The following is a 55,826-nucleotide window of genomic DNA, read 5'->3' on the forward strand; positions in this document are numbered from 1 at the left end:
CGCCGTCGGACAGTGACTGCCTGAGCTGGCCGTCGGCCTCAGCGGATGATTCCTGAGCTTCCTCCGAAGGCATCACGCGTTACCGCGACGGGCAGTCCGTGCCCGTCCGACGGACCCCGGCGCATTCGGGCCGATCTGGAGCGAGTCGTGTGGACGACCCTGAACGGGGTCGTCCGCCTCGCGCGCCGGTGACCTGGTCAGCCGCACAGCAAAGGGCGATTGCATAAACGTGCAGCGATACGTATAGTCATGCCATCTAGGAGGAGGGTTCCATGGCGATGCGCGCGGCGGTTGCGGGAGCGAGTGGGTACGCGGGCGGCGAGCTGCTGCGCCTGCTCCTGGTGCACCCCGAGATCGAGATCGGCGCCCTCACCGGCAACTCCAACGCGGGCCAGCGGCTCGGTGCGCTCCAGCCGCATCTGCTGCCGCTCGCCGACCGCGTCCTCGCGGAGACCACCCCCGAGGTGCTGGGCGGACATGACGTGGTGTTCCTCGCGCTGCCCCACGGGCAGTCCGCCGCGGTCGCCGAGCAGCTCGGCCCCGACGTTCTCGTGGTCGACATGGGCGCCGACTTCCGGCTGAAGAACCCGGCCGACTGGGAGCGGTTCTACGCCTCCGCGCACGCCGGGACCTGGCCCTACGGCCTCCCCGAACTGCCGGGTGCCCGCGCCGTGTTGGAGGGGTCCAAGCGCATCGCGGTGCCCGGTTGCTACCCGACGGCCGCCTCGCTGGCCCTCTTCCCGGCGTACGCGGCCGGGCTGGCGGAGCCCGAGGCCGTGATCGTCGCGGCCTCAGGCACCTCGGGTGCCGGCAAGGCGCCCAAGGCGCACCTGCTCGGCAGTGAGGTCATGGGGTCGATGACCCCGTACGGCGTCGGCGGAGTCCACCGGCACACCCCGGAGATGATCCAGAACCTCGGCGCGGCCGCCGGAGAGCCCGTCACCGTCTCCTTCACGCCCACCCTCGCGCCCATGCCCCGCGGCATCCTCGCCACGTGCAGCGCCAAGGCGAAGCCCGCGGTCACCGCCGAGTCCGTACGGGCCGCCTACGAGAAGGCCTTCGCCGACGAGCCCTTCGTCCACCTCCTTCCCGAGGGGCAGTGGCCCGCCACGGCGTCCGTCTACGGTTCCAACGCTGTTCAGGTCCAGGTCGCGTACGACGTCGCCGCGCACCGCATCATCGCGATCAGTGCCATCGACAACCTGACCAAGGGCACCGCGGGCGGTGCCGTCCAGAGCATGAACCTCGCCCTCGGCCTCCCCGAGGAGCTGGGGCTTTCCACGATCGGAGTCGCACCGTGAGTGTCACGGCAGCACAGGGATTCAGCGCGGCCGGGGTCGCCGCCGGGATCAAGGAGAACGGCAACCCGGACCTGGCCCTCGTGGTCAACAACGGGCCCAGCCAGGCCGCCGCGGGCGTCTTCACCTCCAACCGCGTGAAGGCCGCGCCGGTCCTGTGGTCGGAACAGGTCCTCAAGAGCGGCCAGTTGAGCGCGGTCGTCCTCAACTCGGGTGGCGCCAACGCCTGTACGGGACCCAAGGGCTTCCAGGACACCCACGCCACCGCCGAGAAGGTCGCCGAGGCGCTCGGCGACACGGGCGCGGGCAGCGTCGCCGTGTGCTCGACCGGCCTCATCGGCGTGCTGCTGCCGATGGACAAGCTGCTTCCGGGCATCGACCTGGCCGTCGCCCAACTCGGCGTGCACGGCGGCGAGAAGGCCGCCATCGCCATCAAGACCACCGACACCGTGCACAAGACCTCGGTCGTGACCTCCGGGTCCCCCGGGGCGGAGTCCGGGGGAGGCTGGACCGTCGGCGGCATGGCCAAGGGCGCGGGCATGCTCGCCCCGGGCCTCGCCACCATGCTCGTCGTGCTCACCACCGACGCGGACGTGGACAGCGCGACCCTGGACCGGGCGCTGCGCGACGCCACCCGTACGACCTTCGACCGCGTCGACTCCGACGGCTGCATGTCCACCAACGACACCGTGCTGCTGCTCGCCTCCGGAGCAAGTGAAGTCACCCCGGAGTACACGGAGTTCGCCGAGGCGGTCCGCGCGGTCTGCGACGACCTCGGCCAGCAGCTCATCCGTGACGCCGAGGGTGCCAGCAAGGACATCAAGGTGGAGGTCGTGGGCGCCGCGACCGAGGACGACGCAGTCGAGGTGGGCCGCTCCATCGCCCGCAACAACCTCCTCAAGTGCGCGATCCACGGCGAAGACCCCAACTGGGGGCGCGTGTTGTCCGCGATCGGCACCACGAAGGCCGCTTTCGAGCCGGACCGGCTCAATGTCGCCATCAACGGTGTCTGGGTCTGCAAGAACGGCGGGGTCGGCGAGGACCGCGAACTCGTCGACATGCGCTACCGCGAGGTCCACATCGTCGCCGACCTCGCCGCGGGCGACGCGACCGCCACGATCTGGACCAACGACCTCACCGCCGACTACGTCCACGAGAACAGCGCGTACTCCTCATGAGCAATGTGACCCGCAAGCACACCGCTCTGCCCAAGGCACAGATCCTCATCGAGGCGCTGCCCTGGCTGACCCGGCACCGCGGCAAGACCGTCGTCGTGAAGTTCGGCGGCAACGCCATGATCGACAGCGAGCTGAAGGCGGCCTTCGCCCAGGACATCGTGTTCCTGCACCACGCGGGCCTCAAGCCGGTCGTCGTGCACGGCGGCGGTCCGCAGATCAGTGCCGCCCTCGACCGGCACGGCATCATCAGCGAGTTCAAGGCGGGCCTGCGCGTCACCACCGAGGACGCGATGGACGTCGTCCGCATGGTGCTGGCCGGACAGGTCCAGCGCGAGCTGGTCGGACTCCTCAACGAGCACGGACCGCTCGCCGTCGGTCTCACCGGCGAGGACGCGCACACCATCACCGCCACCAAGCACCAGCCCAGGATCGACGGGGAGTTGGTCGACATCGGGCGGGTGGGCGAGATCACCGCGATCGACACGGGCGCGATCGAGGCGCTGCTCGCCGACGGCCGGATCCCGGTCGTCTCCTCGATCGCCCGGAGCCAGGACGACGGACATGTCTACAACGTCAATGCTGATACGGCGGCTGCGGCACTCGCTGCCGCACTGGATGCCGAAACCCTCATGGTCCTCACGGACGTCGAGGGCCTCTACGAGGACTGGCCGAACAGCGACGAGGTGATCAGCCGCCTCACCGCCACCCAGCTGGAGAAGCTCCTTCCCGAGCTGGCCAGCGGCATGGTGCCGAAGATGGAGGGCTGTCTGCACGCCGTACGCAACGGCGTCACCACCGCCCGTGTCATCGACGGCCGGGTCCAGCACTCGATCCTGCTGGAGATCTTCACCGACGAAGGCATCGGCACGATGGTCGTGCCGGACGACGAGGAAGCGGGGGACGTCGCATGACCGCCAACGAAGAGCTCACCCAGCGGTGGCAGGGCGCGCTCATGGACAACTACGGCACCCCGCGACTGCCGCTCGTCCGCGGTGCCGGAACCAAGCTGTGGGACGCCGACGGCAACCAGTACCTCGACTTCGTCGGCGGCATCGCGGTCAACGCGCTCGGACACGGCCACCCCGCGATCGTCGAGGCCGTGACCCGGCAGATCGGCTCCCTCGGCCATGTCTCCAACCTCTTCGTCGCCGAACCGCCCGTCGCGCTCGCCGAACGGCTGCTCCAGCTCTTCGGGCGTGAGGGCCGGGTCTACTTCTGCAACTCGGGCGCCGAGGCCAACGAGGGCGCCTTCAAGATCGGCCGGCTGACCGGCCGGACCCACATGGTCGCCACCACCGGCGGCTTCCACGGCCGGACCATGGGCGCCCTGGCACTCACCGGCCAGCCCGGCAAGCAGGAGCCCTTCCTGCCGCTGCCCGGCGACGTCACGCATGTGCCCTACGGCGACGCGCAGGCCCTCGCCCAGGCGGTCACCGAGGACACCGCGCTGGTGATCATCGAGCCGATCCAGGGCGAGAACGGCGTGGTCGTACCTCCCGCCGGCTACCTGAAGGCCGCCCGCGCGATCACCGCGGCCCACGGCGCCCTGCTCGTGCTGGACGAGGTCCAGACCGGAATCGGCCGTACCGGCCACTGGTTCGAGTACCAGGCACACGAAGGCGTCCTGCCCGACATCGTGACGCTGGCCAAGGGCCTCGGCGGCGGGCTGCCGCTCGGCGCCACCGTCGCCTTCGGCCGCGCCGCCGGGCTGCTGAAGCCCGGCCACCACGGCACGACCTTCGGTGGCAACCCGGTCGTCTGCGCCGCCGGACTCGCCGTGCTCGACACGATCGAGTCCGAGGGACTCCTGGACAACGTGAAGCGCGCCGGCGAGAAACTGCGGGACGGAATCGAGGGCGCCGGCGACGGTTCCGGCCATCCGTTGATCGACCATGTCCGGGGTGCGGGGCTGCTCCTGGGTATCGTGCTCACCGAGCCGCTCGCGCCCCAGGTGCAGCAGGCGGCTCAGGACGCCGGTTTCCTGGTGAACGCGCCCGCCCCCGATGTCGTACGGCTGATGCCGCCGCTGAACCTCGGCGATGACGAAGTGGACGCGTTCCTCCGGGCCCTTCCCGGCATCCTCGACGCAGCCAACGGGGACGGATGATCCCGGGAATGGGACGACGACGATGAGTCAGGCGCAGGACCACGAGCACGCAGGGCCTGCCGTGCCGCAGACCCGCACCGCACGCCACCGCCGGATCGTGGACATCCTCAACCGGCAACCGGTGCGCTCACAGAGCCAGTTGGCGAAGCTTCTCGCCGACGACGGGTTGAACGTCACCCAGGCGACGCTCTCCCGGGACCTCGACGAGCTGAACGCGGTCAAGATCCGCAACAACGACGGCGACCTCATCTACGCGGTGCCGAGCGAGGGCGGGTTCCGCACCCCGCGCGCGCCGCTGGGGGAGTCGGCGAAGGAGGAGCGGATGCGCAGGCTCTCCTCGGAGCTGCTGATCTCCGCGGAGGCCTCGGCGAATCTCGTGGTCCTGCGCACCCCGCCGGGGGCCGCGCAGTTCCTCGCCTCGGCGATCGACCAGGCCGAGCTGCACGACATTCTCGGGACGATCGCGGGGGACGACACCCTGCTGCTGATCAGTCGTGGTCCGACGGGTGGGCAGGCGCTCGCCGATCATCTGCTGCGGCTCACGCAGAACGATCACTGACAGGTACGACGACACGTACGACGGTGGAGGCGCACCCCGGAGCGGGGTGCGCCTCCACCGTCGTATGCCCTGACACGGGTACGGGTACGAGTGCGGCGCGTCCGTGCCGTCGTCCGCGCTGCCGCCGCTGGGACGCCGGTCACCCCAGGCGCTGTGCGAGCCCTCCCGTGCATCTGACCTCGTCGCCCGCCGTGATGAGCAGCGCCTCCACGTCCGGGAGCGACTCCAGCCAGTCGAGGCCGGCCCGCGAGCCCATCGCGAAGGCCGCGGTCGCCCAGGCGTCCACCCAGGTCAGCCGGGGGCCCACCACGGTCACGGCCAGCAGGTCGGTGACCGCGGACCTGCCGGTGCGCGGGTCGACGATGTGGGCGCCGCGTTCGGCGGTGCCGGAGGTCGCGACGGCCAGCTCGTCGACGCCGGCCGCGGAGACCACCGCGGCGAGCGAGCCCGGACGGAGCGGGTCGGAAACGCCCACCCGCCAGGGGCGGTGCGGCCCGGGGATGCCGCACAGCTGGACGTCGCCGCCGCCGTTGACACTCACCCCGCTCGCCCCGGCCGCGGCGAGGTGCAGGGCCGCGCGTTCGGCCGCCCAGCCCTTGACGATCCCCGTCGGGTCGAGCTGTCCCTCGTACCGCGTGCTGAACCAGCCGTCGCTGACCCGTTCCGCCTCGGCGCCCAGACCGAGCACCTCGGCGACCTCCGGGTCGCACTCCTCGACGGTGAGCTCGCCGCGCACCAGCCGCGAGATCTGGCTGTCCTCGCGATAGGTGCTGAACACCTCGTCCACACGGTGGAGTTGGACGATCGCCTCCTCCAACGCCGTCCGCACGGCTTCGGGTTCCCCGCCGCGCACGTCGAAGGAGAAGACGGTGCCCATCACTTCCTCGGCATGGCGCAGCGCCTGCGGTGCGTCCTCCGCCGGCTCAGACACCGGCCTTGTCCAGGGCCGACTGCAGTGACTTCTTGTAGCCCTCGCTGGTGTAGGTCGCGCCGGAGACGGTATCGATCTGGGCACTGCCCGCCTTGACGGCCTCCTGGTTGAGCTTGGGCACCGCGAGCGCGGTCTTCTGGTCGCTGACACCGCCCTTGGGGGCCTGGACCGCCTCGGCCTTGGTGATCTTGTTGCCGGTGAGGGTCAGCCGGACCTGGACGGGGCCGTACTGGGTCTGGTCCACGGTCCCGGTGACGACGCGCGCCTGTGCTGCCGGGGCCGGCGCCGACGAGGACGCCCCGGCCTTGCCAGAGGACCCCGAGGATCCTGCGGACCCCGACGTGCCGCCGGCGGCCTTCGCCTTGTCCAGGGCCGACTGCAGGGACTTCTTGTAGCCGCCGCTGGTGTAGGTCGCCCCCGAGACGGCGTCGATGTCGGCGCTCTGTGCCGTGACGGCTTCCTGGTTGAGCTTGGGCACCGAGAGGGCGGTCTTCTGGTCGCTGGTGCCGCCCTTGGGGGCCTGGACCGCGTCCGCCTTGGTTATCTTGCCGCCGCTCATGGTCAGCTGCACCTGGACCGGCCCGTACTCGGTCCGCACCACGTCACCGGTGACGGTCTCCGTACCCGACTGCTGAGCGGTGCCGCCCTGTGCGGCCGCCGTCTGCTGGGGCGCCGCACCGGCCTGCGCCGACGCGGCGGCCGGGTCGGACGCCGGCTTGAGCGCCAGCAGCAGCACGATTCCGGACACGGTGGCGGCGCTCGCGAGCACGAAGCGCCGAATGGGGTGACTCTTCTTCATCGTTCCTGACTCCCGTCGCTCACATCTCGAACGACTCGTGATGGATGCGGCGGGCGGGGACCCCCGCGCCGCGCAGTGCGTCGTACACCTGCTGTGCGAAGCCGGGCGGCCCGCACATGAAGACGTCGTGGTGGTCTATGTCGGGCAGCTTGCGGCGCAGGGACTCCGCCGAGATGTCCGGGCGCTCGCCGTCGGGGCTGTTCACCGCGTACATCAGACGCGCGCCGCGCTCCTTGGAGATGGCGGCGAGCTCGTCCCACAGGGCCAGGTCCTGGGTGGTGTTGGCGCGGTAGAGGAGCGTCAGGTCGCCGGACGCGCCGGGAAGGGTCTCGAACAGCGCCCGCATCGGGGTGATGCCGACACCGCCCGCCACCAGGAGCACCTTGCCGCGACTGCGCTTGCCGGCGGTCAGCGCGCCGTACGGACCCTCGGCCCAGACCCGGGTGCCCGGCTCCAGGTCACGCAGGGCCGCACTGTGGTCGCCGATCGCCTTCACGGTGATGCGCAGCATGTTGGGACGGGGCGCCGCGGAGAGCGAGTACGGGTGGGAGCTGAAGCGCATCCCGGGGGCCAGGAAGCGCCAACGGAAGAACTGCCCGGCCTCCGCGCCCATCCGGTGCAGCTTGCGCCCGCTGATCAGCACCGACACGATGCCGGGCGTCTCCTCGATGACCGCCTGGACCCGCATCCGGTGCTTCAGGTTCAGCCGGATCGGAGAAAGGATTCGGTACCAGAGGACCAGCGCGGTCACCGACCCGTAGAGCCCGTACCAGACGGTCTTGGCGACGGGTTCCACCGCGAAGTCGTTGCCGGTGGACAGCTGGTGCCAGAACGTCAGGAACACCGCGGCGTACGTCAGCAGGTGGACGTGGTACCAGGTGTCGTACGGGATCAGCCGGCGGAGCCAGCCGACGGAGATGAACCCGATGAGCACGAGCAGACCCGTGCCGATCGCGGCTTTGCCCATGTCGGGCAGCGTGTTGACCGAGTCGATGGTCTGCTGCACGATCCCGCCGATTCCCTTGCCGGACTGCAGGGCATAGCCCCACATCGTCAGGAAGAGGTGGGCGAGGACCAGGCAGATGGTGTAGCGGCCCGTCATGGCGTGCCAGCGCGCCACCCGGTCGGATCCCACGCGGCGTTCGAGGGCGGGGACGCGGGCCATCTGCAGCACGACGAGCGCCATCAGATATCCGGCGAGCAGCCCGGTGATACGGCCGGCGTTGAGGATCCTGCCGTTGTTGTCCGCGATGGACGGGGTGTCCATCCACCACAGCCAGACGACCGCGGCGGCTCCCGCCCAGACGGCGAGCAGCAGTGGGACGGCGGGCGAGCGGCGAGGGCGGATTCGGCGCATGGTCTGGCGCCGCGCGGCGCGGCCACCGGCGATCGTGGACACGGTTCCTCCGTGTTCGTCCTGGAGACGGGGTGAGGGGAGTGGCCCCCTGGCCCAGAGATACGGTCCACGACGCCCGTGCGTTCAGAGGCCCGCCGAGTCGAGTGCGGACTGGAGCGACTGCTTGTATCCGCCGCTTGTGTAAGTGGCACCGGACACCGAGTCGATCTGGGCACTCTGCGCGGCCAGCGTCTCACGCCTGAGCTGGGGAATCGCGTAACTGTTGATCTCCTGGTCCTTGGGATTGTCCGAAGGATAGGCGACCGCGGTGGCATCCGTGATCCTGCCGCTCTTCAGCGTGATCCGCACCTGGACCGGACCCCAACGGGTCTGCACCGTATCGCCGGTGACGGTCCTGGTCCCCGTGCTCTTCGAACCCCCGGACGTGCCGGAGGAGCTTCCTGAGGAGCTCCCCGATGAGCTCTCCGAGGAGGAGGAAGGGGAATGACTCACGGACGAGGAGGCCGAGGCCGGTGTCGGTGGTGTGTGCGGCTTCAGAGAGAGCAGCAGGACGACACCGGTGACCGTGGTGGCGGCGGCCAGCGTTATCCGGCGCAGCGGACGGTTCTTCTTCAGGGCGTGCACGGCGGCCTCACAGCTCGAACGACTCGTGGTGGATACGGCGGTCGGGGACACCCGCGGTGCGCAGTGCCCCGTACAGGTCACGCGCCATCGCGGGTGGTCCGCAGAGGTAGACGTCGTGCTCGGCGATGTCCGGCACGGCCTCGCGCAGCGACTCGGCGGTGAGCAGCGGGCGGGTGCCGTCGGCGGCATTGACCGCGTACAGGACGCGGGCCCCGCGCCACCGCGCGATGTCCTCCAGCTCGCCGCCCAGCGCCAGGTCCTCGGCCGTGCGCGCCCGGTAGAGGAGAGTGACCCGGCCGGGCAGCGTCTCGAACAGGGCGCGCAGCGGCGTGATGCCGACGCCGCCCGCGATCAGCAGGGCCTTCGACGCCGTGCTCCGGTCGGCGGTCAGCGAACCGTAGGGCCCCTCCGCCCACACCCGGGTGCCGGGACGCAGCAGCCCGACGGCCGCGCTGTGGTCGCCGAGCGCCTTGACGGTGATCCGCATCCGGTCCGGCCGGGGAGGCGCGGACAGCGAGTACGGCGTCGAGGTCCACCGCATCCCGTCCGCGAGGAACCGCCAGCGGAAGAACTGGCCCGCCCGCGCGTTCAGCTCGTCCAGACCCTCCCCGCGAATCACGACGGAGAAGACCCCGGGGGACTCCCGGTGGACGGACTCGACGCGCAGCCGGTGGCGCAGGTTGAGCCGTACCGGGGCGAGCAGCCGGAACCATACGACGAGCGCGGCCGTACCGAGGTAGAGCGTGTACCAGGCGGCCTGCGCCGCCCGGTTGCCGACGAGGTCGGAGCCGAGCGCGAGCTGGTGGAAGAAGGCCAGGAAGACCGCCACGTACGTCAGCAGATGCACGTAGTACCAGAACTCGTGGCTGATCCGGCGGCGGGCCAGGCGCGCCGAGGTGATCCCGACGGCGAACAGGATGACCGTGCCGGCCGTCGCCATGAGCATGTCCGGGTAGTCGAACACCACACTCAGCGTCTCGTGCACGATGCCCGTCCCGTCCTGGGCGGCGTAGCCGAAGAGGATCAGGGTGACGTGCGCGACCAGCAGGCAGATCGTGTAGCGGCCGGCCATGGCGTGCCAGCGGGCCACCCGGTCGGAACCGATGCGACGCTCCAGGAGCGGGACCCTGGCCATCAGCGCCACCAGGACGGCACAGCTGTAGCCGCACAGCAGCCCGGCGATCCGCCCGGCGTCCGTCAGCCAGCCGGCCAGGCCCACCACCGACTGTGTGTCGGTCCACCACAGGGCCAGGACCGCGGCCGCTCCCGCCCACAGCAGGGCCAGCAGCGGTCCGGCGGGCGAGGGCCGCGGTCGCCCGCGTCCTCGTGTCGTGCGCGGGTCCGCCGCCCGCTCGTACACCGTGGTCATGTTTCCGTCCTTCGTCCGGCACTCCGGGAGGAAACTCTGCGTCCGGAACCTCTGAGGAGGCTCTGAACAGGCCCGTTCGGAGCGGACTCACAGCAAACTGAGAGCCACGGGGAAGGGGAGTGAGGAAGGGAAGGCTGAGGAAACAGGGGACCTCCGAGGAGAGGTGACTCAGAGGAAACTCAGAGGCCGCGTGGCAAGGTGCGGCCGTCGGGAGGGGCGATGCTGGAAGGCGACATGAACACTCCCACCCCAGACCCCGGCACCCCCGGCGACCAGAACACCGGCACCGGCGCTGTCCCGTTCCGGGGGACCGCCAGGCCGCCCTCGCTCACCCGGCCCGACGGCACCCCCGTGCGCGTCCTCGTCGTCGACGACGACCCGGACCTGGCCGAGGTCCTCTCCGGTGTCCTGCGCTACGAGGGCTGGGAGGTCCGTACCGCGGGCGACGGCGCCTCGGCGGCCGCCGAGGCGCGCGAGCTGCTGCCCGACGCCGTCGTCCTCGACGTGATGCTCCCGGACACCGACGGCTTCGCCGTGCTGCGCGACCTGCACACCGTGCTGCCGGAGGTCTGCGTCCTCTTCCTCACCGCCCGGGACGCCGTGGAGGACCGCATCGCCGGCATCACGGCCGGCGGCGACGACTACGTCACCAAGCCGTTCAGCCTGGAAGAAGTCGTCGCCCGGCTGCGCGGACTGCTGCGCCGCGCCGGCATGGCCCGCCGGACCGACGAGGGCCCGCGGCTCGTCGTCGGGGACCTGGCGATGGACGAGGAGGCCCGCGAGGTGACCCGGTGCGGTGACCTGATCGAGCTGTCGCCGACCGAGTTCGAGCTGCTGCGCTTCCTGATGCGCAATCCGCGCCGCGTGCTCAGCAAGGCGCAGATCCTCGACCGTGTCTGGTCCTACGACTTCGGGGGTCAGGCCCATGTCGTCGAGCTCTACATCTCCTACCTGCGCAAGAAGGTCGACGCGGGCCGCGAACCGATGATCCACACGGTCCGGGGCGCCGGGTACGTCATCAAGCCCGCGGCGGGCCGGTGAGCGCGAGCATGCGGGCCAGGGCCGGCGCGCTGGGCAGGCGCTGGTGGCTCCGGCTGACGGCGGTCCTGCGCGCGCTGCCGCGACCGCGCACGATGCGCGCCCGCCTCACCGCCGGGCTCGTGGTGCTGCTCGCCGTCAGCTGCGCGGCCGTCGGCGTGGCCGCGGTGTACGAACTGGACGGCTTCCTGACCGGCCGCCTCGACCAGCAGTTGCAGGACGCCGGGGCGCGGTTCCCGGCGAGCCTGGAGCACAGCTCGACGAAGCCGTCCGACCACGACGGTGACGAACACGGCGACACCCGTCGGCAGAGCACCGGCACCTTCGGAGCGCGTCTGGTCGGCGAGGACGTCACCAACGCCGCGGTCGTGCCGCCCGGTGCCGGCACGGTCGTCCGGAACGTGCAGCTGACCGCCCGCGACGAGGCGCGTCTGGCCGCGGTCCCGGCGGACGGCCGTGCCCACACCGTCTGCCTGTCCGCTCTGGGCGACTACCGCGTGCTGGCGACGCCCGGCAAGGACGGTGACGTGCTGATCACCGGGCTGCCGACGGAGCCGGTCGACGCGGCCGTCCACCGCCTCGAACTCGTCGCCTCCCTGGTCCTCTGCCTGGCCCTCGTGGTCGCCGGAGTCGCCGGGGCCCTGTGGGTGCGCTGGTCGCTCCGCCCGCTGAACCGGGTCGCCGCGACCGCCACCCGGGTCAGCGAACTCCCGCTCGCCAGCGGAGAGGTGGCGCTGCCCCCACGGGCGCCCGAGTCCGACCCGCGCAGCGAGGTGGGCCGCGTCGCCAGCGCCTTCAACCGCATGCTCGGCCACGTCGAGGACGCGCTCACCAAACGGCACGCGAGCGAGGAACGGCTGCGCACCTTCGCCGCCGACGCCAGCCACGAGCTGCGCACCCCGGTCGCCTCGGTCCGCGGCCATGCCGAGCTCGCGCTGCTGCACCCCGGCCCGGTGCCCCCGAAGGTGACCCGCGCCCTGGAACGGATCGCCGCCGAGTCGGCGCGCATGGGCGAGATGGTCGACGAGCTGCTGCTGCTCGCCCGCCTCGACGCAGGCCGCCCCCTGGAACGACTTCCCGTCGACCTCACCCACCTCGTCCTCGACGCCGTCACCGACGCCCGCGCGGCGGGCCCCGGCCACCGCTGGGTTCTGGAGCTGGCCGAGGAGCCGGTGACGGTCGCGGGCGACGCCCACCGGCTCCAGCAGGTGCTGGCCAACCTGTTGGCCAACGCCCGTGTGCACACGCCTGTCGGCACCCGGGTGGCGGTGTCCTTGGAGAGTGTCGGCACGGAGGCCGTGCTGAAGGTCCACGACGACGGGCCCGGGGTTCCCGAGGACGTCCGGCCCGGTGTCTTCGAACGCTTCACCCGGGCGGACCGCCGCCGCGCGGACGGCGCCGGCACCGGATCGGGGCTCGGCCTGTCGATCGTGGCGGCCGTGGTCGAGGCACACAACGGCACGGTCACCCTGGAGAGCCGCCCGGGAGCGACCACGTTCACGGTCCGCCTCCCCGCGGCCTGAACCACGGTCCGCCGGGCCGCCGTCTGCTGGTCCGCCGGGCCGCCCGGCCGGGGGTCCCTCAGTCCGCCGGTCCTTCGGTGTCATCCGGTCCGTCAGTACCGGGTGACCGCCGTCGCCCCGTTCGTCGTGCCGATGGCGATGTGCGGCCCGCGCGCCGGATCGGCCCACGCGAGGATCCGCCGCATCGCGCCCGCCGGCACGGACACACAACCGGCCGTGGGCCCGCTCCCGTTGACGTGCAGGAAGATCCCCGCGCCGCGCCCGCGCACCGGCCGGTCGTAGTTGAACCCGATGACGAAGGCGTACGCGTACTCCTTCTCGTAGGCGATCAGATGCTCGGACTCCTCGGCCCGGCAGTCCGCGGGGCGCGGCTCGGTCCACCGGTTGTACGACCGGGACGCGTTGTCCTGGCACCACCAGGAGTCCCGGCCCACCCGGCGGTACGGCGTCGAGGTCCCGGCCGGCGCCGCCCCGGTCCCGAACGCGTACGGCAGCCCGTACAGCCCGGTGGGGGTGGTGTTCGTGCCCTGGCGCCGCGCCCGGCCCTCGACCAGTCCGCGCGCCCCGAACCGCGCGGCGGCGGAGCCGGCCCGCACCCAGCGCCCGTTCCGCAGGTCCCACCAGGTGAGCGTCCCGGCCGTCGTGTTCTCGCGCGGTGCCTCGGCGGTGATCAGCTGGGTGCCGCCGCCGGTGTCGGCCAGCCGCGCGGGAAGCTCGGCAAGGGGCGGCGGCCCGCCCGGGGCCAGGGCGAGCAGGGACGCGGACGCGAGGGCGGCGGCTCCGAGGCGCATGGCTCAGACCGTACTGGGGGGCAACGGCAGCGGCAGCCCGGGCAGTCCGTCCAGGCTCGTCGCGATGTGCTCCTTCTTGGTGAAGTACTCGCTCAGTGAGGTGTCGTCCTCGCGCGCGAAGCGCCTCGCGTGCAGATCGCGGTCCTCGTCGTACGACATGAAGGGGACCGCGTAGCCGCAGGTGTCGCGGACGAGTTCGGCGGTCACGACGATGATCGCGCGCAGCCCGTGCGACGTCGGGTCGACGGCGGTGAAGTGGGTGAGGAGTGCCTTGAAGCGCGGGTCGTCGCGGAAGACCGGTTCGCCGCGGCCGTGCACCCGGACGATGTTGGGCGGGCCCTGGAAGGCGCACCACATCAGGGTGATCCGGCCGTTCTCGCGCAGATGCGCGATCGTCTCCGCGTTGCTCCCGGCGAAGTCCAGATAGGCCACGGTCAGCTCGTCGAGGACGGCGAACGAACCGCTGAGCCCTTTGGGGGAGAGGTTGACCGTGCCGTCCTCGGACAGCGGGGCGGTCGCGGTGAAGAAGAGGGGCTGCGCCTCGATGAACGTACGGAGGCGGCCGTCGATGCGCTCATAAGTCTTTCCCATGCCTAACGATTATCCGGGAAAGCCTTTCGCCTGTCTAAGGAATTGCGGGTTCCGGCGGCGTCGTTCAGGGGCACCGCCGGAACCCGTGAGAGGCGCCCCGGCCGCCATCGGCGAAGCGGCCGGGCGCCTGTCACGTCACTTGGTGAGCGTGCAGGCGGCGAGGGAGTCCAGCCCGGTCGGCTTGGCGGCGGTACGGCCGATGGAGATCGCGATGCGGTCGATCGTGGAGGTCCGCTTGTCCTTCAGGGGGCCAAGGATCGCGTTCTGGACGAAGTTGGGCCCACCCTGCCCGACGGTGTTGGCCAGCCGCGTGTCGGCCTCGGCGATCTGGGTGTTCAGCAGTGCCAGATTGCGGTCGACCTCGGCCTTCGCGGAGGCCGGGACGGCGGGCAGCTGCGACGCGACGTCCGGGCAGGTGATGGTGCCGGCCGCGGTGGCGGCGCCCGTGTCGCCGGCGGCCCCGCCTGCCTGCGCGGTGGCCGTGGCGCTGGGGGCGGCGCTGCCGGTGGCCGCACCGCCCGCGGCCGCACCGCCGCCTACGGCGTTGAGCGTGCAGGGTGCGAGCGAGTCCAGGCCCTGCGGTTTGGCGGCCGTGCGTCCGATGGCCGTCGCGATGCGGTTGATGGTGGCGACGCGCTTGTCCTTGAGGGGGCCGAGGATCGCGTTCTGGACGAAGTTCGGGCCGCCCTGTCCGACGGTGTCGACCAGCCGCTTGTTCGCCTCGGCGATCTGGGTGTTCAGCAGGGTGAGGTTGCGGTCGACCTCGGCCTTCGCGGTGGCGGGGATCGCGGGCAGGCTCGGCGCGACGGCCGGGCAGTTCACCGTGCCCGCGGGGGCGGCCTTCGTCGTGGCGTTCTGCGCGCCGCTTCCGTGTGTCTCGCCCGCCAGGGCGCTGCCGGCGATCACCGCTGCGGACAGCACCACGGCGGAGGCTCCGCCGATCATCACGACGCGCCGCTTGTTGTACTTCGGAAGAGCCCTGGACATGCGGAATCCTCACTCGGGTCGGGGGCGGACGACCGCCCGGTGATCGTCCGGGCGGTCCGTTGTCCGTGTGTCTGCCGTACGCGAACGCGGCGCCTGCGTTCAGCGGGAGATACGGGAAAGCGGTTTCGGGTGTTCAAGCGCCCGCAAGATTCCGTCGCCCGGACACCCGAAGGTTCCCTCGCCCGGTGTTCGGAAGTTCGCGTCGCCGCGTGGGCCGCGATTGACGAACCATGCGGAGTACTGCATACTCATGCATGTCAGCGAATGCACTGTGAGGAGAATCCCGTGACCGAGCGCGTCGTACTCGCCTATTCAGGCGGTCTGGACACCTCCGTCGCCATCGGTTGGATCGCCGAGGAGACGGGCGCCGAGGTCATCGCCGTAGCGGTCGATGTCGGCCAGGGCGGCGAGGACCTGGACGTCATCCGCAAGCGCGCGCTCGCCTGCGGTGCCGTCGAGGCCGAGGTCGCGGACGCCAAGGACGAGTTCGCCGACGAGTACTGCCTCCCGGCGATCAAGGCCAACGCCCTCTACATGGACCGCTATCCGCTGGTCTCCGCCCTCTCCCGGCCGACGATCGTCAAGCACCTGGTCGCCGCCGCCCAGAAGCACGGCGCCACCACGGTCGCCCACGGCTGCACCGGCAAGGGCAACGACCAGGTGCGGTTCGAGGCCGGCATCGTGGCCCTCGCCCCCGACCTCAAGTGCATCGCCCCGGTCCGTGACTACGCGATGACCCGCGACAAGGCGATCGCCTTCTGCGAGGAGAAGCAGCTCCCGATCGCGACCACCAAGAAGTCCCCGTACTCCATCGACCAGAACGTCTTCGGGCGCGCGGTCGAGACGGGCTTCCTGGAGGACATCTGGAACGCCCCGATCGAGGACATCTACGAGTACACCTCGAACCCGGCCGAGCACCGCGAGGCCGACGAGGTCGTCATCACCTTCAGGCACGGCGTCCCGGTCGCCGTCGACGGCAGGCCCGTCAGTGTGCTCCAGGCCATCCAGCAGCTCAACGAGCGCGCCGGAGCCCAGGGCATCGGCCGGATCGACATGGTCGAGGACCGGCTCGTGGGCATCAAGTCCCGTGAGGTGTACGAGGCTCCGGGCGCGATCGCGCTGATCACCGCGCACCAGGAGCTGGAGAACGTCACGGTCGAGCGCGAACTCGCCCGCTACAAGCGGCAGGTCGAGCAGCGCTGGGGCGAACTGGTCTACGACGGCCAGTGGTTCTCCCCGCTGAAGCGCGCCCTGGACGGTTTCATCGACGAGGCCAACCAGCACGTCAACGGCGACATCCGGATGACCCTGCACGGCGGCCGCGCGGTCGTCACGGGCCGGCGCTCCGACACCTCGCTCTACGACTTCGACCTCGCCACGTACGACACGGGCGACACCTTCGACCAGGCCGCGGCCAAGGGCTTCATCGACATCTACAGCCTGTCGTCGAAAATCGCCGCCAAGCGGGATCTGGCCTGAGCCGTACGGGACTTGGCGTGGGCCGTGTCGTGTCCGCCGCCTCGAAGCCTCCCGAGCACTAGCCTTGCAGCCGCCTCCTCACTCGCGCGTGGGGAGGCGGTGGCACATCCACACCTTTCGAGGAGTAACGCAAGTGAGCAGCAACAGCGGTGACGTCCGGCTCTGGGGCGGACGTTTCGCCGACGGTCCCGCCGAGGCCCTGGCCAAGCTGTCCGCGTCGGTCCATTTCGACTGGCGCCTCGCGCCGTACGACATCGCCGGTTCGCGCGCCCACGCGCGCGTCCTGCACGGCGCGGGCCTGCTCACCGAGGACGAGCTCACCCGGATGATCGAGGGCCTCGACCTGCTGGAGTCGGCTGTCGCCGACGGCTCCTTCGTGGGCACGATCGCCGACGAGGACGTGCACACGGCTCTTGAGCGCGGCCTCCTCGAACGCCTCGGCCCCGACCTGGGCGGCAAGCTGCGCGCCGGCCGCTCCCGCAACGACCAGGTGGCCACGCTCTTCCGCATGTACCTGCGCGACCACGCCCGGATCATCGGGGGTCTGATCGCCGACCTCCAGGAGGCGCTGATCGGCCTGGCCGAGGCGCACCCGGGTGTGGCGATGCCCGGCCGTACGCATCTCCAGCACGCCCAGCCCGTGCTGTTCGCGCACCACGTCCTCGCCCATGTGCAGTCCCTGTCCCGGGACGCGGAGCGGTTGCGCCAGTGGGACGAGCGGACGGCGGTCTCGCCGTACGGCTCCGGCGCCCTGGCAGGTTCCTCCCTCGGCCTCGACCCGGAGGCGGTGGCCAAGGACCTCGGCTTCGAGCACGGCAGTGTCGCCAACTCCATCGACGGCACCGCCTCCCGCGACTTCGTGGCGGAGTTCGCCTTTATCACCGCGATGATCGGCGTGAACCTCTCCCGGATCGCGGAGGAGGTCATCATCTGGAACACGAAGGAGTTCTCCTTCGTCACCCTCCACGACGCGTTCTCCACCGGCTCGTCGATCATGCCGCAGAAGAAGAACCCGGACATCGCCGAGCTCGCGCGCGGCAAGTCGGGCCGTCTGATCGGCAATCTGACCGGGCTGATGGCCACGCTCAAGGCGCTGCCCCTTGCGTACAACCGCGATCTCCAGGAGGACAAGGAGCCGGTCTTCGACTCCTGCGACCAGCTGGAGGTCCTTCTCCCCGCCTTCACGGGCATGATGGCCACGCTGACGGTCCACCGCGAGCGCATGGAGGAGCTGGCCCCGGCCGGTTTCTCGCTCGCCACCGACATCGCCGAGTGGCTGGTCAAGCAAGGCGTGCCGTTCCGTGTCGCGCACGAGGTCGCCGGTGAGTGCGTGAAGGTCGCCGAGGCGGACGGCAAGGAACTGGACCAGCTGACCGACGGGCAGTTCGCGAAGATCTCGGCACATCTGACGCCCGAGGTGCGGTCCGTCCTCAACGTCCAGGGCGCCCTCGCCTCCCGTGACGGCCGCGGCGGTACGGCGCCCAGTGCGGTCGCGGTCCAGCTCGCCGAGATCAAGACGGACGTCGCCGCCCAGCAGACGTGGGCCGTGGCGAAGCGGAAGAAGTAACCCGCCCGGAGAGCGGACACGGTCCGTGCGCGGGGGCGGGTGCCGTACGACGGAGGGCGTCGCGGGTTACGTTGGCCGGAGCCGTAAAGGAGCCGACCGAACGGAGCCGCGATGCCCTTCGCACGCCTCGCCTCAGCCACGACTCCCACCGCCCACCTCGGCCTGGGGCTCGCCGCCGTCGGCCGCCCCGGCTACATCAACCTCGGCCGCGAGGAGGACCTCCCGGCCGACCGCAGTGTCGACGCCCTGCGCGAACGCACCCATGAACTCCTCGAAGCGGCCTACGCCCAGGGCGTGCGGTATTTCGACGTGGCGCGCTCCTACGGCCGTTCCGAGGAGTTCCTCGCCGACTGGCTGAGCCGCCGCCCCGACATCGACGACATCGTCGTCGGCAGCAAATGGGGCTACAGGTACACGGCGGACTGGCGCACCGACGCCGAGGCGCACGAGGTGAAGGACCACAGCCAGGCCATGTACGAGCGGCAGCGCGCCGAGACCGCGCAGCTGCTCGGCGACCGGCTCGACCTCTACCAGATCCATTCGGTGACCCCGGACAGCCCGGCCCTCACCGACAAGGAGCTGCACGCGGCACTCGCCGAAGCGGCCGCCGGGGGACTGTCGATCGGCTTCTCCACCAGTGGGCCCGCGCAGGCGGAGGCGATCCGAGCCGCGCTCGCCGTCACGGTCGACGGTGAACCGCTCTTCCGTACCGTCCAGTCGACGTACAACGTCCTGGAGACCTCGGCCGCCCCGGCGCTCGCCGAGGCCCACGACGCCGGACTCACAGTGATCGTCAAGGAGGGCATGGCCAACGGCCGGCTCGCCGGGCCCCACGCGCCGGACGCGCTGCGCGCCGTCGCCGCGGAGACCTCGCTCGGCTGCGACGCGGTCGCCCTCGCGCTGATCCTGCGGCAGCCCTGGGCGGGTGTCGTGCTCTCGGGTGCGGCCACCGCCACCCAGCTCGCCTCGAACCTGCACGCCGCGGTCGTCGACCTCGACGACGACCAGCTGTCCCGGCTCGCCGCCCTGGTGGAGGAACCGCGGGCGTACTGGGAGCGACGCGGGCAGTTGCCCTGGCACTGAGCGCCAGGAGGTAGGTGAGAAGGGCTTCGAGCACCTCCCGAACAGGGAAGGCGTGAGACGCGTGCGCTCCTGATGAGACATTGATGTCTCATCTGCAGTACAGTTGTCTCATGGCTGTCGACCGTGACCACGTGCTGCGCAGCGCAGCCGCCCTGCTCACCCGGAAATCCACCGCGACCATGGACGAGGTCGCCAAGGCCGCCGGGATCAGCCGGGCCACGCTGCACCGCCAGTTCGCCGGCCGCGACGCGCTCGTACGCGCGCTGGAGGCACTCGGAATCGAGGAGTGCGAGGCCGCGCTCGACGCGGCCCGCCTCGACGACGGCACCGCCCAGGAAGCCGTGCGCCGCCTGGTGCGGGAGCTGGAGAAGGTGGCAGGACTGCTCGCCTTCCTCTACACGGAGAACCAGTTGTTCGAGGGCGACGGGCAGCACGAGGGCTGGGCCCGGCTCGACGCCCGGATGGCGGCGCTGTTCCGGCGCGGCCAGCAGAGCGGCGAGTTCCGCATCGACCTCAGCCCGGCCTGGCTCACCGAGGCGCTGTACGGGCTGATGGCCTCGGCGGCCTGGGCCGTGACCGAGGGCCGGGTCGCCGCCAAGGACTTCCACCACATGATCGTCGAGCTGCTGCTCGGCGGCGCGCTCAGGAGAGAGGAACCATGACCAGCACCCTGCGGCCGGCACTCGTGACGGAGGTGCACAAGCGCCCGGGCCGTTGGCTCGCGCTCTGCGTCCTCGTCCTCGCCGTGCTGCTGGTGGCCGTGGACGCGACCGTCCTCGGCCTCGCGACCCCGTACATCAGTGAGGACCTGAAGCCCTCCGGCACCCAGCTCCTGTGGATCGGTGACGTCTACTCGTTCGTCATCGCCGGTCTGCTCGTCTCCATGGGCAGCCTCGGCGACCGCATCGGCCGCAAGAAGCTGCTGCTCGTCGGCGCGACGGCGTTCGGCCTGATATCCGTGTTCAACGCCTATGCCAACACACCCGAGTTGATGATCCTGGCGCGGGCGCTGCTCGGTGTCGCGGGCGCGACCCTGATGCCCGCCACCCTCGCCCTGATCCGAAACATCTTCCACGACCCGCGCGAGCGCAGCCTGGCCATCGGCATCTGGGGCGCGACGGCCTCCGCGGGCACGGCGGTGGGTCCCGTCGTCGGCGGCTTCCTGCTCGAACACTTCTGGTGGGGTTCGGTCTTCCTCATCAACCTTCCGGTGATGGTGGTCCTCGTCCTCGTCGGCCGCAGACTGCTCCCCGAGTCGAAGAGCCCGAACCCCGGACCCTGGGACCTGGTCAGCGTCACGCTCTCGCTCGTCGGCGTGATCGGCTTGGTGTACGCGGTGAAGGAGCTCGCCGCGCACGGCCCGAGCGGCGAGGCATTTGCCGCGGGGCTGCTGGGCGTCGGCGCGCTCCTGTGGTTCGTGCGCCGCCAACTGACGCTTCCCAAGCCGCTGTTGGATGTCCGGCTGTTCCGCAACCGGGGATTCTCCGGAGCCGTGCTCGCCGACCTGTTCACCGTCCTCGGCATGTCCGGACTCGTGTTCTTCCTCTCCCAGTACCTGCAACTCGTGCAGGGTCGGGGGCCGTTCGAGGCGGGGCTCGCCGAAGTCCCCGCCGCGGTGGGCGCGGTGGCGGCGGGTCTGGTCGCGGGACGGTTCGCGCGGCGGTTCTCCGTGCGGACCGTCGTCTCCGCCGGACTCGCCGCGGTGGGCCTCGCGCTCGGCACGCTCACCGTGCTCGACCGGTCCACCGGGTATCCCTTGCTCGGCGCCGCCCTGCTGGTCGTCGGTATCGGTGCGGGCTTCTCGTTCACGGTCACCGCCGACGTCATCCTCTCCGCCGTGCCCAAGGACCAGGCGGGCGCCGCGTCCGCGGTCTCCGAGACGGCCTACGAACTCGGCGCGGCCCTCGGCATCGCCCTGCTCGGCTCCGTCGTGACCGGCGTCTACGCGGGCTTCGCCGGCCCCGCGGGCACCCCGGCCGAGGCGCACGACTCGCTGGGCGGAGCGGTGGAGGCCGCCGGGAGTCTGCCCGAGCACACCGCCGAGACGCTGCTCACCGCGGCGAGGGAGTCCTTCGTGGACGGCCTGGCGCTCGCCTCCGGCGCGGGCGCGGCGGTCCTGCTCGCCACCGCCGTGGCGGCGTGGTTCCTACTGCGAGGCCAGAAACTGGAGACGTAGGAACACCGTTCGCGCCACCTGGACCGGCCGGGGTCCGCCTGCCGGGGTCGGACCGCCTGGGGTCGGACCGCCCAGGGTCGGACTCGGCCTGCGTCGACCTGTCGGGGTCGGATCGCCGGGGTCGGGCGCCCTGCGTCGAACCGCCGGGGTCCGCCGGCCGGGGTCGGACCGCCCGGAGTCGGACTCGCCCTGCGTCGACCTGTCGGGGTCCGCTGGCCGGAGTCGGACCGCCTGGGGTCGGACCGCCTGGGGTCGGACCGCCTGGGGTCGGACCGCCCAGGGTCGGACTGCCCGGGTCGGACTGTCTAGGGTCGGACCCGCCCTGCGTCGACCTGTCGGGGTCGGAGGGCCAGGTTCGGACTGCCCTGCGTCGGACCGCCGCGGTCGGATCGCCCAGGCGGGACCGCCCGCGGTCGGACGCCCGGAGGCGGACGGCCAGGGTCGGAGTGCTGGGGGTCAGTCAGCCAGGGTCGGAGTGCCCGGGGTCGGCCTGTCGGGGTCGGGTCGCCGAAGTGTGGGTCGCCGGGGTGGGGCGTCCGGTGTGGCGCGGTGTGGCCTGATTCGGGGTGATTTTGAATGAAGCCGCCGGAACCGCGCAAAACGGGTGGCCCCGGCCGGCAACTGCCGGCCGGGGCCACCCGTGTGCGAGCTCAGGGAGCGGCCGGGCCAAGAGCCGGGCACCCTTCGTACGCGGCCGAAGTGCTAGGCGGCCTTCGCCTTGGTGGCGTACATGTCGACGTACTCCTGGCCGGAGAGCCGCATGACCTCGGTCATCACGGAGTCGGTCACGGCGCGCAGCACGTACCGGTCGCGGTCCATGCCCTCGTAGCGCGAGAACTCCATGGCGGGACCGAAGCGGACGGTGACCTTGCCCGGCCGCGGGATGCCCGCGCCGCCCGGCTGGAGCTTGTCCGTGCCGATCATCGCGAACGGGACCACCGGCGAGCCGGTCATCATGGTGAGCCGGGCGATGCCGGTGCGGCCACGGTACAGGCGGCCGTCGGGGGAGCGGGTGCCCTCGGGGTAGATCCCGAAGACCTTGCCCTCCTCCAGGATGCGGCGGCCGGTCATCAGCGCGGCCACGCCGCCGTTGGCACCGTCCCGGTCCACCGGGATCATGCCGACACCGGTGAAGAACCACGCCATCAGGCGGCCCTTGAGGCCCTTGCCCGTGACGTAATCGTCCTTGCCGATGAAGAGCACCTGCCGGTCGCAGACCAGCGGAAGGATCATCGAGTCGATGAACGTGAGGTGGTTGCCGGCCAGGATCACCGGGCCCTCGCCCGGGATGTGCTCCACGCCTTCCACCTGTGGGCGGAACATCAGGCGCATGATCGGTCCGAGCACTGCCTTGATGAGCGCGAAGCGGGACAACAGGCCCTCCGGTGTCAAGGGATCGGTATGGAGTATGTGCAGGTGAGGACGATACTCGCGGTTCCCGGATGATTGCACATCCGGTTCATCGACTGGATACGCACTGTTGACCTACGTTTACCTGCGGTTGCGTGCCTGTGAGCGGCGGGCGCGGGGGCGACGCGATGTGACGGACATCGCGCGCCGTACCGGCGAACGGGTGATCCCGTCATGGATCGACGCCCGTTCGCCGCAGTCTCACGCCTACCCCCGACCGCCCGGCCGATGCCGACGGACCGTCATGTTCCGCATCCCGTACGACATCCGGGGTCACCCACTGTTCCGCCGCGGGCCTCCCTCCCGTCACACGGCGGCACCTACGATCGTCCCGCTTCGACAGGCAGGGCACCTACGGCGGGAGGAGCGCTCATGGGAGCGCAGGAGTCGAACGGTCAGGAGCGGGGCACGGCGCGGCGGACGCTGCTCGGGGCGGCCGTGCTCGGAGCGGGCGGGGCGGTCCTCGGCCTGCCCGGCGCCGCGAGCGCGGACGAGCGCCACGGGGGCGGCGGCTACCGGAGCCTGCCCAGACCGACCGTCATCGGCCACCGCGGAGCCAGCGGCTACCGGCCGGAGCACACCTTCGGCTCGTACCAGCTGGCCCTCGACCTGGGCGCCGACGTCGTCGAGGCCGGCGACCTGGTGCCCACGAGGGACGGCCACCTCGTATGCCGTCACGAACCGGAAATCGGCGGGACCACGGATGTCTCGGCGCACCCCGAGTTCGCCGGCCGCAGGACCACCAAGACGCTCGACGGGGTCCCCACGACCGGCTGGTTCACCGAGGACTTCACACTCGCCGAGCTGAAGACCCTGCGCGCCGTCGAGCGCATCCCCGCCAACCGGCCGCACAACACCCTCTACGACGGCCGCTGGGAGATCCCCACCTTCGAAGAGGTGCTCCGCTGGCAGGACGAGCAGACCCGCAAGCGCGGCAAGCAGGTCTGGATCTACCCCGAGACCAAGCACCCCACCTACTTCCGGGCGCTCGGCCTCGGCCTGGAGGAGCGGGTCGTGAAACTGCTGCGCAAGTACGGCAAGGACAGGAAGGACTCGCCGGTCATCCTCCAGTCCTTCGAGCCGAGCAGCATCCAGCGGCTGGACAAGCTCGTCGGCAACCCGCTCGTCGTTCTGCTGTCGGCCGCGAACACCCGTCCCTGGGACTTCGTCGCGGCGGGCGACCCCCGCACGGTCGCCGACCTCGTCACACCCGAGGGCCTGAAGTGGATCGCCTCGTACGCGCAGGGCATCGGCCCCACGCTCGACCTGGTCATCCCGAAGGACGCGGACGGCAACCTCACCAGTGCGACCACGCTCGTCGCCGACGCGCACCGCGCGGGCCTGATCCTGCACCCGTACACCATGCGCAACGAGAACCCCTTCCTGCCCACGAGCTTCCGCAAGGGCACCGCCGCGGACGCCTACGGGGACCCCTTCGGCGCCTTCAAGGTCTACTTCGGGACGGGCATCGACGGTGTCTTCTCCGACAACGCGGACACCGCGGTGCTGGCCCGCGCGGACTTCCTCAAGGGATGACCTCGCGTCCCGGGACCGGCTCCCAGGGCCTCGACGGACGCGTCCGGGGAACGAGACGGGTGTCCGCATCCGTCAACGCGTGACCCGGTCACCCCGGATGGGATGACAACCGGCCGCCCCGGCAACCTCTCGCCGGGGCGGCCGCGTCGTGCCGGACATGACCCACGAGCTGGTTTCCACGCTCCGGCCGCTGCTCGCCGCCGAGGCATCGGCGGAGGCCCACGCCTCCGGCGCCGAGCCGAACGACCTGGAACAGGCCGTCTGGCTGCGCCTGCTGGAGCTCCTGGACGCGACAGGACCTCCCGTCGACCCGCAGAGCTGGGTGCGCCGGGCCGTGCGCACCGAGGCGCGCCGGAGCCGTCGCAGGGCACGCGTCGAGCGGCCGTACGCCGCCGAGCCCGCGGACGACAGCGGCCCCGGCCCCGAGCAGCAGGCGATGACCGCCGCCCGCCGTCGCGAACTGCACGACGCCGTGCGCCGGCTGCCCGGCCGCTGTCCGGGCCTGATGGCCGCCCTGCTCTCCCCGGAGGACCTCACCTACCGGGAGATCGCAGGTGAGTTGGGTATCTCACAGGGCAGCCTTGGTCCGGAACGCTCCAGATGTCTTGGATGTCTGCGTCGATTGCTGGTGACGGAGGTTGCGGCCCGCTGACGACGGGGATAGGAGTGGGGGACGACCGGAACAGGTGAGCGGGAGGCATGCACACATGGGCATGAGCGTGACCATCTCGGCGGCGACCGAGCAGGATGCGGAACAGATCCTGAAGCTGCAGTACCTCTGCTATCAGAGCGAGGCCGAGCTCTACGGCGACTACGGCATCGAGCCGCTCACGCAGCCGCTCGACTCGCTCAGGGCGGAACTGGCGGGCGGCACGGTGCTGGTGGCCCGGCTCGGCGACGAGGTGGTGGCCTCCGTACGCGGCGCCGTCGACGCGGACGGCACGGCCCGCATCAACAAACTCATCGTTCATCCGCGCATGCAGCGGCACGGCCTCGGCGGACGCCTGCTCGACGCGATCGAGATCCGCCTCGGCGCCGAGGGAGCGGCCAAGTCCTTCGAGCTGTTCACCGGCCACCGCAGCGAGCGCAACCTGCGCCTGTACCGCAAGCACGGCTACGCGCCCGTCTCGCAGGAGCAGGTCGGCGAGCGCATGACGCGGGTGACCCTGGCCAAGGGCGCCGACGCCGGTGCGTACGCCACCAGCGCCTGAGCGCGGCCGACTTCGGCAGCAGTCGCCAGTCGTCAGTCAGTCGTCGGTCGTGAGTCGGCGGTCGTACGCGCCTTGCGCAGCCAGTACATCGCCGACAGCGGCAGCAGCACCGGGATGAAGAGATAGCCCATGCCGTAGTCCGACCACACCGTGGCGTCGGGGAAGGCGGACGGCTCGACCAGCGTCCAGGTCCCGACGATCAGTACACCCGCGAGTTCGGCGGCGCAGCAGACCAGCGCCGCCCTGCGCGCCGTCTCACCGCCGCGCACGAGCGAGTACGTGATGAATCCGTAGACGAGACCGGCGACCGCGGACAACGAGTAGGCCAGCGGCGCCTTGTCGAACTGTGTGGAGATCTGCACGGCCGACCGCGAGACGGCGCCGACCACCATCACTCCGTACAGCCACAGCAGCAGGATGCCGGGGCCGCTGATGAGCCGCGTGCGCTTCTTGTCCGCGGGCTCCTCCAGCGGCTTCCCGCCCTGGCCGTCCCGCTCGTCCCGCTCGTCCTGCTTGTCCCGAGGCACGGTCGTGTTCTCCTCCGTGGCCGTCATCTCAGCCTCCCCAGATGTCGTAGAGCCGCACTTCGAGCAGGGCGAGGACGACGCCGCCGGCCGCCACCGTGACCGAACCCCAGCGGGTGCGCTCCGCCAGCGACATGAACCCCGCGGCGGGAATGCACGCGAAGGCGCCGATCAGATACGCCACGAAGATCGTCGTGCCCTGCTCCGGCTTCTCGCCGCGCGCCAGCTGGACGACGCCGATCACCAGCTGGACCAGGGCGAGCAGCGACACCACGGCCATGCCGATGAAGTGCCAGTCCTTGGTGGGCTGGTCACGGTGGCCGGCCCAGCCGCACCAGGCGGCGAGCGCGAGCGCGGCGACGGCCGTCGCGACCGTCAGGGCATCAAACATGCCGTGACCCTATTACGGGCCAAAAGACCTGATGCGCTCGCCCCCGGGCCCTGCCCGCTCGCCGCCCGCGAACCGGGCGTCGCCCCGCCCGCTGCGTCGTCTTCGAGGACGCCCCGCCGGGCTCCGGGCCGGCCGCGCCGCCGGGACGGCCACCGTGGCGTTGGCCACAACGCACCAGGCCCACGAAGTCGACGCCGACCTCGTCGTCGGGGACCTCTCCGCCCTGTCCGTACCGGTAACGGACGCCGGAGCGGGGATCTCCGTCCGGGCTGAGCGACGTCCACCGCTGTCCGCTATTCGGACAGCGGTGGTAGCCCCCGGCCCCCGGTCTGCTTTACTTCATTCCATGACCACGACGAGCTGCCGCATCCTTGCGACCGAGGCGACCACGACGCCCGGTGCTCGTTGTATGTGTCGAATGTGCGCCTGCTAGAGGGCCCCCGCACCACCGCCTGATCCCGCGCCCCGAAGCGGGACCGCCGCGCCCTGTGTCCGTACCACGTACGTGACCGGGCTGCCCCGCGCACACGTTCTCCTCCCGGTTCCATCGCCATCGCGAGAACCGTGCCGCGTTCCGACCGAATGCACCCGTGCCCGGCGCACACCCACGCCCCGCACTCGACAGTGACGGAATTCCCAGTGATCACGACAACGGGCCTCACCAAGGTCTACCGCTCGCGCGGCCGTGAAGTGACCGCCCTCGACGGCGTCGATCTGCATGTCCGCGAAGGCGAGGTGTACGGCGTCATCGGCCAGTCCGGCGCCGGCAAGTCCTCGCTCATCCGCTGCGTCAACCTCCTGGAGCGTCCCACCTCCGGCACGGTCACCGTCGCCGGCCAGGACCTCACCGCCCTCGCCGGGCGCGGCCCGCGCGCCGGCCGGGAGCTCCGCCGGGCGCGCAGCCGGATCGGCATGGTCTTCCAGCACTTCAACCTGCTGTCCTCCCGGACCGTCCAGGACAACGTCGAGCTGCCGCTCGAGATCCTCGGCCTCTCGGGGAAGCAGCGGTCCTCCAAGGCCCTCGAACTCCTCGACCTGGTCGGTCTCTCCGACAAGGCCAGGGCGTACCCCGCGCAGCTCTCCGGCGGTCAGAAGCAGCGCGTCGGCATCGCCCGTGCGCTGGCCGGCGACCCGAAGGTGCTGCTCTCCGACGAGGCGACCAGCGCCCTCGACCCGGAGACCACCCGTTCCATCCTCCAGCTGCTGCGCGACCTGAACCGCCGGCTGGGCCTGACCGTCCTGCTCATCACCCACGAGATGGACGTCGTCAAGACGGTCTGCGACTCGGCCGCGCTGATGGAGAACGGCCGCATCGTCGAGTCAGGCACCGTCAGCGAACTCCTCGCGACGCCCGGCTCCGAGCTGGCCTCCGCGCTCTTCCCGGTCAGCGGCGAGGCCTCCGGCGACGACCGCACCGTCATCGACGTCACCTTCCACGGGGAGTCGGCCACCCAGCCCGTCATCTCGCAGCTCTCGCGCACCTACAACATCGACATCTCCATCCTCGGCGCCGCGATGGACACCGTCGCGGGCAAGCAGGTCGGCCGGATGCGCATCGAACTGCCCGGCCGCTACGAGGAGAACGTCGTGCCGATCGGCTTCCTGCGCGAGCAGGGCCTGCAGATCGACATCCAGGGCCAGGAGCCCGTTCTGGTGAAGGAAGGTGCCCTGTGACCTGGTCGGAGATGCAGCCGCTGCTGTCCCAGGCGTGTTGGGACACGCTCTACATGGTCGGCTGGTCCACGCTGATAGCGATCGTCGGTGGTCTGCCGCTCGGCATCCTGCTCGTCCTCACCGACCGCGGCGGACTCCTGCAGAACGTGGTCGTGAACAAGGTCGTCGGGCAGGTCGTGAACGTCGCCCGCTCGCTGCCCTTCATCATCCTGATGGTCGCGCTGATGAGCTTCACGCGCACGATCACGGGAACGACCATCGGGCGCGACGCGGCGATCGTGCCGCTCGCCGTCGGCGCGATCCCGTTCTTCGCTCGGCTGGTCGAGACGGCTGTCCGCGAGGTGGACGGCGGGCTCGTCGAGGCCGTGCAGGCGATGGGCGGCAACACCTGGACCGTCGTCCGCAGGGTCCTCGTACCGGAGTCGCTGCCCTCGCTGATCTCGTCGGCGACCACCACGGTCGTCGCCCTCATCGGCTACTCGGCGATGGCCGGCACCGTCGGCGCGGGCGGCCTCGGCGACATCGCGATCCGCTACGGCTACCAGCGTTTCGAGACCGGAATGATGTGGATCACGGTCGCCATCCTGGCCGTCGCCATCTCGCTCATCCAGTTCGCCGGCGACTACGCGGCCCGCACCCTGCACCGCCGCGGCGGGCACTCCGGTGCCGCCCCGAAGCTGCGGTTCCTGAAGTCCAGGGAGCCCGCCGCCGCGGACGTCGGCAAGGCCGCCTGAAGACCTCCGGCGGCCCGCCCCAGGTCCCCGGCCCTCCCTCCCGCAGATTTCCCCGTTCACCCACGACGGGGCAGCTCCGCCCATAAGGAAAGGCACTTTTCGTGCGTAACACCGCCAAGATCACCACTGCCGTCCTCGCCGCCGGAGCCCTCACCCTGGGGCTCTCCGCCTGCGGCTCGGACAAGGACTCGTCCTCGTCCTCGGCCGACAGGAGCGGGCCGCTCGTCGTCGCCGCCAGCCCGGTCCCGCACGCCGAGATCCTCAACTTCATCAAGGACCACCTGGCGAAGAAGGCGGGCCTCGACCTGGAGGTCAAGGAGTTCCAGGACTACATCGTGCCGAACACGGCGACCGAGGACGGCTCGGTGGACGCCAACTACTTCCAGAACCAGCCGTACCTCGACGACTTCAACCAGAAGCGCGGCACGCACATAGTGCCCGTCGTCACGGTGCACCTGGAGCCGCTCGGCCTCTACTCCCACAAGGTGAAGAGCGCCGACGCCCTGAAGAGCGGAGCGACCGTCGCGGTCCCGAACGACGCGGTCAACGAGGCACGTGCCCTGAAGCTGCTCGCGTCCAAGGGGCTCATCACCCTCAAGGACGACGCCGGCAACACGGCGACCCCGCAGGACATCTCGAAGAACCCGAAGAACCTCAAGTTCAAGGAGGTCGAGGCGGCGCAGACCCCGCGCTCCCTGGACGACGTGGACGCGGCGGTCATCAACGGCAACTACGCCATAGCCGCCGACCTCAAGCCCGCGAAGGACGCCCTCGTCCTGGAGTCGGCGACGAACAACCCGTACGGCAACTTCCTCGCCGTCAAGAAGGGCAACGAGGACGACCCGCGCGTGAAGAAGCTCGCGAAGCTCCTCACCTCGCCCGAGGTCAAGAAGTTCATCGAGGACAAGTACGCCGGCTCCGTCATTCCGTCCTTCAAGTAGGCCGGGGACCGGGCCACTTACGACCGGCGGCCTCCCTCGTCACCGCACGGGGTCCACTCCATTACCCGGAGTGGACCCCGTTGTGCCGTTCAGTGGTTTCATGCTGCATGCTGGGCAGTTCAGCGGACCCGACGGTATATCAGGTCCGGAGTCCCCGACGGTTACGGAGCGTCGCATGACGAGCACCTTCCCCGACATCTCCATCAGCACGGAGCGGTTGGTCCTGCGTGCGCTCGACGAGGACGACGTTTCACCGCTGGCCGAGATGATGAACGACGAGATGGTGGCGGCCTGGACGTCGATCCCGCAGCCGTTCTCGGAGGACGGTGCCCGCGACTGGATCACCGACTACGCGCCCACGGAGCGCACGGAGGGGCGTGGACTCGACCTCGCCGTCACCGAGTTCCTCACCCAGCGCCTGGTCGGCATCATCCAACTCGGCAAGACGAACTGGCGCGTTCGCTCCACCGAGCTCTCCTACATCATCGCCCCCTGGGCGCGCGGCGAGGGCTACGCGTCCGAAGCCGCGCTCGCCACCGCCCGATGGCTCTTCCGCGACCAGAAGTTCGAGCGCATCGAACTGCGTACGGCTGCCGGCAACACCGCCTCGCAGCAGGTCGCCCAGAAGATCGGCTGCATCAGCGAGGGAGTGCTGCGCAACGCCTGCATAGCGCGCACTCGGACCGAGGCCGGCGCCTGGGTCGACCTGCGCACCGACTTCATCGTGTGGAGTCTGGTGCCGGAGGACCTCGACGGCATGGGCGGACGCCTCGCCGACACCGGCGGTTTCACGTCGTTCAACGACTGGAACTGAGCGGGCCGGGCAGACGTACGGCATTCCGCGCGCCGTACCCTCACCGACGTGCGGGAACGCTCGCGGTGAGTCATATACGGTCGCGTCGAGTCATATGGGTGTACGGGAGTCACCTCACCGGACTCCGGTGTCATGGACCCGACGCGTGATCCCGGGTACGACGGGACCGCTCCCGCGCCGCGCCGACCGGCCCGGCGCCTCCGGGTCGCACCAGGTACCCTCACGGAGCCCGCCCGGGCTGCACCTGACGACCTGCGAAGACCTTCTGGAGACTGAGGACGATGGCCGACCGGGTCACGGTGATCGGCTGGGACGGCTCGCCGCTGACCGCCGCCGCGCGCTCCGCTCTCGGTGCCGCCACGCTGGTGGCCGGCGCGGCCCACCATCTCGCACTCCCCGAGGTGCCCGCGGGCGCCGAACGCATCCGACTCGGCAGCGTGGGCCTCGCCGCCCGCCGGATCGCGAGCCACCGGGGCACCGCCGTCGTCCTCGCCGACGGGGACCCCGGATTCTTCGGCGTCGTACGCACCCTGCGCGCACCCGAGTTCGGCCTGGAGGTCGAAGTCGTGCCCGGCGTCTCCTCGGTGGCCGCGGCCTTTGCCCGTGCCGGAATGCCCTGGGATGACGCGCAAGTGGTCGTCGCACACAGCCGCACCCTGCGACGCGCGGTGAATGTATGCCGAGCCCACACCAAAGTCGCTGTCCTCACCTCACCTGGCGCCGGACCCGCCGAACTCGGGCTGCTCCTCGAAGGAGTGCACCGCACCTTCGTCATCTGCGAAGAGCTCGGCACCACCCGTGAACAGGTCACGATCCTGACCTCCGACAAGGCGGCCGACCACACCTGGCGCGACCCGAACGTCGTGATCGTCATCGGTGGCTTCGTGGCCGCTGCCGAAGGGGGCGGCTGGATCGCCGGCCGGGAGCCCGGCGGCGAGCCGCGCGGCTGGGCGCTGCCCGCCGGGGCCTACGGCGGCGCACTCGGCGAAGGCGAGACGGATCTGCTGCGCGCCGCCCAACTTGCCCGGCTGGGACCGCGCGTCGGCGACCTCGTCTGGGACATCGGCTCCGGCAGCGGCGCCTTCGCCATCGAGGCCGCCCGCACCGGTGCCGCCGTCATCGCGGTCGACCGCAGTCCGGGCTCCTGCGCCCGCACCGAGCACTCGGCCCGCCGCTACGGAGTCCAGATGCAGATCGTGCACGGCAGCGCCCCGCACATCCTGGAGGACCTGCCCGAACCGGACGTCGTCCGCGTCGGCGGCGGGGGAGCGGCGGTCGTCTCCGCCGTCGCCGATCGCCGGCCCCAGCGCATCGTCGCGCACGCCGCGACCCGGGACGCCGCCGAACTCATCGGCCGCGATCTGACCGAGCACGGCTACGACGTCGAGTGCGCCCTCATTCAGTCCGTCGAACTCGATACAAGGGCCTGGACGGAGAAGGAACGGAGCGTCGCGTTCCTGCTCAGCGGCCGTCTGCCGGATCGCGCCCCGTGATCCTGTTGTCCTACTGCGCGCGGTAGGCTGGCCGATCGTTGTACCGCTCCCGGGGGGTCGGCCTTTCGTAGGTCAATGTCCGGAAAACCCGCCCGTTTTGAGGCGTGTGTGGTACGGCAGAACCGGAGGACGCGCAACGTGGCGCAGTCCACAGCGGGCGCTCGCGGATCACGCTGTCGCGAGGGCGGGATGACCGGGACAATGCCAGTTAATGGCTTTGTCGTCTTTGTTGGCCGGTCGTTCGTGCCGCTGGGCACGCACGCTCGTTCTTCACTGTGGGGCGGTCGGTGCGCCGTTCCGGGCGAGCTGGACTTGGAAGCACTAACCGATGGGCGAGGGGTACGCATGACCGACACCGGCCAGGTCCCGGGCGAGGGATTGCCGGAGAACGCAGGCATGGTGGAGCAGCCGGGCGTCACCACGCCGGGCGGGTACACCTTCCTCGACCCCTCCGAGAGCTCCGTCGAGGACGACGACCTCCTCCTGATGCCGGGCGCGCCCGGTGCCCAGGGCGCCTGGGGCAACGAGGTGCCGCCGCCGGCCCCGATGCCCTTCACCGACGAGCCCGGCCCGCACGAGACGGCCGGGCGGGACACCGGCGCGATCGACCTCGCCGCGGTCCGCGCGCCGAGCCCGGCGCCCGCCCCGCAGCCCGTGTCGCCGCGCCGTCCGCTGCACCTCGGCCCGCCCACGCCGGACGGGTCCGCCAGCCCGGTGCGCTCTCTCGCCGACCGCGGACCCGCGGGCTCCCGCACTGGCTCCATGGCCAGCCCCGTCGCTCCTCCGCGTCACGCCGGCCCGCCGACCGTCGGTCCCGAGTACTTGGACGTGCCCCAGCTGGGCGAGGCGCTCCCGCAGGGTGCGGCGGCGTGGGGGACTCCGCCGGTGGAAGGCGAGGCCCTGGCTGCAGAAACGGTCGTCCCGGAGGCGGGACAGATGTCCGGATCCGCGGTGAGCGTGGAGGCCGGACCGCTTGGCGAGGTGCCGCAGGCCGCGGAGGCCGAGCAGGCGCCCGGGTTCGTGGCGACGCCCTTCGTGCCCGACCCGGCCCCGGAGCCCGACGCCGCGCAGGCGCCGCTGCCGCAGGCCGACGAGATGTCGCTCGACCTCCAGGACCGGGCGGACGGGCAGGCGCCCGAGGCCGCGCCCGCGACGGACGGCTCGCCCGCCCCGCAGGCTCCCGACGCCCCACAGTTCCCCGACGCTCCGCAGTTCCCGGACGCCCCGCACACCCTCGGTACGCCGGACGGCACCGACGCCGCCGGACAGGCCGTCGGCGCGGCGGAGACGTCCGTGCAGGAGGCCGCACCGGTGCGGACCCCCGAGGACGCCGGGCACGTCGTGCCCCCGCAGCACCCCGCTCCCGCCGAGGACCCCGCCGCCGCACAGGTCCCGCCGCAGCCCGTCGGCCAGGACCTGTACGGAGCCGACCCGGCCGAGCCCGGAGCCCAGGAGGCCGGGTTCGCCGACCCCGTCCACATGCCGGAACCGGCTGTCCGATTCGCGGACGAGGACTCCTTGCCGGGAACCGAGCAGTCCGTCGGTGCCGCGTCCCCGATCGCTTTCGACGCGCCGGAGTCCGCGCTGTCGGCGCTCTCCGCGCGCTCGGCGGAAGCCTGGCAGGGCGGGCAGGACGTCGGCGTCGAAGAGTTCCAGGCACAGCAGTTCGACGACCGGCCCGCGTTCGCCGAGAACGGCGCCGCCCGCTCCGAGGACGCCGCCTTCTCCCACAACGGCGCCGCCTTCGCCGGGCCCGGCACCACCGAGGCCCAGCACGGCGTGCCGGTGGGCGTGGCCGCGCACTCGGACGCCTCCCACTCCGCCGCGGGACACTCCCACGGCGACCAGCACTACGCGAGTGCCCTGGACACGGCGGGCGCCCCCGGATTCCCCGGCGCGCCCCTGGTGCCCCAGGTCGACCGGAGCCTCGGCCAGTTCGTGCCGGTCGACGGCACGGTGCCGACGACCCCGCACCTGGCGCCGACCCCGCCGCACGCCATGACCGTGCCGCCGCTGCCCGTCGAGGAGCGGCCGGCCCAGGAGTCCGCGGAGGCCGCGGTCGTCATGGCACCGGCCCCGATCGAGGAGATCGCCGGGGCGCCGGCGGAGCCCGTCGCGCAGGCGCCCGTGCCCGCCCCCCGGGAAGCGGAGGCCGCGCCCGAGGTCATGCCCGAGCCCGCCCCCGTACCGGACCCGCTCGCCGCGGAGCCGGAACCCGTAGTCGCACAGCAAGCGGAGGACCTGCGCACCCAGGTCGCCGACCAGGAAGAGAGCACGGCCGTGGTGGAAGACGTACGAGAGTCCACCGGTCCGGCGGCACCCGGCTACAGCGACGCCGAGCGCGAGGCCGTCCTGCGCGTGATCCGCGAGCGCCGTGACATCCGCAACGGCTTCCGCAGCGACCCGATCCCGCACGACGTGCTGCTGCGCGTCCTTGAGGCCGCGCACACCGCGCCGTCCGTCGGTCATTCGCAGCCCTGGGACTTCGTCGTCATCCGCTCCGCCGACACCCGGCGCAGCATGCACGAACTCGCCCAGCGCCAGCGCGAGGCCTACGCCAAGTCGCTTCCCAAGGGTCGCGCCAAGCAGTTCAAGGAACTGAAGATCGAGGCCATCCTCGACACCCCGGTCAACATCGTCGTCACCGCCGACCCGACCCGGGGCGGCCGGCACACCCTGGGCCGGCACACCCAGCCGCAGATGGCTCCGTACTCCTCCGCCCTCGCGGTCGAGAACCTGTGGCTCGCGGCCCGCGCCGAGGGCCTCGGCGTCGGCTGGGTCAGTTTCTTCGACGAGCGGGAGATGGTCCGCGCGCTGGGCCTGCCCGAGCACCTCGACGTGGTCGCCTACCTCTGCGTCGGATACGTCGACGAGTTCCCCGACGAGCCCGAGCTGATGCAGGCCGGCTGGTCCAAGCGCCGCCCCCTGTCGTGGGTCGTGCACGAGGAGACGTACGGCCGCCGCGCGCTGCCCGGCGAGGAGCCGCACGACCTGCTCGCCGAGACGGTCTCCAACATCCGCCCGCTGGACGCCAAGGCGCTGGGCGAGGCGTGGGAGCGCCAGAAGCGGATGACCAAGCCCGCGGGCGCCCTCGGCATGCTGGAGATCATCTCCGCGCAGCTGTCGGGCCTGTCCCGGATGTGCCCGCCGCCGATCCCGGAGCCCGCCGCCGTCGCGATCTTCGCGGGCGACCACGGCGTCCACGCGCAGGGCGTCACGCCCTGGCCGCAGGAGGTCACCGGGCAGATGGTCGCCAACTTCCTGGGCGGCGGCGCGGTCTGCAACGCGTTCGCCAACCAGGTGGGCGCCGAGGTCTGTGTCGTCGACGTGGGTGTCGCCTCCGACCTGCCGGCCACACCGGGCCTGCTGCCGCGCAAGGTCCGCGCGGGCACCGCCGACATGACCACGGGTCCCGCCATGACCCGCGAAGAGGCGATCGCGGCGCTGGAGGTGGGCATCGAGACGGCCCGCGACCTGGTGGCCGCGGGCAACAAGGCGCTGCTGACCGGCGAGATGGGCATCGCCAACACGACCGCGTCGGCGGCCCTGATCTCGGTCTTCACCGGCGCCGACCCCGCCGAGGTGACGGGCCGCGGTACCGGCATCAACGACGAGACCCTGGCCCGCAAGACCGAGGTAGTCCGCCGTGCCATCGACTTCCACCAGCCGGACCCGGCCGACCCGATCGGCGTCCTCGCGGCGATCGGCGGCCTCGAACACGCCGCCATGGTCGGCCTCCTCCTCGGCGGCGCGTCCCTGCGGACGCCGGTGATCCTGGACGGCGTCAGCGCCGGCGCCGCCGCACTCGTGGCCCGCGCCATCGCCCCCGAGGTCCTGGCCGCCTGCATCGCGGGTCACCGCAGCGCGGAGCCCGGTCACGTGGCCGCCCTGAACAAGCTGGGCCTGCGCCCCCTGATCGACCTCGACCTGCGTCTGGGCGAGGGCACCGGCGCCCTCCTGGCCCTCCCCATCGTCCAGAGCGCGGCGCGGGCGATGCACGAGGTCGCGACGTTCGACTCGGCCGGGGTGACCGAGAAGTAGTCCGACGGCACCGGCGGGGTGGGCAGGCGTTCCGAGCTGCCCACCCGGCCCCGCCGTAGTCTGGACCCCTGTCCGGACCCGTACCGAAGAACCCCACGTCAGGGCCGTTCCAAAGCCGCAGCGCGCCCACCGCACCGCCTGCCCGTACGAGGAGCCGCACCTCCATGGCCGAACACCCCGCCTACCCCGTAGGCCTCCGCCTCGCCGGCCGTCGTGTCGTCGTCCTCGGCGGTGGCCAGGTGGCCCAGCGCCGGCTTCCCGCACTCATCGCGGCGGGCGCGGACATCCACCTCGTGTCACCCGAGGCGACACCGTCCGTCGAGGCGATGGCGGACGGGGGCGAGATCTCCTGGACCCGGCGTCCGTACGAGGAGGGCGACCTCGCCGACGCCTGGTACGCGCTGATCGCCACGAGCGACCCGAAGGCCAGTGCGGACGCCTCGGCCGAGGCGGAGCGCAACCGCGTCTGGTGCGTCCGCTCGGACGACGCCGACGCGGCGACCGCGTGGACCCCGGCCACCGGCCACAGCGAGGGCGTGACCGTCGCCGTCCTCACCACGAACGCCAAGGGCCGCGACCCCCGCCACACGGCCGCCATCCGCGACGCCGTGGTCGAGGGGCTGCGCGACGGCACGCTCGTCGCGCCGCACCACCGCACCCGTACCCCCGGCGTCGCCCTGGTCGGCGGCGGGCCCGGCGACCCCGACCTGATCACGGTCCGCGGCCGCCGGCTGCTCGCCGAGGCCGACGTGGTCATCGCCGACCGCCTCGGCCCCCGCGACCTGCTCGCCGAACTCCCGCCGCACGTCGAGGTGATCGACGCGGCGAAGATCCCGTACGGACGGTTCATGGCCCAGGAGGCCATCAACAACGCGCTCATCGAGCACGCGAAGCAGGGCAAGTCCGTCGTCCGGCTGAAGGGCGGCGACCCGTTCGTCTTCGGCCGGGGCATGGAGGAGGCCCAGGCGCTCGCCGAGGCGGGCATCGCCTGCACGATCGTCCCCGGCATCTCCAGCTCGATCTCGGTGCCGGGCGCGGCGGGCATCCCGGTCACCCACCGGGGTGTCGCACATGAGTTCACCGTGGTCAGCGGTCATGTCGCCCCCGACGACGAGCGCTCCCTCGTCGACTGGCCGGCCCTCGCCAAGCTGCGCGGCACCCTCGTCGTCCTCATGGGCGTCGACAAGATCGGCAGGATCGCCGACACGCTCGTGGCGCACGGCAGGCCGGCCGACACCCCCGTCGCCCTCGTACAGGAGGGCACGACCGCGGCACAGCGCCGGGTCGACGCCACCCTGGACACCGTCGCCGAGACCGTTCGCGCCGAGGACGTACGGCCGCCCGCGGTCATCGTCATCGGCGAGGTCGTGAACGTCGGCTCCGGACTTCCCGAGTAACCACGGGTAACCCAACCCGTTCCCAGCCGTTGGCACCACACCCAGGACAAGGCAGTATCACCCTGTGGCCGATCTCATCACCGTCGAGAATCCCGACGACCCGCGTCTGCGCGACTACACGGGCCTGACCGACGTGGAACTGCGCCGCAAGCGCGAACCCGCCGAGGGCCTGTTCATCGCCGAGGGCGAGAAAGTCATCAGACGGGCCAAGGACGCCGGGTACGAGATGCGCTCGATGCTGCTGTCCGCCAAGTGGGTCGACGTCATGCGCGACGTCATCGACGAGCTCCCGGCACCCGTCTACGCGGTCAGCCCGGAGCTCGCCGAGCAGGTCACCGGCTATCACGTGCACCGGGGAGCGCTCGCCTCGATGCAGCGCAAGCCGCTGCCGACGGCGGACGAACTGCTGCGGTCCACCCGCCGGGTCGTCGTCATGGAGTCGGTCAACGACCACACCAACATCGGCGCCATCTTCCGCTCCGCCGCCGCTCTCGGCATGGACGCGGTGCTGCTGTCCCCGGACTGTGCCGACCCCCTGTACCGCCGCTCGGTGAAGGTGTCGATGGGCGCGGTCTTCTCGGTCCCGTACGCCCGTCTCGACACCTGGCCCAAGGGCCTGGAATCGGTGCGCGACGCCGGGTTCAAGCTGCTCGCCCTCACCCCGGACGAGAAGGCCAGCTCCCTCGACGAGGCCGCCCCGCAGCGGATGGACCGGGTCGCGCTGATGCTCGGCGCGGAGGGCGACGGTCTGTCCACCCGGGCCCTGATGGCGGCCGACGAATGGGTCCGCATCCCGATGGCCCACGGAGTCGACTCCCTGAACGTCGGCGCGGCGGCCGCGGTCGCCTTCTACGCGGTGGCGACGGGCCGCCCCGAGAACTGAGGGTCACCCACCCCCCGCAGCACCGCCCGGGCTCCGGTCCGCCACCGGTTCTCCGGTGTCCCTATGGACCGTCACGTTCCCAGGCGCCCCTGAGCTCTCTGTTCCTGGTGTACGCCGCCGCGCGGGCCGTCGTCGAGCCCGCGGGACGGCCCCTGGCACCCCTGGGCCGCCGCGATTCCGAGCGCGACCAGCAGCGTCACCACCACGAACACGAAGAGCCGCTGGCGCAGCAGCCTGGGATTGGCGGGCCGCCTGCCGGTTCCGGTGGTGCGCGGACCCGGCCGTCCGGTGCCGCTGCGGGGCGCGGGCCTGTTCCCGGTGCGGCCGGTGTTGCGGACGGGCGCCGGCCGGGATCCCGACCGCGATCCGCCGTTCGTCCCGCCGGCGCGCGGCGGGGGAGTGGTTCCCGGGCGCCGCTGGGTGCGCTGCTCGGCGTACTGCTCGGCCAGGCGCCCCGTCGGCCGGTCCGGGTCCGTGCGCGGCGCGGGCGGCCGGGCGTCCGGCATGCCCTGGGCCTCGCGGGCCGCGATCTCCTTGAGCCGCAAGGACAGTTGGAGGGTGCTGGGCCGCTCCTCGGGGTCCTTCGCCAGACAGGCCCTGACGAGCGGTGCGAGCGCGTCCGGGACCCCGTGCAGATGCGGCTCCTCGTGCACCACCCGGTAGAGCATCACTTCGGAACTGCCCTGTCCGAAGGGCGAGTCCTGGGTCGCCGCGTACGCGAGCGTGGCCCCGAGCGCGAACACGTCCGTGGCCGGGGTGACGGCGGCACCGCGCACCTGCTCCGGCGCCAGGAAGCCGGGGGACCCGACCGCCGTGCCGACGTGCGTGAGCGTGCTCGCCCCGGTCGCCCACGCGATGCCGAAGTCGATGATCCGCGGCCCCTTCGGGGACAGCAGGATGTTGGACGGCTTGAGGTCGCGGTGGACCACCCCGGCCTCGTGCACCGCGACCAGGCCCTCGGAGAGGGCGGCGCCCACGGCGGCCACGTCGGCGGCCGACAGCGGCCCCTCCTCGGCGACCTTGTCGTGCAGGGAGGGGCCGGGCACGTACTGCGTGGCGAACCACGGCCGGTCCGCCTCCAGGTCGGCGGCGACGAGCCGGGCCGTGCAGCCGCCCCTGATCCGCCGTGCCGCCGAGACCTCGCGTGCGAACCGCGAGCGGAACTCCTGATCCTCCGCCAGATCCGGCCGGATCACCTTCAGTGCGACCCGCTGGCCACGCCGGTCGGAGCCCAGGTAGACAACACCCATACCGCCCGCGCCGAGCCGTCGGTGAAGCCTGAACGAGCCGACGACACGCGGGTCCTCGCGCCTCAGGCGCATCATCGCCATGTCCATCCCCGCTGCCCGGTCCGTTTGACGAGCCACAGCTTACGTTTCCGCGGCCGGGTGCGCGCAGAGGCCGCGCCCTCTCGTCCCGATCGATTGTCAGTGCCGGGTGGGAAACTTGAGAGGTGGTCAGAGAGCGTGGGAACTGGGCCTCTTTGGGCTGCCTGTGATCCCAACCATCCATCGCAGAAGGGGGATTGAGCCCGTGAAGGGTGACCGCGTGGAGATAGTCGTGGACGCAGGGGACACGACGCGGACGTACGAGGTGGTGGCGAGCAGGGCGGGCCGCCGGGTGGAGACGGCGGTGCGCCGAGGTGTCGTGGAAGTGAGCGAAGTCACTCGAAACGGAACAGTGGTACGGACCGCCCGCTTCATGGCGACTCGGGTGCTGGCACTCGTCGAGCAGCCGGTTCCCCGGGAGGACAGCTCGGAACAGTAGGGGCACATCGGACACCCCCTCCGGGAAGACCCTGAGACCTGGGTCCACGTATCCACCCACGGTAGTAGTCCGCAGGTCATGGCTCATCCTCCGGGAGGCCCGGCAATCGGTACGAGGGCATGACGACCCGACGTCGCCACGCGCCTACATTTGAGGTCAAGCGGCGGGTGCAGCACTCGTCCCCCGAGGTCAGACACCCGCCGCTGCCAGGCACAACAGAAGCTCGGTCAGGAGAGGGACCATGGCCCAGACGGCACCGCGGACAGAGCTCCGCACGCAGGGACGCAAGGCGTACATCGCAGCGTTCGGCACTCGCCAGGGTCAGCGCCACCCCTTGGTGGCGACAGCGATGGTCCTTCCCCTGGCGGCCCTGCTCGTAGTCGTCTTCGGCGGCTGGGACGCGGTGGTCACACAGGCGTCGTCCGTGGGCGTGATGCTGGGGCGCTGAGCGGCGCCCCAGGCCCGGAAGAGCGGTCCGGGCGGGGACATCCGGCCATGAAACCCCGTGGGGACGGGGGTGCGGCGGACGGCACAAAGATGCCCGCGCAGCTGGGGAGCTGCGCGGGCATCTTTATTTTGCTGCGGGCTGCGGGCTGCGGGCTGCGGGCTGCGGGCTGCGTGCCGGGCGCCGTGTGCCGCCCGTTGCGGGGCGGGTGCTTTGCGACGCCCCTCCCGCACATTGCGTCCGCTGTGCGGGGGTATCGCGGTCCGGGGATCAGGGGTCCAGCGATGTGCCGGGATGCCGGGGGCCGGGGGTTCATGGAGGTGCCGGGATGTCGGCTCCGGGGTGCCACGTGTTCGGGTGTAGGGGTGCCGCCGTTCCCAGGGGTGGCTGTGTCTCGTGCCCGCGTGTGGGGGTGCCACCGTGTCCCCGTGCAGGGGTGCCGCCGTTCCCGGTGGCTGTGCCGCGTGCCCGCGTGTGGGGGTGCCACCGTGTCCCCGTGCAGGGGTGCCGCCGTTCCCGGTGGCTGTGCCGCGTGCCCCCGTGTGGGGGTGCCACCGTGCCCCCGTGCAGGGGTGCCGCCGTTCCCGGTGGCTGTGCCGCGTGCCCCCGTGTGGGGGTGCCACCGTGCCCCCGTGCAGGGGTGCCGCCGTGTCCGGGTCCGGGGGTGCCGCGTGCGGGGGTGTCGGCGTGCCCGCGTGCGAGGGTGTCGTCGTGTGCCGGTCCGGGGTGCCGCGTGCCCGGGGGTGGGGGTGCCGCTGTGCTGGGCTCTGCCTTCGGATGCGTACGCTCACCGGCAGGTGTCGTACAGGCCCGTCGTACAGCCCCAGGGGGAACCGTGACCGCAGACAGGCTGCTGCCCGCGCTCGCCGCCGCGGTGCGCCACGCGACCCACCCGGCGACGGCTGTGCCCGGCCCGCGCGGTGCCTGCGCCTGCGGTGCCGAGGACGGGCTCCTCGCGGACCGTGACGACGGCACCGTGGTCCGGCACGGCGACTTCGTCGCCAAGGCCCACGCCCCGGACACGGACCCCGCCGCGCTCGCCCTCCGCCTCTCCGCGGCCGCGGGGCTCCCCGGCATCCTGCTGCCGCCGCTGAACCCCACCCCCGCCGACCTTCTCGGCCGCCGGGTGACCCTCTGGCCGTACGGCGGTCCCGTCGACCCCGACAGCCCCGACGCGGCCCCCTGGGAAGCGGCCGCGACCCTGCTGGCCCGCCTGCACCGGGCTCCCGCCCCGGACGGGCTGCCGCCCATGCGCGGGCCCGTCAAGGCCGCCCGCGCGATGGCCCGGCTGCGCGCGGCCGGCCCGCACCCGGCCGCCGCCCCGGTCCTGAGGGCCTGGGCGGCCCTGCCCGGCTGGGCGCGGGCCGAGGCCCCGATGCCGGACACCATGACCCTGTGCCACGGTGACCTGCACCTCGGCCAGCTCGTACGCCACCCCGCGCCGGACGGTCCCTGGCTGCTCATCGACGTCGACGACCTGGGCGTCGGCGACCCGACTTGGGACCTGGCCCGTCCGGCGGCCTGGTACGCCTGCGGGCTGCTGCCGCCCGACGAGTGGCTCCGCTTCCTGACCGCCTACCGGGACGCGGGCGGCCCGGCCGTTCCCGCCGACGGCGATCCCTGGCCCGCCCTGGACGTCGCGGCCCGCGCCCTCACCGTCCAGACCGCGGCCCTGGCCGTCGCCAAGTCCGCCGCCGCGGACCGGCCGTTGGACGAGGCGCAGCAGGCCGTGGTCGACGCCTGTGACCGAATGAGTGCGGTCCCGCCCGAGCTGGCCCGAGGTTTCGCGACGTAGGGTGCAACCGATCGAAGCAGGACAGTGTCTGTCCTGGCGGAAGCAGTACCGACCGGCGAGGAGTTGAGCCGAGCATGCAGTGTCCGAAATGCCATGCGCCGATGCACACGTACACCCGCAATGGCGTCCAGATCGAGCAGTGCAGCGGCTGCCGCGGGATATTTCTCGACTACGGCGAGCTGGAGGCACTGACCCGCGTGGAGTCGCAGTGGTCCCAGCCCGCGCCGCCGCCCCCGAGCGCCCCGCAGGCGTACCCGTCGGCCCCGGCCCCCGCCTGGGGTGCCCCGCAGCACGGCGGCCACGGCGGCGGCCACTACGGCGGTCACGGCAGCCACCACCGGCACAAGAGCTTCGGCCACATGCTCTTCTCGTCCTGAACGACCGAAGGGGCCTCCTCCTGAGCGGAGGGGCCCCTTCGTCGTCTTCAGGGCCGTCGTGTTCCGGACCTTGGTGACGGCCCACCACGGCCGGAACACGACGAAGCCCCCGACCGTACGAGACGGCCAGGGGCTTTGCTGGTGCGCGATACTGGGATTGAACCAGTGACCTCTTCCGTGTCAGGGAAGCGCTCTCCCGCTGAGCTAATCGCGCGGGTCACGCGGCCGGAGCCACGCTTGCTGCTGTTACTGCGTGCGCGATACTGGGATTGAACCAGTGACCTCTTCCGTGTCAGGGAAGCGCTCTCCCGCTGAGCTAATCGCGCGGGGATCCTCGCGGATCGAGTCCTTGCGGACCAGTGGACGATACTGGGATTGAACCAGTGACCTCTTCCGTGTCAGGGAAGCGCTCTCCCGCTGAGCTAATCGTCCTTGGAGGTGGAGACGGGATTTGAACCCGTGTAGACGGCTTTGCAGGCCGTTGCCTCGCCTCTCGGCCACTCCACCAGGAGTGCGGGTTCGGGAAGATCCCCCACTTCCTGCGAGCGGACGACCAGGTTCGAACTGGCGACCTCAACCTTGGCAAGGTTGCGCTCTACCAACTGAGCTACGTCCGCTTGTCGTTTCCGTGGCGCTTGCGCGTCCCGGCGACGAGTTGAACTCTAGCGGATTCCCGGGCCAGCACAAAAACGCGTTTGTGCAGCGTGCTGCGGTCTGTCCGCCCGAGGACATGGTCAGGGCACCCGCAGGACACCCGCCCTAGACTCGACTGCGTGCTCGACCTCCCTCCTCTCGCCCGCTTCGGTGGCCTCGTCGCGACCGGTCTCCTCGATGTCACCAGCGATCCCGCGGCCCTGGACTCGGCCGGCTTCTGGGCCGTCTCGGCCGACTTCGAGGGGCGTCTGACCTGCGCCCGCTTCCGGGACGTACGAGAGGAGCCGGTACCCGCGCCGGTGCCAGGACAGTGGCACGGCCCGGCGGCCGGTGACTGGAAGTCGTCCCTCGACCGCGCCGCGTACACGGCCGGGGTACGACGTATCCGCGAGCACATCGCGGCCGGCGAGGTCTATCAGGCGAACCTCTGCCGTGTGCTCTCCGCGCCCGTCCCGCCCGACGCCGACGTCGACGCGCTGACCGCTCTGCTGGCCCGCGGCAACCCGGCGCCGTACGCGGGAACGATTCGGCTGCCGGATCACGGAGTGGAGATAGCCACCGCCTCCCCGGAACTCTTCGTGCGCCGCGCGGGCCGCTCCGTCGAGTCCGGCCCGATCAAGGGCACCGGACGCACCGAGGCGGACCTCCTGGACAAGGACTACGCCGAGAACGTGATGATCGTGGACCTCGTCCGCAACGACATCGGCCAGGTCTGCGCCACCGGCACCGTGACCGTGCCCGACCTGTGCGTCGTCGAGAAGCACCCGGGGCTCGTGCACCTCGTCTCCACCGTCAGCGGCGACCTGCGCGAGGACGTCGGCTGGCCCGGACTCCTGGCCGCGGCCTTCCCGCCCGGCTCGGTCACCGGCGCCCCGAAATCCAGCGCGCTGCGGATCATCGACGCCCTGGAGACAGCGCCGCGCGGCCCCTACTGCGGAGGCGTCGGCTGGGTCGACGCCGACCGCGGCACCGGCGAGCTGGCCGTGGGCATCCGTACGTTCTGGATCGACCGCGCCGACGGCGTCCTGCGCTTCGGCACGGGGGCGGGCATCACCTGGGGGTCCGACCCCGACGGGGAGTGGCGGGAGACCGAGCTGAAGGCGTCCCGGCTGCTCGCGGTAGCGTCGGGAACGTACGACGCGGGTGACGGGACTCCCGCGGATTGACCACGGACGGAACGGACGGGTCCGGTTCCGGGGGCAAGCCGGGAACCGGGGCCGGAACGCCACGCCGGACGACACGTCCGGCACATTCACACATGCGAGGTAGGGACCAGTGAAGCTTTGGCTCGACGGCGGGCTGCAGGACACCGAGGCCGCCCGCGTCTCCGTCTTCGACCACGGACTGACCGTGGGTGACGGCATCTTCGAGACCGTGAAGGCGGTCGACGGCCGGCCCTTCGCGCTGACCCGCCACCTCGACCGGCTGGCCCGCTCGGCGCGCGGTCTCGGTCTTCCCGAGCCGGACGCCGACGAGGTGCGCCGCGCCTGCGCCGCCGTCCTCGACGCCAACCCGATGCCGCTCGGCCGGCTCCGCATCACCTACACCGGCGGCCACGGCCCGCTCGGCTCCGACCGCGGAGAGCACGGTCCGACCCTCGTCGTCGCGCTCGGCACCTCAGCCCCGCGCCCCGACTCCACGGCCGTCGTCACCGTCCCCTGGACCCGCAACGAGCGCGGCGCCCTGACCGGCCTCAAGACCACCTCGTACGCCGAGAACGTGGTCGCCCTGGCCCGCGCGCATGAACACGGGGCCTCCGAGGCGCTGTTCGCCAACACGGTGGGCCAACTCTGCGAGGGCACCGGGTCGAACGTCTTCGTCGTCCTCGACGGCGAGATCCACACCCCGCCGGTCGCCTCCGGCTGCCTCGCCGGCATCACCCGTGCCCTCACGGTCGAATGGACCGGCGCCAAGGAGACCGACCTGCCGCTGGACGTCCTGGAGCGCGCCGACGAGATCTTCCTGACCTCCACACTGCGCGACGTGCAGGCCGTGCACCGGGTCGACGACCGTGAACTGCCGGGCGCACCGGGCCCGGTGACCGCCAAGGCGATGCGCGTCTTCGACGAGCGGGCCGGGGACGACCTCGATCCCTGACGGTCTCCGGAGGCCATCGGCCCCTGATCGAGAGGTAATTCGGCTGACCTCGCACGCGTCAACGGGTACAACGTCCCTGATGACCACGACCCTGCGGCCGACCGAGCCGCTTCAGTGCGCCGCCGACGGGACGCGTTCACGCCGCTACCAGGTGTGCGTGAACAGCCGTCCCGTGGGCCAGGTACACCTCGCGACGGACCCCGGCTCGGGACCGTCCGTCGCCAGGATCCACGAACTCCGCATCGAGGAGCCGGACCGCGGCCGCGGCCGCGGCACCGTGGCCGCGTTGGCGGCCGAGGAGGTGGCGCGGGGCTGGGGCTGCCGACAGATCGAGGTGACCGTTCCCGGCGCCGCCGCCGGGGCCCTGGAGCTCACCAGGGCGCTCGGTTACGTCCTGCGCAACCGCCTCATGGAGAAAGCGCTCGGCGACTCCGTGCCCGTACTGCCTTCAGGCAGCGCCGACCGGCCCATGACCCGGGACGAGTACGAGATCTGGGACCGGGCGGGCAGGCAGCAGTACGCCGAGGACTGGATCCGGCGCGGCGTGCCGGAGGCCGATGCGCTCGCCAAGGCGAGCCGTGACTTCGGCGGTGCGCTGCCGCAGGGGCCGGCCACGGCGAACATGTGGCTGAGCGTCCTGGAGCACGAGGACGTCCCCGTGGGCGATCTCTGGCTGGGGCGCAGGGGCGGGCGCGCCTTCGTCTACGACGTCGGGGTCCGCGCGGAACAGCGCGGGCGCGGCCACGGCCGGGCGCTGATGCGGCTCGCCGAGGCACAGGCGACGGCCGCCGGACTGGACCGCATTGCTCTCAACGTCTTCGCGGGGAACACCCCGGCCGAGCGCCTCTACGAGTCACTCGGTTACGAGACGACTGAGTACTGCCTGTACAAGACATTGCTCTAGCCGGGCCCGGGCCCGGGCTCTTCAAAGAGTCCCGAGATCCTGGAGGAACCCTGCGCTCATCAACGAACCGTTCCTCAACCGAGTCGGCCCAGGACACCGCAAGCCCACGAGCCGGCCAACACCCCATCGAGCCGATTCGGCGTCGTGTGCACTCTCCGGCGAGCAGTTGCCAACCCTTGCGGCAGGCCGGTTGCGCGGCGCGGCGGCGGTGTCAGGCCTGTTCGGCGAGCAGCCGGTCGGCGATCTCCTCGATCCGCTCGCGCAGTCCGTCCTGGCTCTTGCCGCCGTCCAGGCGTTCACCGCCGATGACGTACGTCGGGGTGCCGGTGACGCCGATCGCCTTGCCCTCGGCCTGGTCGGCGTCGACGATCAGGATGTGCCGGCCGTCGATCAGGGCCGTGTCGAACTCCTCGGCGTCCAGGCCGAGTTCCCGGGCGACCTCGACCAGGAAGGCTTCGCCCTTGCGGTCCAGCTCCTCGACGCGACCGAGCACGGCCTCGATGTACGGCCATGCGCTGCCCTGCTCGGCGGCCTCCTCGGCGGCCTGCGCCGCGGCGAAGGCGTGCTTGTGCTTCTCCAGGGGGAAGTGCCGCAGCCGCAGCTCCAGACGGTCGCCGTAGCGGGCGCGCAGCGCGCGCAGGTCGGCGAGGGCGCCACGGCAGTCGGCGCACTGGAGCTCGCACCAGACGTCCAGGACGACGGGGGCCGGGAGCGCGGTGGAGGAGTCGGAGGAGTCGTTCATGGGATCCAGTCTCCCAGTCCGGTGAGGGGGCGGCTCAACCGGGACCTGGGGAGGACGGCGACCCCGAGATGTCCCTGAGGTCTGCCCGGACCATGGCATACCGGGCATGTTGCGGTGCAGGATGGAAGGGACGAACGAGACCCGTCCCGCCGAGCCCTGCCTGGAGGACCGGAATGATCGCAGAGACCGTCTGCTCCGCCGTTTCCGTCGCCGGCCTGGGCATCGCCGCGGTGACGGCCTACCGCAAGCGTTTCCTGAGGGCCGCTCGTATAGCCGCCTACTCGCTGGTGCCGATCGGCCTGGTCATGACCGGAGTGATCGGCTGGCTGGCAGACACCGCGTTCAGCCCGACCGCGTGGGCCGGATTCGTCGTGCTCGGCGGCGCCTGGGCGCTGTTCATGATCACCCGCGCCGTGGAGCGTCGCGGCGGCGGGACGCGCAAGGAACGCAAGGCCGCGAAGGCCGCCGCCGAGCGCGAGGCGGTGGCTCCCGCGGCTTCGGCCCCGTCGCTGGGCCAGGGCAGCGGCCTCGCCGCCCGGCCGGCCGCGACACCGCGGGCGAAGGGCTCCGGCGACGACTTCAGCGACATCGAGGCGATCCTGAAGAAGCACGGCATATGACCGGCTGAAGCGACACAAGATCGCACGCGTGTCGCAGGGAACGCGCGGAAGCGTTCACGTTCGAGCGCGCCCGTCACATGATCCAGCGAACTCCCGTATATTCCGGGCGTGTTGATCGCGAAGCCGGTGTCCTCTGCGTCATCATCGCCCGCGAGATGCTGGACACAACAACGAGCGACACCGCTGCTCCGCCCGAGGAGCGGCGTGGTTGTCTCTTCGCGCTCTCCCAGCCGCCGCTGATGATCTTCCTTGCGGTGATCGGCTGTCTGCTGCTCATGGCTTCGCTGCACGACCTGCTGCTGCTCTGAGCTGTACACGGAGCCCCTGGCGTCACCCGCCGAGGGCTCCGTCGGTCCGGCACCTCCGGAGAGTCCGGAGAATCGACGGGATCTCCTCCACGAACCACCTGCGCAGAGAGCCGTGTTCTGAGCCCGGCCCGTCTGCGGCCTCGGCCGTCTTGGCCGCCTCCGTTGTTCCCGCTGTTCCCGGTGACCGCTGCGATCCCTGCGATCCCTGTGATGCCGGTGGTGTCGGTGGTGTGAGCCCGTCAGCCCGCGGCTTCCTTGCGGCGCGCCCGGTAGGCGGCCACGTGGAGGCGGTTCCCGCAGGTGCGGCTGTCGCAGTAGCGGCGGGAGCGGTTGCGGGAGAGATCGACGAAGGCCCGTCGGCAGTCCGGGGCCTCGCAGCGGCGCAGCCGCTCCTGCTCTCCGGAGACCACGAAGAAGGCCAGTGCCATCCCGCAGTCGGCCGCGAGGTGGTCGGCGACGGAGGCGCCCGGCGCGAAGTAGTGGACATGCCAGTCGTAGCCGTCGTGGTCCGTCAGCCGAGGCGTGGTGCCGGCTGCGGCGACCAGTTCGTTGATGAGCGAGGCGGCGACACGCGGATCGTCGGCGGCGAAGATCATGGCGAACAGGCCGCGAACGTCGCGTACGGCCGCGAGGTCGCGCTCCGACAGCACGCCGACATCGCTGATCTCGTGCTTTCGCACAAAATCGGCGAGGGACGGCACGTCGGCGAGCCCGTCCGCCGTCTCGTCCTCCGGCGCGGTGTTCACCAGATCCACCACGGCGTCGAGTGCGCACCGGGTGTCGTGGGTGATCAGCACGTTTCGCTCCCTGGCCTGGGGGTCGGGCGAGGGCGCCCGCCCGATGCTGGCCGATGGTAGTGGCTTCCCGGCGCGGCGGAGACGGGCGCGGGGTCGCGGGAGCGGGGAGCCCGCGCCCGGAAGGGTCCCGGGGCGAGCGGCCGAGATCCCGGGGCGGCCCGGGGGGGCGGTGCAGGAGGGGAGGGCGTGCTGCCTGAGCGTGAGCGAGCGGCGGCGGTGCGTGCCCGCCGGCGGAGCTGGGTGCTGTGCCCGGCGGTGGGTCAGGCGGGCGGAGGGGTGTCCGGCCGTGGGGTCAGGTCGGCGGACCGAGGCGCCCGGCCGTTGTGAGGTGGGTGGAGGGGTTGTCCGGCTGTGGGGGCCGGTCGGTGGACCGAGGTCCCCGGCTGTCGGTCAGGTGGGTGGAGGGGTTGTCCGGCTGTGGGGGCCGGTCGGCGGACCGAGGCGCCGGCCGTTGGCCAGGCGGGCGGATGGAGGCGCCCGGCCTTGGGGACGTCGGTGGACCGAGGTGTCGGCCGCTGGCCAGGGAGGCGCCCGGCCTTGGGGACGTCGGTGGACCGAGGTGTCGGCCGCTGGCCAGGGAGGCGCTCGGCCTTGGGGTACGTCGGTGGACGCGCACCGGCGCCGCCGCCGCGGACTTTCCGCGGCGCCGGCGCCGGTGCCTTCCCTGTGCGGTTGTCTGAGCCCGAGCCGTCTCCCCGAGTGGACGGCGCCGGGCGGCTCTGTGGTGACGCGTCAGCTCTCGGCCAGGATGTGTGAGAGCTCCGTGTCGAGATCGAAGTGCCGGTGTTCCGTGCCGGGCGGCACGGCTGCGTCCGTTCGCTTCAGGAATGACTCCAGGGCCCTCGCAGGGGCTTCGAGCAGGGCTTCACCCTCCGGAGAACTCAGGGCGATGCATACGACGCCCTGGCCGTGGCTTCGGGACGGCCAGACTCGGACGTCGCCGGTACCGGTGGGCCGGTGCAGGCCCTCGGCGAGGAGGTCGCGGGCGAACACCCACTCGACGGTTTCCTCGGCTCCGGTGTGGAAGGTGGCGTGCACGGCGTAGGGATCGGCCGTGTCATACCGCAGTCCTGCGGGTACAGGCAGTGAGGACTCGCTCGACACAACGAGGCGCAGGTGCAGCTCGCAGCTGACCGTGGTGTTCATAAGCGCCAGGGCCTTTCGCTCAGTGTGCGCTCGGGGATTCGCACGTCGGCGAAATCGACATGCCACCTACGGTGCCGTTGTAAACCCCTCTGAGTGTTTTGCGTGTCTTTATGTAACTCATCCGGCCGAGGGCGCGTTCTCCGGATAGGGCCATTCCGGTGACTGGTTTCTCTCGGGTAGGGTTTGGTCGTATGAATACGGGGAGTGACGAGCCGGGCGAGGTTGCCATGGCGGACGACGAGGCGAAGAATGAGCGAGCGCTCGGTTCGCGGGCGCCGCAATTCATCAAGGCGCGCCGCGCGCTGCACGTGAGCTGGCAGGTGGGCGTTTTCGTCGTCGGACTCGCGGTGGTCGCCGCGGGCGTGGTCATGCTTCCGCTGCCGGGTCCAGGCTGGCTGGTGATCTTCGGCGGCATGGCGATCTGGGCGACGGAGTTCGTCTGGGCCCAGCTGGTGCTCCGCTGGACGAAGCGCAAGGTCACGGAGGCCACGCAGCGGGCGCTCGACCCCAAGGTCCGGCGTCGCAACATCATCCTCACCACGGTCGGACTCGTGATCGTCGCCGTCCTCGTCGGTGTCTACCTCTGGAAGTTCGGCCTCGCGATGCCGTGGAACATCAACGAATGACAAGCCCGGCTCGGGCTTCCTCCGGGCCCTCTCCGCTGGTCGAAGCCACCCCCTGACATGGGGTAATGTTCTCCCTGCGCCCGGGCGATTAGCTCAGCGGGAGAGCGCTTCGTTCACACCGAAGAGGTCACTGGTTCGAACCCAGTATCGCCCACATACGACAGACGGCTCCGGCCCACGACATCGTGGGCCGGAGCCGTTTTCGTCGTCGCGGGGCCGGGGTGGGCTGGTCGAAGGACCTAGCTCCGGGCTGGGGCGGACCGGTCGAGGGGCCGGCACCCGGGGGGTCGCGCGTGACACGGGCAGGCTGCTGCCGTCGGCCCCGGCAACTGCACAGGCACAGTCCCTGGCATGTCCAGGGTGAGTGCGTTGTCCCGGTCTCGGTGATGGGTGCGCCGGGCTGGTCAGGTCCGGCCTCCGGTCCGGGGTACGTGCATTGCCGCCGACATACCGGTCGGGGGAGAGGGTGGCGCGGACCGCCAGGGGCGCCGAAGCCGACGCCGTCTGACCTGTGCTGATCTCAGGGGCAGCATGTTCGGTCGGGCCGCTCGGGCGGCGCGTACGCGCGTCTGACGATCGACCTGCATCGGATGCCCAGCAGGTCGCGTCGCCGGTGTCGAACGACCCCTCGGTGTTCGCCCGTGCGGTCCTCGCGTCGCCCGAGTGGCCTTCCGACGGGGCGTCCTGGAGGCGCCGCACGCATCTCACGAACACCGCTCTCGCCCATGGCTCTGGAGCGAGCCGTACTGTGCTGTCGGCCCCCCTGTCGGGCAGGAGTGTGCCACCAGGACCGGGATGACCTGGGCAAAGCCGGCTGCACGAAGGCGGAGGCGGATCCGAACGAGCCCGGGGCCGAGCCCCAACCGACCGGGTCGACCCAAGTTGGACCGCGCCGACTTGGCCGCGGTTGCCCGGCGGAACTGGGTGGCACCGAGCGGACTCGGGTCGATCCGGACCGAGCCCAGCCGACCGTGCCGAGGCGGTTCGGTCCGTGCCGTGGGCTCAGCCGAGCGGCCGAACTGGGCGGCGCCGACCGGACCGGGGGTGATCCAGGCCGAGCGCGCCGACTTGGTTCATTCCGCCCCGACTTGGCCTCCTCCCTCCGGCCGGCCAGATGCAGATGTGAGCCCACTCGGCCTGGGGCTCGCTTGGGGTCGACCTGGGGTCGACCTGGGGTCGACCTGAGGCCTCGCGGATCTGGGGTGATCCCGCCGAGCCCGTCGAGTCGCCCTTGCCTGGATTGAGCTGGCGGACTCGAACGGTCTCAGGTCGAGCCGGCGAAGTCGGGCTGACCTGGACGGGGCTGACCCTGGGCCGGGGCTACCCCGGGTCGAGCGGACCCGGATCGTCCGTCCCGAGTCGCACTGAACGGTGCCGACTTGGACCGAGTCTGATCGACCAGCCGGACCAGGATGCCGATTTGGGCCGTGCCGTCTGAGACGTCGAGCCTGTCCAGGACGCCCGCTTGGGCCGTGCCGCCTGAGACGTCGGCCTGCCCTGGATGCCCGCTTGGGCCGTGCCGCCTGAGACACCGACCTCCCCTGGATGCCCGCTTGGGCCGAGCCGCCTCAGACGCCGACCTCCCCTGGATGCCGACTTGGGCCGAGCCTCCCCGGACGCCGACTTGTGTCGGCAGCCTCCCCGGACGCCGACTTGTGTCGGTCCGCCGCAGGCATAGGCCCAGGCCCAGCCCCCAACTTCACCTGCCCCGTCGCCGACCGGAGCGGCTGGCCCAGACGCCGACTTGAGCCGAGCCACCCCAGGCGCAACCGAGAGCGGGGCTCACCCCAGACGCAACCAAGAGCCGACCCACCCCTGACACGAACAAGAGCCGACCCACCCCGGACGCCGACAAGAGCCCCCCGGACGCCGACATGAGCCGTCCCGGAGCGCTCCCGGAGCCGTCCCGCAGCCGACCACCCCTCACGCTCTGTTTCCTCGCCCTCGCCAACACCCCGTCAGCACCCCCGAGAGCAGTACATTTTCAGCCGCGCTCCCCTCCCGCCCCGTCGCCCAAAGAACGTTCGACGGGTCGACCGCGTACTTCCGACCTGCGTACTCCCCGCCGTGCGCGCCGGACCGGCCGCGGAGGGCGACGCGACGGGATCCGAGCACCGCACATCAATTCCTGTCCGAATCATTGACGCGCCCGAAACCCCTCCGTACCTTGTGCCAGCAAGCGCTTACTTGAAACGATTCATGCAGGCGGCGTCGACGTTGCGGGGAGGCCCGACAGTGGGAAACAACGGGAGTGTCGAGAGGCGGACGGTCCTCAAGGCGGCCGGAGCTTCGCTGGCCACGCTGGGGCTGGCCGCGACGATGGGCTGCGGTGGAGGCGGCGGCAGCGCCGGGGACGGGACGGTGACGATCCGTTACGCCTGGTGGGGTGCGGACGAGCGGGCGAAGCGGATCAACCAGTCGATCGCGCTCTTCGAGAAGAAGTATCCGAAGATCAAGGTGCAGACGGACTTCCAGGATTATGTGGCTTTCTGGGAGAAGTTCCAGACCCAGGCCGCGGGCGGAAATCCGCCGGACGTATTCCAGAACGCCGTCGGATTTCTGCGGAAGTACGACAAGCGCGGGATCCTGCTCGACCTCAAGTCCCAGATAGACGCCGGAAATCTCAGCCTGAAAAACTTCCGCGCCGGAGTTGAGAAGGTCGGTCAGGTCGACGGAAAGCAGCTCGGTATTCCCGTCGGATCCAACACCATGTCACTTGTCATCGACGAGAAGGTGTTCGAGAAGGCGGGTGTCAAGCCGAAACAGGGCTGGACCTGGGACGAGTACTTCGCCGCGCTCAAGAAGATTCACGACACCCAGAAGGTGGCGGGTGACACCGGCTACTTCAGCATCATGTACCTGTACGACCTCTACCTCCGGCAGAACGGCAAGGCGTTCTTCACCAAGGACGGACTCGGTTTCGACGAGGCGGATCTGACGGAGTGGTGGACCGACGGCTACAACCGCGTGAAGGCCGGCATCATCACCGATCCCAAGCGGGTCGAGCAGGACAAGCCCAAGTCCTCGCTCTCGGCGGGCCACGCCGGCTCCGAGTTCACCTGGGACAACTTCACGGTCCGTTACACGGCCGAGGGTGACAGCAGTTACGGCCTGGCGCCGATCCCGACGACCGACGGCAAGCAGACCGGCCAGTACCTCGCCTCGCTGATGCTCAGCGCCTCCGCGCACACCAAGCACCCCAAGGAAGTCGCTCAGTTCATCGACTTCATGGTCCACGACCCCGAGGTCGGCAAGATCATGGGATACGACCGCGGGATCCTCGCCACCACCGAGCAGTTCGACGCGTTCCAGCCGGCCGACGCCCCCAGTAAGGCCATCGCGCAGTACGAGCAGGATGTCGCCGCCGCCGGTGTGCTGGGCACGATCACTCCGCACCCGGCGGGGGCCGACACCGTCGAATCCGCCTTCCTGCGCATCGGCGGTGACATGTCGCAGGGCACCACCAAGGTCTCCGACGCGGTGAAGCAGTTCTTCTCCGAGGCGAAGACCGCCCTCGCCGTCTGAAGGGAACCGCCGTGACGCTCGTCAAGGACTCTCCGCCCGACGCGCCGGAGATACGGCCCGCGGCCCCCGCCACCGCAAGGCGCCGGGGGCGCCGGGAGAATCTCGCCGGCTATCTCTTCATGTCGCCGTGGATCGCGGGCTTCCTGCTGCTGACCGCGGGCCCGATGGCCGCCTCCCTGTACTTCGCCTTCACCGACTACAACCTCTTCGATTCGCCGCGGTGGATCGGCTTCGACAACTTCACCACCATGTTCGACGATCCCCGGTGGCAGAAGTCGGTCGAGGTGACGGCCAAGTACGTCGTCATCGGCACACCGCTCAAGCTGTTGCTGGCGCTCGGAGTGGCCCTGCTCCTCGCGCAGAGCCGCCGCGGCCAGGCCTTCTACCGGGCCGCGTTCTACGCCCCGTCGCTGATCGGCGCGAGCGTCTCGGTCGGCTTCGTCTGGCGCGCGCTGTTCTCCGACGACGCCGTCGTGGACCGCACGCAGTCGTTCCTCGGCTTCCACACCGGAGGCTGGGTCGGCGACCCGAACTGGGTGCTCTACAGCCTGGTCGCGCTCACCGTCTGGCAGTTCGGCGCCCCCATGGTCATCTTCCTGGCCGGGCTCAAACAGGTGCCGAGGGAGCTGTACGAGGCGGCGGAGGTGGACGGCGCGGGACCGCTGCGCAGGTTCTGGAGCATCACGCTGCCGATGATTTCCCCGGTGCTGTTCTTCAACGTGCTCCTGGAGACGATCCACTCGTTCCAGATCTTCGGTTCGGCGTACGTGGTCTCCAACACCACCTGCGGTCCGGCCGACGCCACGCTCGTCTACACCTGCTACCTCTACCAAAAGGGCTTCAAGGAGTCCCAGATGGGCTTCGCCTCCGCCATGGCCTGGATGCTGCTGCTCGCCGTCGCGCTGGTGACGGCCGTCCTCTTCTGGTCGCAGAAGCGCTGGGTGCACTACGAGGAGGACGCCCGATGAGCAGCATCACCGGGAAGGCGTTCGGCTCGGGCGCCGCGACCACCTCGGGACGCGCCCGGACGCCCGGACGCAAGCGCACCGGCTCGCTCGCCTGGCACGTAGGGGCCCTGCTGGTACTCGCGGTCGTCCTCTACCCCGTGCTCTGGGTCCTCGGCGCCTCGTTCAAGCCGAGCCGCGAGATCATCGGCAGCCTGGATCTGTTCCCGACCAGCCCGATCCTCGCCAACTTCAAGGGCCTGGCCGACGGCATCGCCGACATCTCGATCGCCACCTTCTTCCAGAACTCCCTCTTCTATGCGCTCGGTTCGGTCGTCGGCATCCTGATCTCCTGCTCGCTCACCGCGTACGCCTTCGCCAAGATCCGGTTCGCCGGACGGAACCTGCTCTTCTCGCTGATGATCGGCACGCTCCTGCTGCCCTATCACGTACTGCTCATTCCGCAGTATGTGATGTTCCAGAAGCTGGAGTTGGTCAACACCTATGTGCCGCTGCTGATCGGCAAGTACCTGGCCACCGAGGCGTTCTTCGTCTTCCTCATGGTGCAGTTCA

General features: G+C 71.2%; 52 protein-coding genes, 6 tRNA genes and 1 pseudogene (2 of these 59 running past the window's edge). 39 read left to right on the plus strand and 20 right to left on the minus strand.

The features are described from left to right. The 6 genes from ACFYR3_RS11370 to ACFYR3_RS11395 all read left to right on the plus strand — a co-directional run. Positions 1-16, plus strand: the 3' portion of a protein-coding gene (locus ACFYR3_RS11370; RefSeq protein WP_389282548.1) for a HEAT repeat domain-containing protein. It extends 1,349 nt beyond the left edge of the window; only the last 16 of its 1,365 coding nucleotides appear in the window; its start codon lies beyond the left edge, outside the window; the stop codon is at positions 14-16. Positions 17-272: 256 nt separating this feature from the next. After that, positions 273-1,301 (plus strand): N-acetyl-gamma-glutamyl-phosphate reductase, encoded by a 1,029-nt coding sequence (gene argC / locus ACFYR3_RS11375; RefSeq protein ID WP_355839696.1) that lies wholly within the window; start codon positions 273-275, stop codon positions 1,299-1,301. After that, on the plus strand, positions 1,298-2,476 hold the full coding sequence (argJ, locus tag ACFYR3_RS11380) for a bifunctional glutamate N-acetyltransferase/amino-acid acetyltransferase ArgJ (protein ID WP_355839694.1): 1,179 nt from the start codon (positions 1,298-1,300) through the stop codon (positions 2,474-2,476). Before argC ends, argJ begins: the two co-directional genes overlap by 4 nt. Beyond that, positions 2,473-3,387: an acetylglutamate kinase gene (argB, locus tag ACFYR3_RS11385; RefSeq protein ID WP_355839692.1), complete on the plus strand. Its 915-nt coding sequence runs from the start codon at positions 2,473-2,475 to the stop codon at positions 3,385-3,387. Before argJ ends, argB begins: the two co-directional genes overlap by 4 nt. Beyond that, positions 3,384-4,583, plus strand: a complete 1,200-nt coding sequence (locus tag ACFYR3_RS11390; RefSeq protein WP_355839690.1) for an acetylornithine transaminase — start codon at positions 3,384-3,386, stop codon at positions 4,581-4,583. Before argB ends, ACFYR3_RS11390 begins: the two co-directional genes overlap by 4 nt. Positions 4,584-4,605: 22 nt before the next feature. Next, the gene (locus ACFYR3_RS11395; RefSeq protein WP_355839688.1) at positions 4,606-5,142 is read left to right on the plus strand and encodes an arginine repressor; all 537 of its coding nucleotides are present in this window, start codon (positions 4,606-4,608) and stop codon (positions 5,140-5,142) included. 139 nt (positions 5,143-5,281) lie between these two features. Here ACFYR3_RS11395 and ACFYR3_RS11400 read toward each other — a convergent pair whose 3' ends face one another. The 5 genes from ACFYR3_RS11400 to ACFYR3_RS11420 form a co-directional block, all read right to left on the minus strand. Then, positions 5,282-6,073: an FAD:protein FMN transferase gene (locus tag ACFYR3_RS11400; protein ID WP_355839686.1), complete on the minus strand. Its 792-nt coding sequence runs from the start codon at positions 6,071-6,073 to the stop codon at positions 5,282-5,284. Continuing rightward, on the minus strand, positions 6,066-6,872 hold the full coding sequence (locus tag ACFYR3_RS11405) for an FMN-binding protein (RefSeq protein ID WP_355839685.1): 807 nt from the start codon (positions 6,870-6,872) through the stop codon (positions 6,066-6,068). The genes ACFYR3_RS11400 and ACFYR3_RS11405 overlap by 8 nt, the downstream gene beginning before the upstream one ends. Before the next feature lie 19 nt (positions 6,873-6,891). Next, positions 6,892-8,229 carry a ferric reductase-like transmembrane domain-containing protein gene (locus ACFYR3_RS11410; RefSeq protein WP_389282711.1) on the minus strand — a complete coding sequence of 446 codons (1,338 nt, stop codon included), beginning with the start codon at positions 8,227-8,229 and terminating at the stop codon, positions 6,892-6,894. Between the two features lie 123 nt (positions 8,230-8,352). Continuing rightward, entirely contained in the window at positions 8,353-8,853 is a 501-nt protein-coding gene (locus ACFYR3_RS11415; RefSeq protein WP_355839683.1) for an FMN-binding protein, read from the minus strand. Between the two features lie 7 nt (positions 8,854-8,860). After that, a complete protein-coding gene (locus ACFYR3_RS11420) occupies positions 8,861-10,222 on the minus strand; it encodes a ferric reductase-like transmembrane domain-containing protein (protein WP_389282553.1) in 1,362 nt (453 codons plus the stop codon). A 234-nt stretch (positions 10,223-10,456) separates the two neighbouring features. Here ACFYR3_RS11420 and ACFYR3_RS11425 point away from each other — a divergent pair, with 234 nt between their 5' ends. Continuing rightward, a complete protein-coding gene (locus tag ACFYR3_RS11425; RefSeq protein ID WP_389282555.1) occupies positions 10,457-11,263 on the plus strand; it encodes a response regulator transcription factor in 807 nt (268 codons plus the stop codon). Positions 11,264-11,271: 8 nt separating this feature from the next. Next, positions 11,272-12,783, plus strand: coding sequence for a sensor histidine kinase (locus ACFYR3_RS11430; protein WP_389282557.1), 1,512 nt, complete (start codon positions 11,272-11,274; stop codon positions 12,781-12,783). A 92-nt stretch (positions 12,784-12,875) separates the two neighbouring features. On the opposite strand, the gene ACFYR3_RS11435 is transcribed toward ACFYR3_RS11430, so the two are convergent. From ACFYR3_RS11435 to ACFYR3_RS11445, 3 genes are all read right to left on the minus strand, one after another. Next, the gene (locus tag ACFYR3_RS11435) at positions 12,876-13,574 is read right to left on the minus strand and encodes a L,D-transpeptidase (protein ID WP_389282559.1); all 699 of its coding nucleotides are present in this window, start codon (positions 13,572-13,574) and stop codon (positions 12,876-12,878) included. Positions 13,575-13,577: 3 nt separating this feature from the next. Further along, on the minus strand, positions 13,578-14,165 hold the full coding sequence (locus ACFYR3_RS11440) for a pyridoxamine 5'-phosphate oxidase family protein (RefSeq protein ID WP_389282561.1): 588 nt from the start codon (positions 14,163-14,165) through the stop codon (positions 13,578-13,580). A 135-nt stretch (positions 14,166-14,300) separates the two neighbouring features. Continuing rightward, a complete protein-coding gene (locus tag ACFYR3_RS11445) occupies positions 14,301-15,152 on the minus strand; it encodes a hypothetical protein (RefSeq protein ID WP_355839672.1) in 852 nt (283 codons plus the stop codon). 285 nt (positions 15,153-15,437) lie between these two features. On the opposite strand from ACFYR3_RS11445, the gene ACFYR3_RS11450 reads away from it, so the two are divergent. The 5 genes from ACFYR3_RS11450 (at position 15,438) to ACFYR3_RS11470 (ending at position 21,457) form a co-directional block, all read left to right on the plus strand. Further along, a complete protein-coding gene (locus ACFYR3_RS11450; RefSeq protein WP_355839670.1) occupies positions 15,438-16,631 on the plus strand; it encodes an argininosuccinate synthase in 1,194 nt (397 codons plus the stop codon). Between the two features lie 133 nt (positions 16,632-16,764). Then, on the plus strand, positions 16,765-18,198 hold the full coding sequence (gene argH, locus ACFYR3_RS11455) for an argininosuccinate lyase (RefSeq protein WP_389282564.1): 1,434 nt from the start codon (positions 16,765-16,767) through the stop codon (positions 18,196-18,198). 111 nt (positions 18,199-18,309) lie between these two features. Further along, on the plus strand, positions 18,310-19,281 hold the full coding sequence (locus ACFYR3_RS11460) for an aldo/keto reductase (RefSeq protein WP_355839666.1): 972 nt from the start codon (positions 18,310-18,312) through the stop codon (positions 19,279-19,281). A gap of 110 nt (positions 19,282-19,391) precedes the next feature. Next, on the plus strand, positions 19,392-19,943 hold the full coding sequence (locus ACFYR3_RS11465) for a TetR/AcrR family transcriptional regulator (RefSeq protein WP_261702834.1): 552 nt from the start codon (positions 19,392-19,394) through the stop codon (positions 19,941-19,943). Beyond that, positions 19,940-21,457: an MFS transporter gene (locus ACFYR3_RS11470; RefSeq protein ID WP_389282567.1), complete on the plus strand. Its 1,518-nt coding sequence runs from the start codon at positions 19,940-19,942 to the stop codon at positions 21,455-21,457. The genes ACFYR3_RS11465 and ACFYR3_RS11470 overlap by 4 nt, the downstream gene beginning before the upstream one ends. A 702-nt stretch (positions 21,458-22,159) precedes the next feature. Here the strand turns inward: ACFYR3_RS11470 and ACFYR3_RS11475 are convergent. Then, positions 22,160-22,831 (minus strand): lysophospholipid acyltransferase family protein, encoded by a 672-nt coding sequence (locus ACFYR3_RS11475; RefSeq protein ID WP_355840001.1) that lies wholly within the window; start codon positions 22,829-22,831, stop codon positions 22,160-22,162. Between the two features lie 408 nt (positions 22,832-23,239). On the opposite strand from ACFYR3_RS11475, the gene ACFYR3_RS11480 reads away from it, so the two are divergent. From ACFYR3_RS11480 to ACFYR3_RS11490, 3 genes are all read left to right on the plus strand, one after another. After that, on the plus strand, positions 23,240-24,403 hold the full coding sequence (locus ACFYR3_RS11480; RefSeq protein WP_389282569.1) for a glycerophosphodiester phosphodiesterase: 1,164 nt from the start codon (positions 23,240-23,242) through the stop codon (positions 24,401-24,403). A 157-nt stretch (positions 24,404-24,560) separates the two neighbouring features. After that, positions 24,561-25,055, plus strand: coding sequence for a sigma-70 family RNA polymerase sigma factor (locus ACFYR3_RS11485; RefSeq protein WP_355839661.1), 495 nt, complete (start codon positions 24,561-24,563; stop codon positions 25,053-25,055). A gap of 55 nt (positions 25,056-25,110) precedes the next feature. Then, positions 25,111-25,614 carry a GNAT family N-acetyltransferase gene (locus ACFYR3_RS11490; RefSeq protein WP_355839659.1) on the plus strand — a complete coding sequence of 168 codons (504 nt, stop codon included), beginning with the start codon at positions 25,111-25,113 and terminating at the stop codon, positions 25,612-25,614. Positions 25,615-25,646: 32 nt separating this feature from the next. Here ACFYR3_RS11490 and ACFYR3_RS11495 read toward each other — a convergent pair whose 3' ends face one another. Both ACFYR3_RS11495 and ACFYR3_RS11500 read right to left on the minus strand, forming a co-directional pair. After that, entirely contained in the window at positions 25,647-26,168 is a 522-nt protein-coding gene (locus ACFYR3_RS11495) for a hypothetical protein (protein ID WP_355839657.1), read from the minus strand. 1 nt (position 26,169) lies between these two features. Then, positions 26,170-26,529, minus strand: a complete 360-nt coding sequence (locus ACFYR3_RS11500; protein WP_389282572.1) for a hypothetical protein — start codon at positions 26,527-26,529, stop codon at positions 26,170-26,172. Between the two features lie 48 nt (positions 26,530-26,577). Between ACFYR3_RS11500 and ACFYR3_RS11505 the strand changes: the two are divergent. The 9 genes and pseudogenes from ACFYR3_RS11505 to ACFYR3_RS11545 form a co-directional block, all read left to right on the plus strand. Beyond that, positions 26,578-26,797, plus strand: a pseudogene (locus ACFYR3_RS11505) (HAD-IA family hydrolase); the annotation flags it as partial. A gap of 314 nt (positions 26,798-27,111) precedes the next feature. Beyond that, positions 27,112-28,203 carry a methionine ABC transporter ATP-binding protein gene (locus ACFYR3_RS11510; RefSeq protein WP_389282714.1) on the plus strand — a complete coding sequence of 364 codons (1,092 nt, stop codon included), beginning with the start codon at positions 27,112-27,114 and terminating at the stop codon, positions 28,201-28,203. Further along, positions 28,200-28,937 (plus strand): methionine ABC transporter permease, encoded by a 738-nt coding sequence (locus ACFYR3_RS11515; protein WP_355839653.1) that lies wholly within the window; start codon positions 28,200-28,202, stop codon positions 28,935-28,937. Before ACFYR3_RS11510 ends, ACFYR3_RS11515 begins: the two co-directional genes overlap by 4 nt. A 101-nt stretch (positions 28,938-29,038) precedes the next feature. Then, positions 29,039-29,878 (plus strand): MetQ/NlpA family ABC transporter substrate-binding protein, encoded by an 840-nt coding sequence (locus ACFYR3_RS11520; protein WP_356785892.1) that lies wholly within the window; start codon positions 29,039-29,041, stop codon positions 29,876-29,878. A gap of 175 nt (positions 29,879-30,053) precedes the next feature. After that, positions 30,054-30,692, plus strand: coding sequence for a GNAT family N-acetyltransferase (locus tag ACFYR3_RS11525; RefSeq protein ID WP_355839649.1), 639 nt, complete (start codon positions 30,054-30,056; stop codon positions 30,690-30,692). A 281-nt stretch (positions 30,693-30,973) separates the two neighbouring features. Continuing rightward, complete coding sequence (gene cbiE, locus ACFYR3_RS11530; protein WP_355839647.1) at positions 30,974-32,185, plus strand: precorrin-6y C5,15-methyltransferase (decarboxylating) subunit CbiE; 1,212 nt, start codon at positions 30,974-30,976, stop codon at positions 32,183-32,185. 345 nt (positions 32,186-32,530) lie between these two features. Further along, positions 32,531-36,226: a nicotinate-nucleotide--dimethylbenzimidazole phosphoribosyltransferase gene (cobT, locus tag ACFYR3_RS11535; RefSeq protein WP_389282575.1), complete on the plus strand. Its 3,696-nt coding sequence runs from the start codon at positions 32,531-32,533 to the stop codon at positions 36,224-36,226. Between the two features lie 164 nt (positions 36,227-36,390). Next, positions 36,391-37,623, plus strand: a complete 1,233-nt coding sequence (gene cobA, locus ACFYR3_RS11540; protein ID WP_389282577.1) for a uroporphyrinogen-III C-methyltransferase — start codon at positions 36,391-36,393, stop codon at positions 37,621-37,623. A gap of 64 nt (positions 37,624-37,687) precedes the next feature. Beyond that, positions 37,688-38,506: an RNA methyltransferase gene (locus tag ACFYR3_RS11545; RefSeq protein WP_355839641.1), complete on the plus strand. Its 819-nt coding sequence runs from the start codon at positions 37,688-37,690 to the stop codon at positions 38,504-38,506. 71 nt (positions 38,507-38,577) lie between these two features. Here the strand turns inward: ACFYR3_RS11545 and ACFYR3_RS11550 are convergent, their stop codons facing one another. Beyond that, on the minus strand, positions 38,578-39,843 hold the full coding sequence (locus tag ACFYR3_RS11550; RefSeq protein WP_355839997.1) for a serine/threonine-protein kinase: 1,266 nt from the start codon (positions 39,841-39,843) through the stop codon (positions 38,578-38,580). A gap of 196 nt (positions 39,844-40,039) precedes the next feature. Here ACFYR3_RS11550 and ACFYR3_RS11555 point away from each other — a divergent pair, with 196 nt between their 5' ends. From ACFYR3_RS11555 to ACFYR3_RS11570, 4 genes are all read left to right on the plus strand, one after another. Continuing rightward, entirely contained in the window at positions 40,040-40,273 is a 234-nt protein-coding gene (locus ACFYR3_RS11555; protein WP_261702819.1) for a hypothetical protein, read from the plus strand. Between the two features lie 241 nt (positions 40,274-40,514). Further along, a complete protein-coding gene (locus ACFYR3_RS11560; protein ID WP_355839639.1) occupies positions 40,515-40,721 on the plus strand; it encodes a hypothetical protein in 207 nt (68 codons plus the stop codon). A gap of 832 nt (positions 40,722-41,553) precedes the next feature. Further along, positions 41,554-42,513, plus strand: a complete 960-nt coding sequence (locus tag ACFYR3_RS11565; RefSeq protein ID WP_389282580.1) for a phosphotransferase — start codon at positions 41,554-41,556, stop codon at positions 42,511-42,513. 74 nt (positions 42,514-42,587) lie between these two features. Further along, positions 42,588-42,890 carry a zf-TFIIB domain-containing protein gene (locus ACFYR3_RS11570; protein ID WP_355839635.1) on the plus strand — a complete coding sequence of 101 codons (303 nt, stop codon included), beginning with the start codon at positions 42,588-42,590 and terminating at the stop codon, positions 42,888-42,890. Positions 42,891-43,029: 139 nt separating this feature from the next. Here ACFYR3_RS11570 and ACFYR3_RS11575 read toward each other — a convergent pair. The 5 genes from ACFYR3_RS11575 to ACFYR3_RS11595 form a co-directional block, all read right to left on the minus strand. Next, positions 43,030-43,104: transfer RNA gene (locus ACFYR3_RS11575), tRNA-Val, on the minus strand. A 40-nt stretch (positions 43,105-43,144) separates the two neighbouring features. Continuing rightward, positions 43,145-43,216, minus strand: a tRNA-Val gene (locus ACFYR3_RS11580). A 34-nt stretch (positions 43,217-43,250) separates the two neighbouring features. Continuing rightward, a tRNA-Val gene (locus ACFYR3_RS11585) sits at positions 43,251-43,322 on the minus strand. A 1-nt stretch (position 43,323) separates the two neighbouring features. Then, a tRNA-Cys gene (locus ACFYR3_RS11590) sits at positions 43,324-43,397 on the minus strand. A gap of 37 nt (positions 43,398-43,434) precedes the next feature. Beyond that, positions 43,435-43,507 (minus strand) — tRNA-Gly (locus tag ACFYR3_RS11595). A 156-nt stretch (positions 43,508-43,663) separates the two neighbouring features. On the opposite strand from ACFYR3_RS11595, the gene ACFYR3_RS11600 reads away from it, so the two are divergent. The 3 genes from ACFYR3_RS11600 to ACFYR3_RS11610 all read left to right on the plus strand — a co-directional run bounded on the left by ACFYR3_RS11600 (position 43,664) and on the right by ACFYR3_RS11610 (position 46,545). Beyond that, on the plus strand, positions 43,664-44,710 hold the full coding sequence (locus ACFYR3_RS11600) for a chorismate-binding protein (protein ID WP_355839633.1): 1,047 nt from the start codon (positions 43,664-43,666) through the stop codon (positions 44,708-44,710). Positions 44,711-44,819: 109 nt separating this feature from the next. Further along, positions 44,820-45,641, plus strand: a complete 822-nt coding sequence (locus ACFYR3_RS11605) for an aminodeoxychorismate lyase (RefSeq protein ID WP_355839631.1) — start codon at positions 44,820-44,822, stop codon at positions 45,639-45,641. Between the two features lie 79 nt (positions 45,642-45,720). After that, positions 45,721-46,545 (plus strand): GNAT family N-acetyltransferase, encoded by an 825-nt coding sequence (locus tag ACFYR3_RS11610; RefSeq protein WP_389282583.1) that lies wholly within the window; start codon positions 45,721-45,723, stop codon positions 46,543-46,545. Positions 46,546-46,756: 211 nt separating this feature from the next. Here the strand turns inward: ACFYR3_RS11610 and ACFYR3_RS11615 are convergent, their stop codons facing one another. Further along, positions 46,757-47,287 (minus strand): DsbA family protein, encoded by a 531-nt coding sequence (locus tag ACFYR3_RS11615; protein WP_355839627.1) that lies wholly within the window; start codon positions 47,285-47,287, stop codon positions 46,757-46,759. A gap of 173 nt (positions 47,288-47,460) precedes the next feature. On the opposite strand from ACFYR3_RS11615, the gene ACFYR3_RS11620 reads away from it, so the two are divergent. Further along, the gene (locus ACFYR3_RS11620) at positions 47,461-47,907 is read left to right on the plus strand and encodes a hypothetical protein (RefSeq protein WP_355839625.1); all 447 of its coding nucleotides are present in this window, start codon (positions 47,461-47,463) and stop codon (positions 47,905-47,907) included. 155 nt (positions 47,908-48,062) lie between these two features. Further along, a complete protein-coding gene (locus ACFYR3_RS11625; protein ID WP_167455603.1) occupies positions 48,063-48,215 on the plus strand; it encodes a hypothetical protein in 153 nt (50 codons plus the stop codon). Positions 48,216-48,454: 239 nt separating this feature from the next. Here ACFYR3_RS11625 and ACFYR3_RS11630 read toward each other — a convergent pair whose 3' ends face one another. Beyond that, on the minus strand, positions 48,455-49,012 hold the full coding sequence (locus tag ACFYR3_RS11630; protein ID WP_355839623.1) for a CGNR zinc finger domain-containing protein: 558 nt from the start codon (positions 49,010-49,012) through the stop codon (positions 48,455-48,457). 732 nt (positions 49,013-49,744) lie between these two features. Further along, a complete protein-coding gene (locus tag ACFYR3_RS11635; protein WP_003959770.1) occupies positions 49,745-50,158 on the minus strand; it encodes an SsgA family sporulation/cell division regulator in 414 nt (137 codons plus the stop codon). A 191-nt stretch (positions 50,159-50,349) separates the two neighbouring features. Between ACFYR3_RS11635 and ACFYR3_RS11640 the strand changes: the two genes are divergently transcribed. From ACFYR3_RS11640 to ACFYR3_RS11660, 5 genes are all read left to right on the plus strand, one after another. Further along, positions 50,350-50,784, plus strand: coding sequence for a TIGR02611 family protein (locus ACFYR3_RS11640; protein WP_355839621.1), 435 nt, complete (start codon positions 50,350-50,352; stop codon positions 50,782-50,784). 82 nt (positions 50,785-50,866) lie between these two features. Continuing rightward, a tRNA-Val gene (locus ACFYR3_RS11645) sits at positions 50,867-50,938 on the plus strand. Between the two features lie 2,045 nt (positions 50,939-52,983). Next, the gene (locus ACFYR3_RS11650) at positions 52,984-54,309 is read left to right on the plus strand and encodes an ABC transporter substrate-binding protein (protein ID WP_389282716.1); all 1,326 of its coding nucleotides are present in this window, start codon (positions 52,984-52,986) and stop codon (positions 54,307-54,309) included. An 11-nt stretch (positions 54,310-54,320) separates the two neighbouring features. Beyond that, complete coding sequence (locus ACFYR3_RS11655) at positions 54,321-55,277, plus strand: sugar ABC transporter permease (protein WP_355839618.1); 957 nt, start codon at positions 54,321-54,323, stop codon at positions 55,275-55,277. Then, positions 55,274-55,826, plus strand: partial view of a carbohydrate ABC transporter permease gene (locus tag ACFYR3_RS11660; RefSeq protein ID WP_355839616.1) — the 5' portion only. The gene runs 353 nt beyond the window's last position; only the first 553 of its 906 coding nucleotides appear in the window; its start codon is at positions 55,274-55,276; the stop codon falls past the right edge of the window. Before ACFYR3_RS11655 ends, ACFYR3_RS11660 begins: the two co-directional genes overlap by 4 nt.

Source organism: Streptomyces sp. NPDC005784 (genome assembly GCF_042871525.1).
Lineage (GTDB): Bacteria > Actinomycetota > Actinomycetes > Streptomycetales > Streptomycetaceae > Streptomyces.

Coding starts and splice junctions, on each gene's coding strand:
- argC (WP_355839696.1), top strand. CDS start 273: ATGGCGATGCGCGCGGCGGTTGCGGGAGCGAGTGGGTACGCGGGCGGC.
- argB (WP_355839692.1), top strand. CDS start 2,473: ATGAGCAATGTGACCCGCAAGCACACCGCTCTGCCCAAGGCACAGATC.
- ACFYR3_RS11390 (WP_355839690.1), top strand. CDS start 3,384: ATGACCGCCAACGAAGAGCTCACCCAGCGGTGGCAGGGCGCGCTCATG.
- ACFYR3_RS11395 (WP_355839688.1), top strand. CDS start 4,606: ATGAGTCAGGCGCAGGACCACGAGCACGCAGGGCCTGCCGTGCCGCAG.
- ACFYR3_RS11405 (WP_355839685.1), bottom strand. CDS start 6,872: ATGAAGAAGAGTCACCCCATTCGGCGCTTCGTGCTCGCGAGCGCCGCC.
- ACFYR3_RS11410 (WP_389282711.1), bottom strand. CDS start 8,229: ATGCGCCGAATCCGCCCTCGCCGCTCGCCCGCCGTCCCACTGCTGCTC.
- ACFYR3_RS11420 (WP_389282553.1), bottom strand. CDS start 10,222: ATGACCACGGTGTACGAGCGGGCGGCGGACCCGCGCACGACACGAGGA.
- ACFYR3_RS11425 (WP_389282555.1), top strand. CDS start 10,457: ATGAACACTCCCACCCCAGACCCCGGCACCCCCGGCGACCAGAACACC.
- ACFYR3_RS11430 (WP_389282557.1), top strand. CDS start 11,272: ATGCGGGCCAGGGCCGGCGCGCTGGGCAGGCGCTGGTGGCTCCGGCTG.
- ACFYR3_RS11435 (WP_389282559.1), bottom strand. CDS start 13,574: ATGCGCCTCGGAGCCGCCGCCCTCGCGTCCGCGTCCCTGCTCGCCCTG.
- ACFYR3_RS11440 (WP_389282561.1), bottom strand. CDS start 14,165: ATGGGAAAGACTTATGAGCGCATCGACGGCCGCCTCCGTACGTTCATC.
- ACFYR3_RS11445 (WP_355839672.1), bottom strand. CDS start 15,152: ATGTCCAGGGCTCTTCCGAAGTACAACAAGCGGCGCGTCGTGATGATC.
- ACFYR3_RS11460 (WP_355839666.1), top strand. CDS start 18,310: ATGCCCTTCGCACGCCTCGCCTCAGCCACGACTCCCACCGCCCACCTC.
- ACFYR3_RS11465 (WP_261702834.1), top strand. CDS start 19,392: ATGGCTGTCGACCGTGACCACGTGCTGCGCAGCGCAGCCGCCCTGCTC.
- ACFYR3_RS11470 (WP_389282567.1), top strand. CDS start 19,940: ATGACCAGCACCCTGCGGCCGGCACTCGTGACGGAGGTGCACAAGCGC.
- ACFYR3_RS11480 (WP_389282569.1), top strand. CDS start 23,240: ATGGGAGCGCAGGAGTCGAACGGTCAGGAGCGGGGCACGGCGCGGCGG.
- ACFYR3_RS11485 (WP_355839661.1), top strand. CDS start 24,561: ATGACCCACGAGCTGGTTTCCACGCTCCGGCCGCTGCTCGCCGCCGAG.
- ACFYR3_RS11490 (WP_355839659.1), top strand. CDS start 25,111: ATGGGCATGAGCGTGACCATCTCGGCGGCGACCGAGCAGGATGCGGAA.
- ACFYR3_RS11495 (WP_355839657.1), bottom strand. CDS start 26,168: ATGACGGCCACGGAGGAGAACACGACCGTGCCTCGGGACAAGCAGGAC.
- ACFYR3_RS11500 (WP_389282572.1), bottom strand. CDS start 26,529: ATGTTTGATGCCCTGACGGTCGCGACGGCCGTCGCCGCGCTCGCGCTC.
- ACFYR3_RS11510 (WP_389282714.1), top strand. CDS start 27,112: ATGCACCCGTGCCCGGCGCACACCCACGCCCCGCACTCGACAGTGACG.
- ACFYR3_RS11525 (WP_355839649.1), top strand. CDS start 30,054: ATGACGAGCACCTTCCCCGACATCTCCATCAGCACGGAGCGGTTGGTC.
- cbiE (WP_355839647.1), top strand. CDS start 30,974: ATGGCCGACCGGGTCACGGTGATCGGCTGGGACGGCTCGCCGCTGACC.
- cobT (WP_389282575.1), top strand. CDS start 32,531: ATGACCGACACCGGCCAGGTCCCGGGCGAGGGATTGCCGGAGAACGCA.
- cobA (WP_389282577.1), top strand. CDS start 36,391: ATGGCCGAACACCCCGCCTACCCCGTAGGCCTCCGCCTCGCCGGCCGT.
- ACFYR3_RS11550 (WP_355839997.1), bottom strand. CDS start 39,843: ATGGACATGGCGATGATGCGCCTGAGGCGCGAGGACCCGCGTGTCGTC.
- ACFYR3_RS11560 (WP_355839639.1), top strand. CDS start 40,515: ATGGCCCAGACGGCACCGCGGACAGAGCTCCGCACGCAGGGACGCAAG.
- ACFYR3_RS11570 (WP_355839635.1), top strand. CDS start 42,588: ATGCAGTGTCCGAAATGCCATGCGCCGATGCACACGTACACCCGCAAT.
- ACFYR3_RS11610 (WP_389282583.1), top strand. CDS start 45,721: ATGACCACGACCCTGCGGCCGACCGAGCCGCTTCAGTGCGCCGCCGAC.
- ACFYR3_RS11615 (WP_355839627.1), bottom strand. CDS start 47,287: ATGAACGACTCCTCCGACTCCTCCACCGCGCTCCCGGCCCCCGTCGTC.
- ACFYR3_RS11620 (WP_355839625.1), top strand. CDS start 47,461: ATGATCGCAGAGACCGTCTGCTCCGCCGTTTCCGTCGCCGGCCTGGGC.
- ACFYR3_RS11625 (WP_167455603.1), top strand. CDS start 48,063: ATGCTGGACACAACAACGAGCGACACCGCTGCTCCGCCCGAGGAGCGG.
- ACFYR3_RS11635 (WP_003959770.1), bottom strand. CDS start 50,158: ATGAACACCACGGTCAGCTGCGAGCTGCACCTGCGCCTCGTTGTGTCG.
- ACFYR3_RS11640 (WP_355839621.1), top strand. CDS start 50,350: ATGAATACGGGGAGTGACGAGCCGGGCGAGGTTGCCATGGCGGACGAC.
- ACFYR3_RS11650 (WP_389282716.1), top strand. CDS start 52,984: ATGCAGGCGGCGTCGACGTTGCGGGGAGGCCCGACAGTGGGAAACAAC.